The sequence below is a fragment of the Vibrio sp. CCB-PB317 genome, from assembly GCF_022808245.1.
Taxonomy (GTDB): Bacteria; Pseudomonadota; Gammaproteobacteria; order Enterobacterales; family Vibrionaceae; genus Vibrio; species Vibrio diabolicus.
The window spans coordinates 922744-979706 of record NZ_JALGNU010000003.1; the positions used below are offsets into that span (position 1 = coordinate 922744).

Annotated in this window: 60 protein-coding genes (2 of these 60 only partly in view); 35 read left to right on the plus strand and 25 right to left on the minus strand. The window is 44.0% G+C overall.

What is annotated here, in order from left to right:
* The 3 genes from MTR11_RS21435 to MTR11_RS21445 all read left to right on the plus strand — a co-directional run.
* Positions 1-49, plus strand: the final stretch of a protein-coding gene (locus MTR11_RS21435; RefSeq protein WP_171058411.1) for a L,D-transpeptidase family protein. It extends 1493 nt beyond the left edge of the window; the window shows 49 of its 1542 coding nt (coding positions 1494-1542); its start codon lies off the left edge, out of view; the stop codon is at positions 47-49.
* A gap of 166 nt (positions 50-215) precedes the next feature.
* The gene (locus tag MTR11_RS21440) at positions 216-764 is read left to right on the plus strand and encodes a DUF882 domain-containing protein (protein ID WP_048625700.1); all 549 of its coding nucleotides are present in this window, start codon (positions 216-218) and stop codon (positions 762-764) included.
* 95 nt (positions 765-859) lie between these two features.
* Positions 860-1516, plus strand: coding sequence for an MBL fold metallo-hydrolase (locus MTR11_RS21445; RefSeq protein ID WP_048625699.1), 657 nt, complete (start codon positions 860-862; stop codon positions 1514-1516).
* 18 nt (positions 1517-1534) lie between these two features.
* Here the strand turns inward: MTR11_RS21445 and MTR11_RS21450 are convergent, their stop codons facing one another.
* Positions 1535-2200 (minus strand): DUF2982 domain-containing protein, encoded by a 666-nt coding sequence (locus tag MTR11_RS21450; protein ID WP_046876193.1) that lies wholly within the window; start codon positions 2198-2200, stop codon positions 1535-1537.
* Between the two features lie 273 nt (positions 2201-2473).
* Here MTR11_RS21450 and MTR11_RS21455 point away from each other — a divergent pair, with 273 nt between their 5' ends.
* The 6 genes from MTR11_RS21455 (at position 2474) to MTR11_RS21480 (ending at position 8476) form a co-directional block, all read left to right on the plus strand.
* The gene (locus MTR11_RS21455; protein ID WP_005394736.1) at positions 2474-2878 is read left to right on the plus strand and encodes a hypothetical protein; all 405 of its coding nucleotides are present in this window, start codon (positions 2474-2476) and stop codon (positions 2876-2878) included.
* A 414-nt stretch (positions 2879-3292) separates the two neighbouring features.
* Positions 3293-4384, plus strand: coding sequence for a TRAP transporter substrate-binding protein (locus MTR11_RS21460; RefSeq protein WP_005394734.1), 1092 nt, complete (start codon positions 3293-3295; stop codon positions 4382-4384).
* Positions 4385-4499: 115 nt separating this feature from the next.
* The gene (locus tag MTR11_RS21465; protein WP_012841642.1) at positions 4500-5039 is read left to right on the plus strand and encodes a TRAP transporter small permease subunit; all 540 of its coding nucleotides are present in this window, start codon (positions 4500-4502) and stop codon (positions 5037-5039) included.
* A 12-nt stretch (positions 5040-5051) separates the two neighbouring features.
* Positions 5052-6338 (plus strand): TRAP transporter large permease, encoded by a 1287-nt coding sequence (locus MTR11_RS21470; RefSeq protein ID WP_005394731.1) that lies wholly within the window; start codon positions 5052-5054, stop codon positions 6336-6338.
* 151 nt (positions 6339-6489) lie between these two features.
* Positions 6490-7845: a cache domain-containing protein gene (locus tag MTR11_RS21475; RefSeq protein ID WP_243328356.1), complete on the plus strand. Its 1356-nt coding sequence runs from the start codon at positions 6490-6492 to the stop codon at positions 7843-7845.
* Positions 7838-8476, plus strand: coding sequence for a response regulator (locus MTR11_RS21480; RefSeq protein WP_005394727.1), 639 nt, complete (start codon positions 7838-7840; stop codon positions 8474-8476). Before MTR11_RS21475 ends, MTR11_RS21480 begins: the two co-directional genes overlap by 8 nt.
* 40 nt (positions 8477-8516) lie before the next feature.
* Here MTR11_RS21480 and MTR11_RS21485 read toward each other — a convergent pair whose 3' ends face one another.
* Positions 8517-8993: a MarR family winged helix-turn-helix transcriptional regulator gene (locus tag MTR11_RS21485; RefSeq protein WP_031780419.1), complete on the minus strand. Its 477-nt coding sequence runs from the start codon at positions 8991-8993 to the stop codon at positions 8517-8519.
* 387 nt (positions 8994-9380) lie between these two features.
* Here MTR11_RS21485 and MTR11_RS21490 point away from each other — a divergent pair, with 387 nt between their 5' ends.
* Positions 9381-10952, plus strand: a complete 1572-nt coding sequence (locus MTR11_RS21490; RefSeq protein WP_005394723.1) for a BCCT family transporter — start codon at positions 9381-9383, stop codon at positions 10950-10952.
* 230 nt (positions 10953-11182) lie between these two features.
* Complete coding sequence (locus tag MTR11_RS21495; RefSeq protein WP_012841645.1) at positions 11183-13066, plus strand: methyl-accepting chemotaxis protein; 1884 nt, start codon at positions 11183-11185, stop codon at positions 13064-13066.
* 70 nt (positions 13067-13136) lie between these two features.
* Here MTR11_RS21495 and MTR11_RS21500 read toward each other — a convergent pair whose 3' ends face one another.
* Both MTR11_RS21500 and MTR11_RS21505 read right to left on the minus strand, forming a co-directional pair.
* On the minus strand, positions 13137-13856 hold the full coding sequence (locus MTR11_RS21500) for a 3'-5' exonuclease (RefSeq protein ID WP_080936826.1): 720 nt from the start codon (positions 13854-13856) through the stop codon (positions 13137-13139).
* Positions 13857-13864: 8 nt separating this feature from the next.
* Positions 13865-15754, minus strand: coding sequence for a DUF294 nucleotidyltransferase-like domain-containing protein (locus tag MTR11_RS21505; RefSeq protein ID WP_005396868.1), 1890 nt, complete (start codon positions 15752-15754; stop codon positions 13865-13867).
* Between the two features lie 318 nt (positions 15755-16072).
* Here MTR11_RS21505 and MTR11_RS21510 point away from each other — a divergent pair, with 318 nt between their 5' ends.
* Positions 16073-16714, plus strand: a complete 642-nt coding sequence (locus MTR11_RS21510; RefSeq protein WP_243328357.1) for an outer membrane beta-barrel protein — start codon at positions 16073-16075, stop codon at positions 16712-16714.
* A gap of 87 nt (positions 16715-16801) precedes the next feature.
* Here MTR11_RS21510 and MTR11_RS21515 read toward each other — a convergent pair whose 3' ends face one another.
* The 3 genes from MTR11_RS21515 to MTR11_RS21525 all read right to left on the minus strand — a co-directional run bounded on the left by MTR11_RS21515 (position 16802) and on the right by MTR11_RS21525 (position 19099).
* On the minus strand, positions 16802-17992 hold the full coding sequence (locus MTR11_RS21515) for an amino acid aminotransferase (protein WP_012841647.1): 1191 nt from the start codon (positions 17990-17992) through the stop codon (positions 16802-16804).
* Positions 17993-18323: 331 nt separating this feature from the next.
* On the minus strand, positions 18324-18623 hold the full coding sequence (locus tag MTR11_RS21520; protein ID WP_005396873.1) for a hypothetical protein: 300 nt from the start codon (positions 18621-18623) through the stop codon (positions 18324-18326).
* Between the two features lie 245 nt (positions 18624-18868).
* Positions 18869-19099 carry a hypothetical protein gene (locus tag MTR11_RS21525; protein WP_005396877.1) on the minus strand — a complete coding sequence of 77 codons (231 nt, stop codon included), beginning with the start codon at positions 19097-19099 and terminating at the stop codon, positions 18869-18871.
* Positions 19100-19358: 259 nt separating this feature from the next.
* On the opposite strand from MTR11_RS21525, the gene MTR11_RS21530 reads away from it, so the two are divergent.
* Positions 19359-20780 carry a PLP-dependent aminotransferase family protein gene (locus MTR11_RS21530; protein WP_243328358.1) on the plus strand — a complete coding sequence of 474 codons (1422 nt, stop codon included), beginning with the start codon at positions 19359-19361 and terminating at the stop codon, positions 20778-20780.
* Between the two features lie 106 nt (positions 20781-20886).
* Positions 20887-21105, plus strand: a complete 219-nt coding sequence (locus MTR11_RS21535) for a hypothetical protein (protein WP_161442272.1) — start codon at positions 20887-20889, stop codon at positions 21103-21105.
* Between the two features lie 104 nt (positions 21106-21209).
* Here MTR11_RS21535 and asnS read toward each other — a convergent pair whose 3' ends face one another.
* Both asnS and MTR11_RS21545 read right to left on the minus strand, forming a co-directional pair.
* The gene (gene asnS, locus MTR11_RS21540) at positions 21210-22610 is read right to left on the minus strand and encodes an asparagine--tRNA ligase (protein ID WP_046876186.1); all 1401 of its coding nucleotides are present in this window, start codon (positions 22608-22610) and stop codon (positions 21210-21212) included.
* A gap of 188 nt (positions 22611-22798) precedes the next feature.
* Positions 22799-24424 carry a methyl-accepting chemotaxis protein gene (locus MTR11_RS21545; protein ID WP_164666494.1) on the minus strand — a complete coding sequence of 542 codons (1626 nt, stop codon included), beginning with the start codon at positions 24422-24424 and terminating at the stop codon, positions 22799-22801.
* Between the two features lie 292 nt (positions 24425-24716).
* On the opposite strand from MTR11_RS21545, the gene queD reads away from it, so the two are divergent.
* On the plus strand, positions 24717-25079 hold the full coding sequence (gene queD, locus MTR11_RS21550) for a 6-carboxytetrahydropterin synthase QueD (RefSeq protein ID WP_005376896.1): 363 nt from the start codon (positions 24717-24719) through the stop codon (positions 25077-25079).
* Positions 25080-25170: 91 nt separating this feature from the next.
* On the opposite strand, the gene MTR11_RS21555 is transcribed toward queD, so the two are convergent.
* From MTR11_RS21555 to MTR11_RS21575, 5 genes are all read right to left on the minus strand, one after another.
* On the minus strand, positions 25171-25638 hold the full coding sequence (locus tag MTR11_RS21555; RefSeq protein ID WP_243328359.1) for a GNAT family N-acetyltransferase: 468 nt from the start codon (positions 25636-25638) through the stop codon (positions 25171-25173).
* A 94-nt stretch (positions 25639-25732) separates the two neighbouring features.
* On the minus strand, positions 25733-27448 hold the full coding sequence (locus tag MTR11_RS21560) for an EAL domain-containing protein (protein WP_243328360.1): 1716 nt from the start codon (positions 27446-27448) through the stop codon (positions 25733-25735).
* A 210-nt stretch (positions 27449-27658) separates the two neighbouring features.
* Positions 27659-29020: an L-serine ammonia-lyase gene (locus tag MTR11_RS21565; RefSeq protein ID WP_005396900.1), complete on the minus strand. Its 1362-nt coding sequence runs from the start codon at positions 29018-29020 to the stop codon at positions 27659-27661.
* 98 nt (positions 29021-29118) lie between these two features.
* The gene (locus MTR11_RS21570) at positions 29119-30372 is read right to left on the minus strand and encodes an aromatic amino acid transport family protein (RefSeq protein ID WP_005396901.1); all 1254 of its coding nucleotides are present in this window, start codon (positions 30370-30372) and stop codon (positions 29119-29121) included.
* A 344-nt stretch (positions 30373-30716) separates the two neighbouring features.
* Entirely contained in the window at positions 30717-31316 is a 600-nt protein-coding gene (locus MTR11_RS21575; RefSeq protein WP_012841651.1) for a CoA pyrophosphatase, read from the minus strand.
* Between the two features lie 242 nt (positions 31317-31558).
* On the opposite strand from MTR11_RS21575, the gene MTR11_RS21580 reads away from it, so the two are divergent.
* Together MTR11_RS21580 and MTR11_RS21585 are read left to right on the plus strand one after the other, a co-directional pair.
* Complete coding sequence (locus MTR11_RS21580; RefSeq protein ID WP_243328361.1) at positions 31559-32098, plus strand: heme NO-binding domain-containing protein; 540 nt, start codon at positions 31559-31561, stop codon at positions 32096-32098.
* A 7-nt stretch (positions 32099-32105) separates the two neighbouring features.
* Positions 32106-33806, plus strand: coding sequence for an ATP-binding protein (locus tag MTR11_RS21585; protein WP_243328362.1), 1701 nt, complete (start codon positions 32106-32108; stop codon positions 33804-33806).
* 366 nt (positions 33807-34172) lie between these two features.
* On the opposite strand, the gene pabB is transcribed toward MTR11_RS21585, so the two are convergent.
* Positions 34173-35537 carry an aminodeoxychorismate synthase component I gene (gene pabB / locus MTR11_RS21590; RefSeq protein WP_243328363.1) on the minus strand — a complete coding sequence of 455 codons (1365 nt, stop codon included), beginning with the start codon at positions 35535-35537 and terminating at the stop codon, positions 34173-34175.
* Between the two features lie 271 nt (positions 35538-35808).
* On the opposite strand from pabB, the gene MTR11_RS21595 reads away from it, so the two are divergent.
* The 9 genes from MTR11_RS21595 (at position 35809) to MTR11_RS21635 (ending at position 45508) form a co-directional block, all read left to right on the plus strand.
* Positions 35809-37326: a fumarate hydratase gene (locus MTR11_RS21595; protein ID WP_243328364.1), complete on the plus strand. Its 1518-nt coding sequence runs from the start codon at positions 35809-35811 to the stop codon at positions 37324-37326.
* A gap of 173 nt (positions 37327-37499) precedes the next feature.
* A complete protein-coding gene (locus MTR11_RS21600) occupies positions 37500-37685 on the plus strand; it encodes a hypothetical protein (protein ID WP_012841654.1) in 186 nt (61 codons plus the stop codon).
* 263 nt (positions 37686-37948) lie between these two features.
* A complete protein-coding gene (locus MTR11_RS21605) occupies positions 37949-39325 on the plus strand; it encodes a YcjX family protein (RefSeq protein ID WP_006741440.1) in 1377 nt (458 codons plus the stop codon).
* Positions 39322-40362, plus strand: a complete 1041-nt coding sequence (locus MTR11_RS21610) for a YcjF family protein (RefSeq protein WP_046876179.1) — start codon at positions 39322-39324, stop codon at positions 40360-40362. The genes MTR11_RS21605 and MTR11_RS21610 overlap by 4 nt, the downstream gene beginning before the upstream one ends.
* A 100-nt stretch (positions 40363-40462) precedes the next feature.
* Positions 40463-42007 carry a transcriptional regulator TyrR gene (gene tyrR, locus MTR11_RS21615; RefSeq protein ID WP_005396927.1) on the plus strand — a complete coding sequence of 515 codons (1545 nt, stop codon included), beginning with the start codon at positions 40463-40465 and terminating at the stop codon, positions 42005-42007.
* Positions 42008-42043: 36 nt separating this feature from the next.
* Entirely contained in the window at positions 42044-42628 is a 585-nt protein-coding gene (rimJ, locus tag MTR11_RS21620) for a ribosomal protein S5-alanine N-acetyltransferase (RefSeq protein ID WP_243328365.1), read from the plus strand.
* Between the two features lies 1 nt (position 42629).
* Entirely contained in the window at positions 42630-43217 is a 588-nt protein-coding gene (locus tag MTR11_RS21625; protein WP_170903013.1) for an HD domain-containing protein, read from the plus strand.
* A gap of 13 nt (positions 43218-43230) precedes the next feature.
* A complete protein-coding gene (locus MTR11_RS21630; RefSeq protein ID WP_046876177.1) occupies positions 43231-43704 on the plus strand; it encodes a DUF2947 domain-containing protein in 474 nt (157 codons plus the stop codon).
* Positions 43705-44233: 529 nt separating this feature from the next.
* Positions 44234-45508 (plus strand): hypothetical protein, encoded by a 1275-nt coding sequence (locus MTR11_RS21635; protein WP_243328366.1) that lies wholly within the window; start codon positions 44234-44236, stop codon positions 45506-45508.
* 291 nt (positions 45509-45799) lie between these two features.
* Here MTR11_RS21635 and MTR11_RS21640 read toward each other — a convergent pair whose 3' ends face one another.
* The 10 genes from MTR11_RS21640 to MTR11_RS21685 form a co-directional block, all read right to left on the minus strand.
* Positions 45800-46639 (minus strand): hypothetical protein, encoded by an 840-nt coding sequence (locus MTR11_RS21640; RefSeq protein WP_243328367.1) that lies wholly within the window; start codon positions 46637-46639, stop codon positions 45800-45802.
* Between the two features lie 14 nt (positions 46640-46653).
* Positions 46654-47337 carry a papain-like cysteine protease family protein gene (locus MTR11_RS21645; protein ID WP_243328368.1) on the minus strand — a complete coding sequence of 228 codons (684 nt, stop codon included), beginning with the start codon at positions 47335-47337 and terminating at the stop codon, positions 46654-46656.
* 319 nt (positions 47338-47656) lie between these two features.
* The gene (locus MTR11_RS21650; protein ID WP_243328369.1) at positions 47657-48892 is read right to left on the minus strand and encodes a site-specific integrase; all 1236 of its coding nucleotides are present in this window, start codon (positions 48890-48892) and stop codon (positions 47657-47659) included.
* Entirely contained in the window at positions 48892-49122 is a 231-nt protein-coding gene (gene xisR / locus MTR11_RS21655) for an excisionase family protein (RefSeq protein ID WP_047104247.1), read from the minus strand. The genes MTR11_RS21650 and xisR overlap by 1 nt, the downstream gene beginning before the upstream one ends.
* A 124-nt stretch (positions 49123-49246) precedes the next feature.
* The gene (locus MTR11_RS21660; protein ID WP_140087543.1) at positions 49247-49510 is read right to left on the minus strand and encodes a hypothetical protein; all 264 of its coding nucleotides are present in this window, start codon (positions 49508-49510) and stop codon (positions 49247-49249) included.
* A gap of 10 nt (positions 49511-49520) precedes the next feature.
* Positions 49521-49733, minus strand: coding sequence for a hypothetical protein (locus MTR11_RS21665; RefSeq protein WP_005376930.1), 213 nt, complete (start codon positions 49731-49733; stop codon positions 49521-49523).
* 51 nt (positions 49734-49784) lie between these two features.
* Positions 49785-50603 (minus strand): DUF2303 family protein, encoded by an 819-nt coding sequence (locus MTR11_RS21670; protein WP_243328370.1) that lies wholly within the window; start codon positions 50601-50603, stop codon positions 49785-49787.
* Positions 50604-50643: 40 nt separating this feature from the next.
* Entirely contained in the window at positions 50644-51039 is a 396-nt protein-coding gene (locus MTR11_RS21675; protein ID WP_172563576.1) for a hypothetical protein, read from the minus strand.
* Positions 51040-51365: 326 nt separating this feature from the next.
* Positions 51366-51575: a hypothetical protein gene (locus MTR11_RS21680; RefSeq protein WP_047104239.1), complete on the minus strand. Its 210-nt coding sequence runs from the start codon at positions 51573-51575 to the stop codon at positions 51366-51368.
* A gap of 9 nt (positions 51576-51584) precedes the next feature.
* On the minus strand, positions 51585-52250 hold the full coding sequence (locus MTR11_RS21685) for a LexA family protein (protein WP_243328371.1): 666 nt from the start codon (positions 52248-52250) through the stop codon (positions 51585-51587).
* 108 nt (positions 52251-52358) lie between these two features.
* Here MTR11_RS21685 and MTR11_RS21690 point away from each other — a divergent pair, with 108 nt between their 5' ends.
* The 9 genes from MTR11_RS21690 to MTR11_RS21730 all read left to right on the plus strand — a co-directional run.
* Entirely contained in the window at positions 52359-52625 is a 267-nt protein-coding gene (locus MTR11_RS21690) for a helix-turn-helix transcriptional regulator (RefSeq protein WP_172563578.1), read from the plus strand.
* Positions 52615-53067: a YmfL family putative regulatory protein gene (locus MTR11_RS21695; protein ID WP_243328372.1), complete on the plus strand. Its 453-nt coding sequence runs from the start codon at positions 52615-52617 to the stop codon at positions 53065-53067. The genes MTR11_RS21690 and MTR11_RS21695 overlap by 11 nt, the downstream gene beginning before the upstream one ends.
* Positions 53064-53333: a hypothetical protein gene (locus MTR11_RS21700; RefSeq protein WP_193293645.1), complete on the plus strand. Its 270-nt coding sequence runs from the start codon at positions 53064-53066 to the stop codon at positions 53331-53333. Before MTR11_RS21695 ends, MTR11_RS21700 begins: the two co-directional genes overlap by 4 nt.
* 156 nt (positions 53334-53489) lie before the next feature.
* Positions 53490-54011, plus strand: a complete 522-nt coding sequence (locus MTR11_RS21705; RefSeq protein WP_140144393.1) for a DNA methyltransferase — start codon at positions 53490-53492, stop codon at positions 54009-54011.
* A complete protein-coding gene (locus MTR11_RS21710) occupies positions 54011-54967 on the plus strand; it encodes a helix-turn-helix domain-containing protein (RefSeq protein WP_243328373.1) in 957 nt (318 codons plus the stop codon). Before MTR11_RS21705 ends, MTR11_RS21710 begins: the two co-directional genes overlap by 1 nt.
* A gap of 10 nt (positions 54968-54977) precedes the next feature.
* Positions 54978-55190: a hypothetical protein gene (locus tag MTR11_RS21715; protein ID WP_005376941.1), complete on the plus strand. Its 213-nt coding sequence runs from the start codon at positions 54978-54980 to the stop codon at positions 55188-55190.
* Complete coding sequence (locus MTR11_RS21720; RefSeq protein WP_243328374.1) at positions 55184-55879, plus strand: phage antirepressor KilAC domain-containing protein; 696 nt, start codon at positions 55184-55186, stop codon at positions 55877-55879. The genes MTR11_RS21715 and MTR11_RS21720 overlap by 7 nt, the downstream gene beginning before the upstream one ends.
* On the plus strand, positions 55876-56187 hold the full coding sequence (locus MTR11_RS21725; RefSeq protein WP_319941539.1) for an endonuclease domain-containing protein: 312 nt from the start codon (positions 55876-55878) through the stop codon (positions 56185-56187). The genes MTR11_RS21720 and MTR11_RS21725 overlap by 4 nt, the downstream gene beginning before the upstream one ends.
* Positions 56180-56963, plus strand: partial view of a DUF968 domain-containing protein gene (locus MTR11_RS21730; RefSeq protein WP_243328376.1) — the 5' portion only. 191 nt of this gene lie beyond the right edge of the window; the window shows 784 of its 975 coding nt (coding positions 1-784); it begins with the start codon at positions 56180-56182; its stop codon lies off the right edge, out of view. The genes MTR11_RS21725 and MTR11_RS21730 overlap by 8 nt, the downstream gene beginning before the upstream one ends.

Here is a 56963-nt window from a genome sequence, read left to right on the forward strand (position 1 = left end):
AACACTTTACTACCGAGATGATATCTATAAATACGATCACCGTAGTTGAAATCTTTAAGTAAAATTTACAAAACTAAGAATCTTCTGTTTGTTCAATAATTAAGCGTTAATCGCCACATCTTAAAATTAGGGTGGATCGATTTATGCATTTGACGTGACAAATGTGTTTGGGTAATGTCCGCGACTTGTTTAGTTGTTGAGCATTGTTTTTTGAAATGGTAAGTCGTAATTTTTCCCGCCGAGATTTCCTTAAAATGACCGCTGGTGGCGTAGTATTGGCATCTGCCTTGCCATCGATTTCATGGGCTTCATTCCCTGACGAGCCACGTGAGTTGGCGATGAACAACCTTAATACTGGAGAGCTCCTCGAAACATGCTATTTCGATGGTAGACGCTATCTTGATGATGAACTAAAAAAGCTGAATGAGTTTTGTCGTGATCACCGTCGAAACGAAGTTCATCCGATGGATCGACGCTTGTTCGATCAAATCAGCCAGATTCAAAAGCTGATCGGTACAGATGCAGAAGTCATTGTAATTTCTGGTTACCGTTCGCCTTTGACCAATGCGTCCCTGCGTAAAGGGGCTAGCGGAGTGGCGAAGAAAAGTCTTCATATGGAAGGTAAGGCCATAGACTTCCGTCTTGATGGAGTGAAATTGTCTACTGTACGCGATGCAGCAATTAGCTTGAAAGCTGGTGGTGTTGGGTATTATCCAAGTAGTAACTTTGTCCATATCGATACAGGTGCTGTGCGTTCTTGGTAAGTCAATAGCAAGCCTCAGCAGGTCTTGAAGTCGCATGGGGTTAGTGTCATAGTTGCGCCAGTTTTAACGCAAATTTGTTTGGTAATAGGTTTTCTATGGCTCTGAAATACCAAGTTGTCCCAGTGACATCTTTTTCTCAAAACTGTTCTATCGTGTGGTGTGATGAAACGATGAAAGGCATCGTTATTGACCCAGGCGGTGACGAAAAGCAACTTGCTATGCTCATTAAAGAGCTTGGCATCGAGATCGTCAACTTGGTGCTAACTCATGGTCACCTAGATCATGTTGGCGGAACAGAGCCGCTGGCTGCAATGCTTGGTGGTACTGAGATCATTGGTCCTCATAAAGCGGATAATTTTTGGTTACAAGGTCTAGAAGGGCAAAGCCAAATGTTTGGTTTCCCATTGACTGAAGCCTTTGAACCGCATCAATGGTTAAATGAGGGTGACACTGTCACGTTTGGTAATCAAGTATTAAAGGTATTCCACACACCAGGTCATACCCCTGGTCACGTTGTTCTTTATAGTGAAGAAGCGCGATTGGCGTTTGTGGGCGACGTATTGTTTAACGGTAGCATTGGCCGAACTGACTTCCCACAAGGTGATTTCAATACCTTGATTAGCTCTATCAAAGAGAAATTGTGGCCTTTAGGCAATGATGTCACGTTTGTCCCTGGTCACGGCCCTCAATCGACTTTCGGTCACGAACGTAAAACTAACCCGTTCGTTGCTGACGAGATGCCGCTTTACTAAAAGCGCGTGTAGTAAGCATTATTCTGGCTCGGCGGCAGCTAAGTATCGCCGAGTCAGTCCCACAAAATCCTCTGCTTCACGATCTAGGTCACTGGCTGATATAAACAGATCGTAGCCGTAAAATCCTCTTTGATATTTCATACGGTTGGCGAGCATCGCCAGTAAGCCTTTATACTCAATCCCATTGCTGTTTATGTATGGCTTAGGATCAAGCACCATATCTTCAAACTTATCTTCACACTGATTTTGCTTCGCACCTAAATAAAGTAGTGCGCGTTGGCTAAGGAGAATTTCTGTCGCTATACGAGGGCAGATCGAATCCAAATAAGGTGAGTAGTGTTTTAGACGAATACCAATCCAAGGTAGCGGCTGATGCCACCCTTCCTGCTGGTAGCTACAAATCCCTATTGACTCAATATTTCGCCATCGGACGACCCATCCGCCTTTAAAAAGGTGTTGTTGGAAGTGAGAAGCTGTCAGCGTAAAAGTGACTTGGCTTTTTTTGATCATCAAGATGGCGAAACCAACAATTGCAGACATCAAAATGACCGACAACATGGCTTGCTTCCATCCCGGAGAAATGACAACCAAAAACAGGGTTATCAGTGCAACGAGCAACAAAAGTATTCTGTTGATAGGGGAGTCGGGTTTGAAATGTGAATTTGTTAGGTGCAGCGTTTCCATGCTTATAACCTCTTCGAATACTTGATCAAAAATGCGTGGATGACTAAATGTGCATTGACTTGCATTTGAAATAAAAGAAACCTCTGTTTTTATACCCAGTATTCAATAAATCCGTTCATAAAATATCTGATTAAATAGTAGACGTTCTATGCTTTGAGCGCATTTTTCATCGCGTTTCGCCGCTAAAACCTACAAATTGCTTGTGAATTTTGGTATAAAACGCGCTTCAAATTTTCATCCCTGCTGAGATGCAGTGAACTGGAGAAATATTCAATGAGACTTGCTCATAAGCGTAAAGTGCAGATGAAACTGCAAAAACGCATTAAAGCGACAGTAGCAAACTTAGCTGCAGCACCTAAAGCAGTGAAGCCTGTTGCCGAAAAAGCAGTAGCACCTTCTGTTGCTGAAAAAGCTGTTGCGGAGAAAGTAGTAGCTGAGAAAAAAGTAGCTGCAGTGAAAACAGTTGATGTTGCCCTTACTCCTAAGCAACAACAAGTATTAGACATCGTTGTAGCAAATGCTGAAGGTATCAACCCTAAAGGCATTGGTCTAGCTGCAGGTCAAGAAGATACTAAAGCGGCATCATGGGCTACTGGCGCACTGAAGAAGCTTCTTGAAGAAAACCTAGTTCAAAAAGAGCAGTTAGCAGGTAACAAAGTTATCTACAAAGCAGTTTAATTACCGCTACCGTTCTAGCTTGAATACCTCGGCCAATGCCGGGGTATTTTTTTATCTTCGTATTGAAAATAATCTATTAGGAATTGATTTTAACGCTGCCAATAAGTGCTTTGTCACATTTTCTTAAATACTATGTAAATTTTTTGGCAGAGAAGTACGTACGTATCATTTTTCTTTTTGCCTCGTTACAGGAAAAGTAACTCATTAATTTTATGATAGTTAAACTTGTCGCATAACGGCTGTCCTACGTAGTTATACGTAATACCTAAGGCTAATGTCTTATTGATGAATTACTCGCTTCCGTGTTCATGCCCATTTCGCATTCGACAACATTGTTACATCTTTTATACCGAATACAGCCAATCCTAATGAAATGGATGACAACAATAACCTTGGTGATAAAGGACGTGAACGATGAGTCTAATCCAAAAATCTTTAAAACGAGTGCTCAAAACAACCGCTGTCGTTGCCGCGATGACATTCGTTGTGACTTCTGCAAATGCTGCTGAAAAAGTCTATCGTTTAAAGCTTGCTGAAACTTGGGGACCTAACTTCCCTATTTTTGGTGATGCGACAAAAAACATGGCAAAAATGGCAGAGGAGATGTCCAACGGGCGTCTGCAAATCCGTATTGATTCCGCAAACAAGCACAAAGCGCCTTTTGGGGTGTTTGATATGGTTAAGTCTGGTCAATACGACATGGGCCACTCGGCGTCTTACTACTGGAAGGGCAAGGTTCCAAACACACTTTACTTCACTTCTATGCCTTTCGGTATGTTACCAACTGAGCAGTATGCGTGGTTTTACTACGGCGGTGGTATGGAGCTGATGGAGAAGGTGTACTCTCCACATAATTTGATGTCTTTCCCTGGCGGTAATACCGATACTCAGATGGGCGGGTGGTTCCAGAAAGAGATCAAGTCCGTCGAGGATTTGCAGGGTTTGAAAATGCGTATCCCAGGTTTTGCTGGTGAGATCTTGGCAGAGCTAGGTGCAAAACCAACGAATATCGCCCCTGGTGAACTATATACCTCTCTAGAGCGTCGCACAATTGATGCCTTGGAGTGGGTTGGTCCATCATTGGACTTGCGCATGGGCTTCCACAAAATCGCGCCATACTACTACACAGGTTGGCATGAGCCAGCAACTGAGCTTCAGTTCCTTGTTAATAAGCGTACTTGGAACCGTCTACCTGATGATCTAAAAGCGATTTTACAAGTAGCAATGAAAACCGCCGCTTACGATATGTACACGCAATCGAAACACGAAAGTGGCAAAAACTGGGCATCTATCAAATCTGAATACCCAAATGTTGAAGTCAAAGACTTCCCGCCTGAAGTAGTGGCTGCGTTGCGAGAAGCAAACGATCGTTTGTTGAAAGAGCACGCAGAAAAAGATGCTTTGGCGAAAGAGATTCAAGAGTCGCAAGCGAACTACATGAATCAAGTTCGACCTTGGTCAGACATTTCACACCGAGCTTACTTAAACAGTCAAGCTCAACAATAACGTTATGACGCAGGCGACGCCGAGAGGTTTAGCCTGCGAACGAAGCCCAAGAAAACTTCATAATGAATGCTCCGCACCATAGCGGAGCGTATCCAAACGTTCCACGGAGTTCGGAATGAGAAGTCTTATTTATATTGAGCGATTATTTAACCGCTTTAGCGATTTTCTCGGATGGTTGTCCAGCATCCTGTTTATTTTATTGTTGGTGAATGTGGTTTACGACGTTGTGATGCGATATGTATTCAACGATGTATCCATTGCATTCCAAGAAATGGAATGGCATCTATTCTCCGCCGTATTTCTGCTTGGTGTGCCTTACGCGATTAAGTCTGGTGGCCATGTTCGCGTCGACATTTTCTATGAACGCTTATCATACAAAGCACAATCCATCATCGACATCATAGGCACGCTATTTTTCTTATTCCCTTTTTGCCTACTGGTGGCTTGGTTTGGTATCGATTTCGCCAAAGAAAGTTACGCGCTAGGCGAGACGTCTGGTGATCCAGGCGGATTGCCATATCGTTGGATCATCAAAGCGATGATTCCGCTGTCATTTTTCTTTATGGCAGTCAGTGGCATTGGACTGCTGCTGCATTCGATCAACAAGATTGTTAACCCTCATCTTATCTATGCCGGTAATAACGGTAAGTCGTAAAAGGAAGTCATTATGATCGGTATAGTGATGTTTTTTGTCGCGCTCTTTGCGCTTTTATTGGGATTCCCCGTTGCCTTTACTTTTGGCGGTATTGCACTGATTTTTGGTGTTTGGGCTGAAGGCATCGAGATGTTTGCTTTCATGCCATATCGTATTCAATCCATTATGGAAAATACGGTGCTAATGGCCGTACCATTGTTTGTCTTCATGGGACTAGTACTTCAGAAGACGAAGCTTGCAGAGCAACTGCTTGAGTCGATGGGACGTCTGTTTGGCGGCGTCCGTGGTGGTATTGCTATTTCGACAGTATTAGTTGGCGCACTACTTGCCGCGTCAACGGGCGTAGTCGGCGCATCGGTTGTTGCGATGGGGCTGATCTCACTCCCTGTGATGCTTAAATACAATTACGACAAAGGCTTGGCGTGCGGGACTATTTGTGCGTCTGGTACCTTGGGACAAATTATTCCACCTTCTATCGTGTTGATCTTGTTAGGGGATGTACTCGGCGTTCCGGTCGGGGACTTATTCCAAGCTGCGATTTGGCCCGGTATTACACTTGTTGGCGCCTATGTGATCTACATTCTTATTTACGCAAAGTTGAACCCTCAAGCCGCACAGGCGATAGAGCGCGATGAGTCGATCAGTCGAAAGCAAGAAGTGTTCACCGCGCTGAAAGCCGTTTTACCGCCACTGGCACTGATCATTGTGGTATTGGGCTCCATCTTTGCAGGGATTGCAACGCCAACAGAGTCAGCGGCTCTGGGCGGCGCTGGTGCGATAGTTCTGTCGTTACTGTATAAGCAGTTTAGTTGGTCGATGATTTATGATGCATCGAAAGAAACCGTTAAAGTAACCGCAATGGTCTTTGCTATTTTGCTAGGGGCAACCGCCTTCTCAATGGCATTTACCTACACTGGCGGTGATTATCTAGTCGAAGAGTGGATGTTAGAACTGCCGGGTGAAAAGTGGGGCTTCCTCATCATTACCATGGTGGTGATTCTGATTTTAGGCTTCTTTATCGACTTCGTTGAAATCTGCTTTATCATCGTGCCAATTATTGCGCCGGTCGCTGAGTTGATGGGTATCAACATGACGTGGTTTGCGATTCTTATCGCAATGAACTTACAGACATCATTCCTAACACCGCCATTTGGTTTTAGTTTGTTCTATCTAAAAGGCGTCGCACCAGCAGGTGTCACTACGCGAGATATTTACAAAGGTGTGATGCCGTTTATCGCGATTCAAATTGTCGTGTTGGCTTCTTTGCTGTTTTTCCCAGGCTTTTATGGCATGAGTTGATCACTCGATAATAAAAGAGATTTTGTGAACTGAGAGTTTTTACCTTTTGAGACAAGTTGTTAAGCTGCTATTTATGTCTAGGCGGACGAAGTCGAGTTATTTGTGCTGCTAAGATAGTGAGCTGTAAAGCAGCGTTTCATGGAGGAAAGGGATGCCTCTCAAAGCAAAGTTAATTCTGCTGACATTGATACCCGTGGTATTGGTGTCAGCGAGTATCAGTTGGATTTCTATCTATCAAACCAAGACTCTTGGCAAAAGGGAGGTAGAGATCTTTCATCAAAACCTGATCCAATCAAAAGAGGCGGCGCTCAAAGACACGGTCGACGTCGCCTTTGACTCCATTTCTTATATCTACAACGATCCAACCTTAGAAGAGAGCGTTGCTAAAACACGCGTGAAAGCGATTTTAAACCGTTTAAGCTACGGAGCAGACGGCTACTTTTTTGCTTACGATAAATACGGCACCAACCTTGTACATCCTGTTCTTCCAGAGCTAGTCGGGGAGAACTTACTCTATCTTAAAGACGAGAATGGCGATCGTCTAATTGAAGCTTTGTTGTATCAAGCTCAATCAGGTGGCGGATTTCATCAGTACCTGTGGCAAAAGCCATCTACGGGTGAAGTCGTCCCAAAGCTTAGCTACGCCGCATGGCTCGATAAGTGGGAATGGATGATAGGGACAGGGCTCTATATTGAGGACGTCAGTCAAGAAGTCGCCAATATGCGTGCTGCGGTGAACAAAAATATCGAAACGACTTTTTTCTCGGTCGTCGTGATCTTAGCGGTGACCGTTGCTGTAATTATCGTTCTCACTTTGGCGATCAATCTGCATGAACACCGTCTTGCCGATAAAAACCTTAAAGAGCTGGCACATAAAACCGTCATGTTTCAAGAGGATGAGAAAAAACATCTAGCGAGAGAGTTGCATGATGGAATCAACCAGTTGTTAGTTTCTAGTAAATGTCATTTGGATTTAATGAGTCATAGACTGGAAGACGAAAAACTCAAATCCCACTTAGACAAATCGCAACGCTCATTGGTCACCGCGATAAATGAAGTAAGGCATATTTCTCATCAACTTCGCCCTAGCGCCCTTGATGATATCGGCTTAGAGGCGGCACTGACCACTTTACTGCAAGACTTTCACTCTCACTCTGGGATTGATATAGAAAGTAATTTTGATACTCAGCAGTACAAACTGACGTCGGAGGTCGCGACGACCTTGTATCGTGTTGCTCAAGAGTCTTTGAACAACATCGAAAAACACGCAAGAGCGAAAAAAGTGACGGTTACTTTGCAAAAAATGGGCAATATGCTGCAATTACTCATACGTGACGACGGTGTTGGCTTTGTGGTTAACCAAGCAGTGCACCAACAAGGGATTGGGTTAAGGAACATGCAAGAGCGTGTAGAGTTCATTGGTGGTGAGTTTGAACTGATGAGTGAGCTTGGTTTAGGAACAGAGATTACCGTGCTGCTTAATTTGGATGAATTAGTTTATGGATAAACCGATTAGTGTGGTGATTGTTGATGATCATCAAGTGGTCTTAGATGGCTTCATGGCTCGCTTGGAGTTAGAGCCTGATATTGAAGTGGTCGGTACGGCAAGCAATGGGCTGGAAGCGATTGAAGTCGCAAAGCACCTTCAGCCTGATGTCATCTTGATGGACATTAGCATGCCGATAATGAACGGTATTGAAGCGACAGGGGTAATTAAAGAAGAGCGACCAGAAAGCAAAATACTTATGCTGACCATGCACGATAACCGTGAATACATCATGAAGGTCATGCAAGCTGGCGCAGTAGGGTACATGCTCAAGGAAATCTCGGCCGAGAAAATGGTGCAAGCAATAAAAACGGTGAATCAAGGTTCAACGTATTTCTGCGAGTCTGTCACACAAACGCTTTTTACCCAAGAGGTGGTGCCAGCCACTCAAAAAACGAATCCACTTAGCCGCAGGGAAGAAGCGGTGCTTAAATTAGTCGCTCAAGGAAACAGCAGTAAGAAAATCGCCACACTACTTAACATTAGCTACCGAACGGTAGAGACGCATCGCCACAACATTAAGCACAAGTTGGATTTACATTCGACGGCGGAGCTAGCGAAATATGCGTTTGAAACAGGGTTAACGGAGTAGGAGAGTAGTGCCCGCAAAAAGCGAGCACGTGAGAGCGAAATTAATCGACTTTTGTAATGCTGCCAAGCTCGAGCATTGGAGCGACATCGATATCCTCTGCATTCATCATTGTTGAGATGCGTTGAACGGAAGATAGCAGCAGAGACTGCTCCCATTCTTCCAATTTTTGGAATCGATTAATGAAGTGTTCCTGCAATGGCGTTGGTGCTTGCTTTAGGGCTTCTTGGCCTTTGCTCGTAAGTACTGCATGCACTTTACGCTTGTCTTGAACACTGCGTTGACGCTCAACAAACTGGCCTCGTTCTAGTCTATCTAGAATGGTCGTTGCGGTCGCTTGGCTCATGTTAGTGTGGCTAGACAACTGTTTAATCGTTACGTTATCTAACTCATTGATAGCACGCATCAAAATCAACTGTGGAGCGGTCAATCCAGACTCTTTGCTCAGCTTTTTAGAATGTAAATCAATAGCGCGGATGATCTGACGAATCGAGACCAATACTTCTTCGTACTTTTCCAATTTATTCATCCAGTCTGTAGGGAACATTTATCGAGGCGACACTAACTTAAATGCGCCCTTATTTAAAGGGGTGGAATCAAAAATTACCACTACAATTTTAAGTAGTGTCTCCAATTTCATTTTGTCGCGTCGTGTAGACAAAATAAGAAGACCTAAAATTATTATAGCAATAAATGTTTGTGGTCTAACTATTGCGCTAGTGGTTTATCCTTTTAAAGGCGGAAATTGCTGAGTGAAAAGTAAGTTATTGGATTTTTTCATAGCAAAAAGATAGACAAAAACGTGTCAAATGATAGGATCTTGCGCCTTCACGGAATGTAAAACGTATCGTGTTCGAAAGATTTTTTTGTTTGGTACGTAAAAACAGTACAAAAATAGAGAGGAACGATGACAAAGGGTATAGATAAGTACAGTATCGATAGTACCGACTATACGGTAGGTCAAGACAACGTTCAAAAATGGGGTTTTGATGTTCATAACCCAGTTTTTGGTATTAGTGCAGGTTTAATTGCGCTGTTTCTTGTCGCTGCATTAGTTCTAGATGCACATACCGCAAAGACGGCACTTGATGGGCTGAAATGGAAGATCATTGGTTCATTCGATTGGTTGTTCATTATTGCAGGTAATATTTTCGTTATTTTCTGTTTGGCACTTATCGTTTCGCCAATGGGTAAAATCCGCTTAGGTGGTAAAGACGCTGTTGCCGATTACTCGTTCATGTCATGGCTTGCAATGCTATTTGCGGCTGGTATGGGTATCGGTTTAATGTTCTGGAGTGTCGCAGAACCTGTCGCTTACTTCACTGGTTGGTATGAAACGCCACTCGGTGTTGAAGCAAATACACCAGAAGCAGCGAGATTGGCACTGGGTGCGACGATGTTCCACTGGGGTCTTCACCCATGGGCAATTTACGGTGTTGTAGCACTTTCTTTAGCATTCTTTGCCTACAACAAAGGATTACCGCTGTCTATGCGCTCGATCTTCTACCCACTTCTGGGTGATCGCGCGTGGGGCTGGGCTGGTCATATCGTGGATATCTTGGCCGTTCTTGCGACCTTGTTTGGTCTTGCAACGTCACTGGGCTTAGGTGCACAACAAGCGGCAAGTGGTATTCATCACGTATTTGGTGTTGAGCCAGGCCTTGGCCTACAAATCGTCGTCATTACCGTTGTAACTTTGCTTGCTGTTGTTTCAGTGGTACGTGGTATTGATGGTGGCGTTAAGGTCATTAGTAACATCAACATGGTTGTGGCGTTCTTGCTACTGATTCTTGTTGGTCTTATCGGTTGGGCGGCGAGTTTAGGCTCGATTCCAACCACACTTATGGCATACGTAGAGAATATTATTCCGCTAAGTAACCCGTTTGGTCGTACAGATGAGGCATGGTTCCAAGGCTGGACAGTATTCTACTGGGCTTGGTGGATTTCATGGTCACCATTCGTAGGTATGTTCATTGCGCGTGTTTCTCGCGGTCGTACCGTTCGCGAATTCATTACTGCCGTTCTACTGGTTCCAACCGCTGTTACGGTTGTTTGGATGTCAGTATTTGGTGGTCTAGCGATCGAGCAAGTTGTTGATAAAGTAGGTGAGTTGGGCACGAATGGTTTGACTGACGTTTCACTTGCTATGTTCCAAATGTTCGATGTTCTTCCATTTGGTAGCATGCTTTCAATCATTGCTGTTGTGTTGGTACTTGTGTTCTTCATCACGTCTTCTGACTCTGGTTCACTTGTTATCGACAGCATCACAGCGGGCGGTAAAGTCGACGCTCCTGTACTTCAACGTGTTTTCTGGGCATTTATGGAAGGTGCAATTGCGGTTGCTCTACTGTGGATTGGTGGCTCAGAAGCAGTTCAAGCGCTTCAGGCAGGTGCAATTTCTACAGCACTACCGTTTACCTTCATTCTGCTTGCAATGTGTGTGAGCTTATTGATGGGTATGAGAACAGAACGTCAATAATTCAGGCATTTTATAAATCTGTCTGAGTAACAAGTAATCAAAAGGCCAGCATTTTGCTGGCTTTTTTTGTGCGGTTTTTATGACGGTGAGACAAAAAAATGACACATGAAAGTTCATATTTTACAAAGAGTTAATGTGCTATTTTGTTTTTTAAAAATTAGTGAATAGTCGTGAAAAAGTGTGTAATATTCACACACCTTAACTGTTCTCCCAACTCAAAAACTATAAATATGAAATTATCATTAAAACAAAAGCTTATTGGCGCAAGCCTTTCTGCTGTTGTTGTGATGGCAACAGCACTTACTTGGTTGTCGGCTGGTCAATTATTTGATCAGACTCGTTCAGGTGTCTATTCACGTGCGCAAAGTCTAAGTACTACTGCGTCAGAAGGAATTTCTGATTGGGTCAATATCCGTAAAGATATTGCTACCGCATTCAACGACTACTCGACAGAGCAAGACGTTGTCCCTTTCCTACAACAAGCTCGCAAGGCTGGTGGCTTTGATGACATCTTCCTTGGTACACCAAACGGTGATATGTATCGCTCTCACCCTGAACGTAACCGTGCTGATTACGACCCTCGTACTCGTCCTTGGTACAAAGATGCTAACGCCGCAGGTAAGCAGATCATCACAGCTGCATATCAAGATGCAATCACTAACGCGCTGCTTGTAACCATTGCTGAGCCAGTAATGAAAAATGGTCAGTTTGTTGGTGTTGTTGGTGCAGATGTACTGATCGATCAGCTCATCAGCGACGTGATTAACCTAGATGCAGGTGAAAACGCGCATGCGATGTTAATCGATATGAACGAAGGTACGTTCCTAGCGCATCCTGATAAAAGCTTAACGCTTAAGCCTATCACCAGTGTTCTAAAAGACTTTTCAGAAGAGGCAATCGAGCGCGCTGCAGATGAAGGTCGTATCGAAGATACGGTAATCAAAGGCAAAGAGAAGCTTTACTACTTTAATAAAGTACCTGGCACGCATTGGATGTTCGCGATTGAAATGGATCGCGCAACGGAAGAAGCAGGGCATGCGGTATTGCTACGTGACCTATTGATCACTGCAGTGATGATCACCATTGTGGTTATTCTTGCGGTATCTTGGTTGGTTGGTTTCTTGTTCCGTGACTTGAGCCGCGTATCAAATGCACTTGAGGAAATTGCATCTGGTGAAGGTGACTTAACGCAACGACTAGAACCACGCAGTGATGATGAAGTCGGTAAACTGGCTGAAAACTTCAACCGCTTTGTTGGCAACATGCACACGATGGTGACCAAGCTTAGCCACGTATCATCTGCGCTTTCAGAGCAAGCACGCACGACGGCACAGCAAGCTGAAGAGCGTAGTCAGCGTATCTCTTACCAGCAAGATGAGATCAACATGGTGGCGACGGCTGTGAACGAAATGGCTGCAGCGACACAAGAAATTGCAGGTAATGCAGATAGCACGGCAAGTAACTCAGAGGAAGCGGTTCAAGCTTGTTCACACGGTTCTAGCCAAGTGACTCAGACGCAAGGTTCTATCCAGAACTTGGCGCAAGAAGTTCAAGTTGCCACTGATGTGATTCAAGAGCTAGAAGCACACGGAAATAGTATCAATACGATTCTATCAACGATTCAAGGTATTGCTGAGCAAACTAACCTACTTGCACTTAACGCGGCAATTGAAGCAGCACGTGCAGGTGAACAAGGCCGTGGCTTTGCTGTGGTTGCGGATGAAGTTCGCGTATTGAGCCAACGCACTCATGCTTCAACGCAAGAGATTCAAGAAACTATCGAGATGCTACAGGGCACAACAGCGAAAGCGGTTGGCATCATGGGTGATAGCCGTCGTCTGGCTGACACCAGTGTTGATGATGCAAACGCGGCTGCAGCGAGCTTGACGCAAATCCATACTGCTGTTGAGCGTATCAGTGACATGGCAACGCAGATTGCATCGGCGGCAGAAGAGCAAGCATCGGTAACAACCGAGATCACGCGTAATACTGAAGGCATTCGTGACGTTTCTAACGAGCTGTCGGTAGAAGCTCATCAAGCAGCAGAACAAGCTGCCCACCTATCTGAGCTTTCACACGAATTAGAGCAAGAGATTCAACGCTTTAAGCTGTAATCGGATACCGACCTAAATAAAAAGGAGCCATTTGGCTCCTTTTTTGATCGCTTATTAAGCTAGCAAGACGTTATAGCCAGAACTCACTGATCGGTTGGTCTTCGCTATAATGATGGGCGATTTGTGCTTGTAGCAGTTCTGCCGTAGCAATTGCATCGGTTAATGCATGGTGAGGGGTATAGTCTGGCAGACCATAACGGCGTCGAGATTGCGCTAGCCGAACCGATTCTGGCTTTTTCCCTTTTAAACGCTCCCAGAGTGAGCCAGAGCGTTTCTGTTGAATGGTTTCTTCAAGATGCAGCGTATCTATCACTGGAAACTCAATTCCTTCCCCTAAACGGCTTTTGAGTGCTTTATCCAGAAATTCTCTCTCGATACGACGATAATGCACAACAATGATTTTTCCGCTTAAGCATGGTAGTAGCTCGCTTAAGATGTCGCCCAAGTCAGGTGCATCGATCAATTCACTGTGAGTAATACCATGTATGATTACCGAGTCTTCATCGAGTGCTCGCTGCGGGCGAACTTTCCAATGACGTGAATTGCGCAAAAAAATCCGCTTCAAGTTAAACGGCACTAAACCAATGGTAATGATGTCATGTTTCTCGGGATTCAACCCCGTCGTTTCGAAATCTAGCGCGACGAACTCCACCTCAGACAGGGGGGTCTCTGGTGCAGGTGGTTTATTGCTATAAAACGCAATTAAATTCTCATCTTTAGCCATCTCCAACTTTTGTTCAAATTTCGTTGGCCACTGAATGGTTGGCTTCTGAAAGAGCTTTTTGATCATGTTCAACCTCACTTAAAGCTCTTATTCGCTTGGTAGCGGAACTTAAGGAAGTTCTGACCATTGCTTAGGATTTGGAAAGCATCTTTTAGGTTGCGACGTTCAAATTCAGAGAGATTTTCTGGTTCGATATTGTTATCTGGGTCAATGCCTAATTCCACGTCCGTCGCTTGGTGACGAATACGCACCATGGAAATAAACTCTAGTGCGTCTTTTAAGTCTTGTGCACGACCTTTTGGCAAAATGCCAGCATCAATGATGTCGTCGAGACGCTCAAACGAGTTCTGTGCACGTGATCCAACCGCTAGAGAGTGAACGCGAATTAAGTCGACCAGAGGAGCCGTACCGCGACGTTTGAGGTTGATGGAGTTGTTGTGTCTGCCATCTTTCTCCATCACAAAGTCTTTAAAAAAGCCAAGTGGCGGCGTTCGGTTAAGTGCGTTACGAGCCAGACAGGCTAAGAAGCGATTGTTTTTACGCGCACGACGAACAATAAAGCTGGTTAATTGTTCTGCCCATTTTAAGCGACCGTAAACGCCATCCAAATCGAAAAAGATGGACGCGTTGAGTAGCGCTTTCGGGTTCGGGTTATCAATCCAGTCAGCGAAGCACTCTTCCCACTCTGAACGAGTCATGCGCCATAATGGGTTGGTTGCCATAATATCGCCCGTACAATACTTGTAGCCACAGGCATCTAATCCATCACTGACATATTTCGCTAAAGCTTCGAAGTACTTACCATGTTTCTCTTCTTGGTAGGTCTCATCTAGAATGATGGCGTTATCTTGGTCAGTCACCAACAGTTGCTCATCACGTCCCATTGAGCCAAGTGCAAGGAAACAATAAGGAATTGGTGGTGGGCCAAGCTCTTCTTCAGCCATTTCTAACAGACGTTGTTTGAAGCTTCGACCAATCACGGACATCGCACTGCCCACCATGTGTGAGTTGGCATCTTCGTTGACCAGGCGTACAAAGCTGCTTTTTACTTCTTCAGCAACAACTGCCAAATCTTCGATGGTCTGTTGTTGGAAAATGCTGCTCACCAATAAGAGCGAGTTTTGTGATTCATAACGAACAATGTCGGTTGTTTCGATAATACCAATAGGTAATTGGTTTTTAACCACAGGCAGATGGTGCACGTTGTAACGCAGCATGGTTAACATTGCTTCATAGATGTAGGCATTGTGATCAAGAGACATGACTTCAGTGGTCATCACACTTGATACATCGTCCTGTGGAGACAAGCCTTCGGCCAACACACGGGTACACAAGTCACGGTCAGTAATAATACCAAGCACCGGAGACTGTGGGTCATCTTCGTCACGAACGAAATCTGGATCGACGATAAGTAGAGCAGATACGTTGTCATTCGCCATCTGCTGCGCGGCTTGTTGGATTGTCTGTCCTCGGTCAATCGTATGAGCATCGCCAGTCAGCAAGGTTTTCACTTTCGATGTCGTCAGGTCATTGGCATCTTTGTTTTCTGAAATGGCTTGGCGTAAACGAGCACTATTTTCCACTTCGACAAAGTCTGCAAAGGAATCAAAGTTGTCGTATATTTCTTGGAAAACGTCACCAGGAATACAGTAGAGCAGAGTATCTTCAATGGCTTTTACCGGAAAGCGTACTTTGTTGTTGGTTAGCATTCCCATCTGGCCAAATAGGTCACCTTCATCAAGACGGTTATAAAGCTCTCCTTTGCGTCGATAAACTTCTACGACCCCGCTTCGCACCACGTAGAGATCTTGGATATAGTCTCCAAAATGGATGATTGGGGTATCTTCTCGGTAGTACGAGATCTCGACGCTCTCTGTCACCTTGTTTAGTGTTTCTTCAGGGAGTTCATTGAACGGGGGGTACTTGGCGAGAAAGTTATAAATCTCGAGAAGTTCTGCATCCATCGAAGGTGCCTTTTAGTTCGCAAATAATAAAGTAATCTTAACTTAGTTTTAAAACAGAGTCTTATCTGAACCGTGATTTTCGTACTCAGTCATAAGATTCTGACATATCGCACGATAAGGAATCGGCATTTCTACTACTATATAGTCACTTAAAAGGTGAGCGGACGTGGTCGACATATTTTGGGCCAATGCTTGATTTAGAGGCATAGCAGATTTCAAATCGTTACCGCGTCTGTAAACTAAGTTATTCTTGTTGAACTAAGCCACTCAAGGTGATTTTGGGGCGGTGTTTAAATAATTCTCATGAAAGGAAGTCGAATGGTGAGAAGTTTATTGCTTGCGTCTTTAGCTGCTTTGCCAGCAGCAACTAGCGCGGCGGTCATGGACCAAGCAGAAAAATTTGGGTATGAACACATTCACCTGGATGTGGGTGCCGGAACCACAAATGAAGAGTGGTTAGATAATTCGAACGCGACCACAATTGGGCTCGGTGGTAATTACTTATTTACTGAGAACTGGTTGTTTAATGTCGATTACTCGGCGCAGTTTTTCCATCCGGACGACTTTACTCTTCGCATTGACCGTTTGTTGTTTGGTGGTGGTTATCGTTATGGGATTACGGATCAATTCGATATCTACGGTAAATATGGAATAGGTGCAATCAAAGCGAAAGCGACGGACGACAAAACGGATAATACGTTATCTTCAGATAGCGAATTGCTTCAAGCCGTCACCGTTGGGGTGAATTACTTATTCAGTGAACAACTTATTGCGACGGCCGAGGTGGAAGTTAACCGCAGTGATATCGTCGATGAGAACAATTTTAAGATAGGTTTTAACTACCAGTGGCATGATGTTATTGGTACCGGTCTTTTTTATCAGTTTAGAGATACCGATTACAGCGGTGAAAGCTCTGATTATGTCAATGAAGTGGGGCTGAGTTTGAAGTTTGTCTACTAGCGGACCGGTTCATTTATTGGCAATAAATAAAAACAAAAAGGTCAGCTTATGCTGACCTTTTCTTTTAATAAAGTATGCGACTATCGATTATAAAACCGCTGCAATGCCTTTACATAGAGGACCCATATTTGACTTCGTCATACCAGCAACACTGATTCGGCCTGAACCGACGATGTAAATACCGAACTCTTCTTTCAGACGGTTTACTTGCTCTTTAGATAGGCCAGAGAAAGAGAACATACCATTTTGACGTTCGATGAAGCTAAAGTCTGCGTCCACACCTTCTGATTTTAGTGTCGCTACAAATAGTTCACGCATCTCTTGGATACGGTCACGCATTTCTGCTACTTCAGCTTCCCATTCCGCACGCATTTCGGCATTGCCAAGAATGTGAGTCACGACCGCGCTGCCGTGCGCTGGTGGGTTAGAGTAGATAGAGCGAATAATGGCTTTAACTTGCGAGAATGCGGTTGTTGCGACTTCTTCTGATTCCGCTACTAACGTGAAGGCACCAACGCGTTCGTTGTATAGGCCAAAGTTTTTCGAGAAAGAGCTCGCGACTAGGATTTCTTTGTTGTACTTAGCAAAAGTACGAAGACCCGCCGCATCCTCTTCCACACCTTTAGCAAAGCCTTGGTATGCGAAGTCAAATAGAGGAAGCAATTTCTTCTCTGCAACTAGTTTCGCTAATGTTTCCCATTCTTCAGCAGTTGGGTCGATACCTGTAGGGTTGTGGCAGCAGCCGTGTAGAAGCACGATGTCACCTTCAGATGCAGATTGCAGATCGTTTAGCATTGCATCGAAGTCTTTGTCTTTTGTTTCAGCGTTGTAGTAGCTGTATTGTGCCGTTTCGATACCAGCGGCAGTAAATACGCCGTTGTGGTTTGCCCAAGTAGGATTGCTGATCCAGATTTTTACATCGCCAAGTTGGCGTTTAATGAACTCACCAGCAACACGTAATGCACCAGTACCACCTGGAGCTTGAGCTGTTTTAGCGCGTTTTTCGTTTACAATTTCTGCATCAGAGCCGAAAAGCAGTTTTTGTACTGCAATGCCATACTCTGCTGTGCCTTCGATAGTTAGGTAAGATTTGGTTTTTTCAGTTTCAACAAGTGCTGCTTCAGCTTTCTTTACTGTTGCAAGAACGGGGGTTTCGCCTTGCTCGTTTTTGTAAATACCTACGCCAAGGTTAATTTTGTCTGCGCGAGTATCTTTTTTAAACTCTTCAGTAAGGCCAAGAATAGGGTCAGCCGGAGCGGCAACTACTTTTTCAAACATAATCTTCATCCATGTTAATCGAAGGGGTGTGCTAACATTTATACCTTTCAGCAATATTGGTTACAACCGTTACTGAAAAGAAAACCTAAAAAAGTTGCGATTTGAAACAGAATTCTAACATAACTAAAGTTTTTGCCATGAAAACGTTTGGTAGGCACAGAGTTTGAAGGGGATTTATACCATGGTTGATGAAGTTTTGTTCACGTACCAATCGTTTGACTTGAGTGCTTTGTATTAGTGATTTACGTGGAGTGGCGGTTACTAGTTGAGACAAAAACGCCCCACTAAAGGTGGAGCGTTTGCTTGTAAGAAGTATAGATGTTGGCTGATGTTATTTCTTCAGATCGATTTCAGACTCAACCGCATTGGTTTCGATGTCTGGGTTAGAAGAAAGCTTCTCAGTCGCCCAGTCGTTCATATGCTTTAAGATTGCTTTTAACGCGTGCTTCTCTGTTGGGACTTCCGCTTTTTCGACTTCAAGCTTTTGTTTCGGGTGTGTGCCCGTCGCATCTTCCGCTACGTGTAGCCAATCTGGGTGCCAATAATAAGGTTGGCCGGAAGGTGAACTCCAAGAATGTACGCCGTTGGATTCACCTTTGTATTTAATGTCTTCTTCGTTGTATTTCGCCATTATTGTTTTCTCTCATAATCCATGAGTTGAGGTGTGCATCACCATTACTATCTAAATGTAACAGATGTAATGAAAATTAATGTGATAACTATCGACTTATTTTGTCATTCGATAGCTACAGACGATGCGTACTTCTCATTCAGAAGAATTTATTATTTGGCAGGTTTTGGCTTTATCTGCGTTTAAAGCATACGACGATGGATTCGCCTGCCTAACGCTATTCTTGAACGGTGATAGAGCCTAAACTACTCGTCATTCAAGTGTTTGAGAATCGCCGCTTTTGCATGCTCTTCTGTTGCGGCCTCTCCGTCAGGGACTTCAAGGTCAGCCTTTTTGTGTTCACCCAAAGCATCTTCAGCGATATGCAACCAATCAGGATGCCAGTAATAAGGGGTTGTGCCGCCAGGATGGTCCCAGCTATGTACACCTTTATGTTTCCCGCGATAAGAGAGATCGTCCATTGTAAATACTTTCATCGCTTCCTCCCGGCTTAAAAGATAGATGTCTAAGTGGATTTAACACTCTCAGCTCCGTGGAATGCCTTGCTTTTCGGACAAGGCAAAGATTTAAGACCACTCGGACGTATCAGTAAAAGTATGGAACATAAATTCTCACTTCGTCGTCGAAATTGCTATTAACAAGCTTGATAAATTACGTTGCTAAATTGACTACTGCCATATCAGAATGCTGGCGCGAAGTATGCTATGGTGCAGCTGCAAGTGAAATGAGGGATACATGAATCGATACCGTCAATTGGCCGAATTGTTTAAGGCACAAATTCAGCAAGATACTTGGAGAGCAGGGGAGAAGCTGCCTTCAATACGCGTCACCAGCCGCAATCATTCCGTAAGTGCAGGTACGGTATTACAAGCCTATCAATTGCTAGAGGCGCAAGGCTGGGTGATAGCAAAGCCTCAATCTGGTTACTATGTGACTGCCGATCTTGAACGTCTCACTAATACGAATGGAATTAAAAGCAACAATACACCATGTACCAAGTTGAATGATGAGTTGTATTCGTTTTTGAAGCACCAAGCAACATCGGATGTTGTTCATTTAGGCTCGGCGTTTCCGGATCCGTGTTTGTTTCCTTTAGAGTCGCTTAACCGTAATTTGGCCAGCTCGGGACGAAAAATGGGGCCGGATAAGTTGCTAGACAACCTACCTCCTGGTGCTGAGTCGTTAAGGCGACTCGTCGCTCAGAGGTATATTCATCATGGGATATCACTAACCCATGATGATGTGGTTATTACTTCCGGTGCGCTAGAAGCATTAAACTTGAGTTTGCAAGCGGTCACCCGACCAGGTGATACCGTCGTTGTCGAATCCCCAACGTTTTATGGCGCACTTCAAGCGGTAGAACGTTTAGGTCTCAAGGCTATTGAAATCAGTGTCGATGATGAGAGTGGGCATTCGCTTGAACAAATCGAAGCAGCTTTTGCCAATGAAGATGTTCGGGCTTGTTGGTTAATGACGAACTTTCATAATCCAACCGGGGCTTCTTTGTCTGATGAACACAAACGATACATTGTTGAGTTAGCCAATCGATATGATGTGTATCTCATCGAAGACGATGTGTACTCTGAGCTGTATTTTTCTGACAAAAGGCCGAACTCATTAAAGACCTTTGATGAGCAAGAGCGTGTCCTTCATTGTGGTTCTTTTTCTAAGAGTTTATGCCCTGGATATCGCTTGGGTTGGGTGGTGAATAAGCGTTTTAACGAGACTATTCAAAAGCTCCAGTTAATATCGACATTGTCTGGGAGTGCCCCTATTCAGCAGGGGGTTGCACATTACTTACAAAACGACAGTTACGACAACCACCTGAGAAAGCTGCGTAAGACACTGCAACACCGTCAAGCTGACTTCGTGGATTTACTCGCAAAGCACATACCTAAAGAGGTTACCTATCAACGTCCTGATGGTGGTTACTTTCTTTGGCTGAAATTGCCAGATGGAATATCAAGTAAAGCGGTATATCAAGCACTATTGTCTGAGCAGGTTACTGTCGCTTATGGCAAACTCTTTTCGATAAGTGATCAATACGAAAACTATTTAAGACTGAATACATCGCTTCCTTTAGAAACGAGTTTAGAACTTGCTATCAAAAGGTTAGGTGATTTGCTTCGCGAATTACTCAGAATTGAAACTCATTAAACTGCTTAGTGTTTTTTTGCTCCAACTGTATCAGCGCCATTTTTGCAAATTGTGCTTCAATCATTATTCAGGTCGAAAGACCTTGGATTATTAAGCAGGATTTAAGATGAAAAAGCAGTTGGTTAAGCATGAGTTAAGGTTAATCGCCGTTGCTATTTTTAGTGCATTTTTACTGATATTTGCGCATCTCATTTTGGCGAAATCTTTCTCTCATATGGCATGGACAGAGTACACCGCGGCCGTGATCCCTTTCGTAATGTTTGGCTTATGTATTGTGGGCGTAAAGTACGCTGAAAAAGCGGACAGAGATAAGGAAGAAGACTAACTCAAGCTTGAGTTGCTTGGCAGATAGTATTGACGGTTGAGCACAAAATAAAAGACCTCCACTAGGGAGGTCTTTTCTAATTCTGTCTCATCACTAAAAAGTGATTAGAAGTTCGCAGAGCGAGGCGTACGTGGGAATGGGATCACGTCACGAACGTTGCCCATGCCTGTTACGTAAGATACTAGACGCTCAAAGCCTAGACCAAAGCCTGCGTGTGGCACTGTGCCGTAACGGCGTAAGTCGCGGTACCAGCTCATGTGCTCAGGGTCGATACCCATTTCGCGCATACGTGCATCCAGTACGTCTAGACGCTCTTCACGCTGAGAACCACCGATGATTTCACCGATGCCAGGTGCTAGAACGTCCATTGCCGCTACCGTCTTACCATCATCGTTCATACGCATGTAGAATGCTTTGATGTCTTTCGGGTAGTTCTTAACGATTACCGGTGCTTTGAAGTGCTCTTCCGCTAGGAAACGCTCGTGCTCAGATGACATATCGATACCCCACTCAACTGGGAATTCGAACTCACGACCAGAATCTAGCAGGATTTGGATCGCGTCAGTGTAGTCAACTTGTGCGAAGTCAGAAGAAACAAAGTTCTCTAGACGGCTAACGGCTTCTTTGTCGATGCGCTGAGCAAAGAACTCAAGGTCATCGCGACGCTCTTCAAGTACTGCTTTGAATACGTACTTAAGCATGTCTTCAGCCAGTTTCGCAACGTCGTCCAGTTCTGCAAACGCAACTTCAGGCTCAACCATCCAGAACTCTGCTAGGTGGCGGCTTGTGTTTGAGTTTTCAGCACGGAAAGTAGGGCCGAAAGTGTAAACCTTACTTAGTGCACAAGCGTAAGCTTCCGCGTTTAGCTGACCAGATACTGTAAGGAAAGTTTCTTTTCCGAAGAAGTCTTCGTTGTAGTCTACTTTACCAGCATCTGTACGAGGAAGGTTTTCCATGTCTAGCGTAGAAACGCGGAACATTTCACCTGCACCTTCTGCATCTGAAGCCGTAATTAGTGGCGCAGATACCCAGAAGTAACCTTGCTCGTGGTAGAAGCGGTGGATTGCTTGAGATAGGCAGTTACGTACACGTGCTACCGCACCGATTACGTTTGTGCGCGGACGTAGGTGCGCTACTTCACGTAGGTACTCAATAGAGTGACGAGTTTTTGCCATCGGGTAAGTTTCTGCGTCTTCAACCCAACCAACCACTTTAACGCCAGTGGCAGCAAGTTCGAAGTCTTGGCCCTTTGCAGGAGATTCAACAATCTTACCAGTTACTTCAACAGAGCAGCCAGTCGTTAGCTTTAGTACTTCGTCTTCGTAATTATTAAGATTATTTGGGACCACGGCCTGAATCGGGTCGAAACAAGAGCCGTCATATATGGCAAGGAAAGAGATTCCAGCTTTGGAATCACGACGTGAACGGATCCAGCCACGAACAGTCACTTCGCTGTCTACTGCTAGCTGACCTTTCAATACGTCTGATACAGGCGCGTAAGTCATGTTTTCAATATTCTCCATTGAGGTAAAAATTCAACCCAACACTTATTAAAGTACTTGTCTAATAACATTTTTGTTCAAAAAACAAGCTAAGTGCTGAGTTGGGTAGCATTTTACAGATTCAACGAGACATATTACCTGTCAATTCGCTCGCATCAACCTTTATATTCATTTTGATGGGGAGAATCTCTCTATTTATTCACTCTTTGATGTTCTGAAAGTGTGAATTGGTTAAGTAATTGCTCTAAACGTTCGGATAGATGCTCTAAATCAACACTAATATCACGCGTGTGCGATGCTGATTGCGATGTGTCGTTAGCATGCAGTGTGATCACATCAATTTTGGATTGAATACGCTGACTGACGTCGGATGTGGTTTGCGTCTGGCTTTGAATGTTTTCTGCATGTTTCAGAACTTGATGCATTTCATCGACAACGTTATGCATCGTGACTGAAAGTGTCTCGACATCGACTGAACGTTGGTGAGCAAACTGGCAGACAGTATCCACAGAGGCTAAGGACTCTTCACTCCCTTGCTGGAATTGAGAAATGATATGCTCAATGTTGCCTGTGGCTTCGGCGGTCCGAGAAGCTAGGTTACGCACTTCCTCCGCGACGACGGCAAAACCGCGTCCTTGCTCTCCGGCTCGGGCGGCTTCGATTGCAGCATTCAACGCGAGTAGGTTCGTCTGTTCTGCAATGCCTTTAATGACCCCAAGAATGGATGATACTTCTTCGGTTCTTTGGTTTAACGAACTGATTTTTTCCCGTACGCCGTCAATATTGCTCACCAAGTGTTTGATGTCTTCGCTCACGCTGTGTGCTTGGCTTGCGCTGTGAGTGGCAACATCAACGGTGTGGTTGACTAGAGCTGTGGCGTTATTGGTCGAGTCTTCAACGGCGGTTTGTTGTTGCAACATGTCGGTGATGTTGCTTTGTACGTCACTGGTTTCCAATTGTTGATTATTGGCCGCTTTGTCTGTTGATTGTGCAACATCCGTTAACTGACTGGCTGAATTGGCAAGAGAGTGGGAGGTGTCTTGTACACGCTCTAAACTCTCGGATACCGTATCCATAAACGAATTAATCGCGGTAGAAAGTTGGCCTACCTCATCTTTTTGGTGATGAACAAGTCGTTGAGATAGATCTTTACTATGGCTCACATTCGCCATGAATTGCGACGTTTTTTGTATTGGGCGAACAATGATCTTACGAATCAAACTCATCGTTATAATAAAACCAACAAACGCGATAACGGCCATTATTCCCATCGCAAACATTGCCTGTTTATTGATCATTGAATTGACGTGGTTCATGTTGTATTCCAAACGAATCGCGCCCAATACTTCGCCTTCTGGTGCTACATGGCAAGAAACGCAGTTGGTGCCACGATAATTTTCGCTTGATTTCATTGGTAGCGCGACAACTAGTCCGTTCCCCCAATTGGCTGAAATTGGCTCAATGACCAGTTCGCCATTTAAAGCTCGTTGGTCAATATCATCGACCGGTTGTTGGTTTGCTTGTCCTGGTCCGTAAAGCTTGGTTACGGTATCGGCCCGCAACACGCGAACTTCTTCAATCCCTTCTTGAGCGAGTGCTTTTTTTCGCAAAGTTTCTTTTTGCGACATTGTGCCTGTTAGCATCATCATGTTTAGGCTATCGAAGTAATTACTGGCCTTATCATGAAGCTGTTCACTGAGAACATCATTGATTAAGGTTTTTTGTTGATGGTATTGATAAGCCGTAGAGGCAGCCAGAACACAGCTGAAGACGGCAATTAACGCGAGCAAGAGCTTAAAAGTGATAGTTGAGCGCATAAATTTATAAGTGTAATTGGAACGAACTACACAATCTTAATGTGCACAAATGCGCACTGCGAACAACGAAATGAATGATTGTGACCCCACTCATGTTGGGGATATGTAATTGTGATGTGAGTGCTGTGTAATCAAATGTTTGGCGCATGACAGAAATACGACGATCAGGACAAAGGTTTAATTATTTTCGCTGAGAACAAACGGCGTTTTGCTACGCTTGTATTGAGTAGCACTTGTCTGTTGGCAGTGAATTCCTTAGTATTGCGTGTCTTTTTAAAGCCTGAGAATCAAGATGAAAACAGAATTGTACAAAGAGTTTATGTTCGAAGCGGCACATCACTTGCCACATGTACCTGAAGGCCATAAGTGTGGTCGTTTGCATGGACACTCTTTCTTAGTTCGTCTTTATGTAGAAGGTGAGGTAGACCCGCATACTGGTTGGGTAGTGGATTTCGCTGAAATCAAAGCGGCATTCAAACCAATTTACAATCGTTTAGACCATTATTACCTGAACGACATTGAAGGGTTGGAGAATCCGACGAGCGAAGTGCTAGCAAAATGGATTTGGCAACAGCTTAAGCCAAGTTTACCGTTGCTAAGTAAAGTTGAAATCAAAGAGACGTGCACAGCCGGTTGTATTTACAAAGGTGAATAAGTCACTTTTTATTGAGCATTGAAGACAAAGGCAAGCCATGAGCTTGCCTTTGTTGTATCTGGATATTCCCTAATTTTTTATACTTTTCTTGCTAGCTCAGTGGATGACGTAAAATCCACTCTTTTTCGTTCTCACCAAACGTTGTTTTCTCTGTATTGATGAATCCACACGCATCAAGAAAACTGATAGCGTATTGCTGACTCTGTGGCACAGTGACGCAAAGAGAGGTGCTTTCAGGCTCAATGGTATACGCATAAACGAACAGTTTACGTAACGCTTCACTCCCAACCCCTTGGCGTTGGAAGCGTCGATCAACCATCAAGTACTTGAGCCCCAGTTCGTGCCTTTTGGCAAAGGGCGCATGTTGGGAGAAGCCTTTATCGATAACAAGATAGCCAACTAATAGATCGTCAGAATAAATCGTAAAGAACGCTTCAGACTTATTGCGTTTTTGATAAGCCACTTCAAACGGCGTAGAAAATCCTTTCTGCTCTTCCTGCACATCCAATTGCATCAAACTCGAAAAATCTTTCAGTTTGGTGGGTTTAATAGCAATCATCGTTCAACCACAAATTGGCGGCATATCCTCATGCCGCCACGAACTTTAATAGAGTATTCCCTCTAGTTTAAGTAACTCACGAGGTTAAGAAAAGCTAGAAATGCAGAGGATAATAATAACCTTGGTGAATATAGGCGCCTAATGTTGTGAGTAAGTGAGCACTGTCTGCCGTTTCTACGCCTTCAACAATGACGGTACACCGATACGTATTTCCCATGGCGATTAACTGACGCAACGTTTCCACTTTCTTATCGTCCGACTTTAAACCAATCACAAACTCCCGATCTATTTTCAAATAATCTGGATTGATTTTACTGATGAGCGACACGTTGTTGTTGCCAGTGCCAAAGTCATCGATACTGATTTTACAATCCAGTGCTTTTAGTTTCGCGACATTGCCATAAATCTCGGAGGTATAGTACATCGATGCATTTTCCGTGATTTCAATCGTCAGCAAACGACAATCTCGGTTAGATAGTTCTCTGTGTAGGATTGAAAAGTTGCGTCCTCGCAGCAAAGAAGGACAAACATTAATGCTGATAGGAATAGGCAAGGCTTTGTGCTTAGTATAGATGGACTCTATCACCAGTAAGGTATGAGTTAGGAGCAGCCCATTGCGGAGCAGTGTCTCAATAAACCGTTGCGTATTTTTTACCTTAAACCGCGAGAGCGCTTCGTAATGCACAATCTTTTGCGCTGAAGTGTCATAAATCGGCTCCAGTTTGATTTTAAATTGTCGAATTGCACACAAATAAGCCATAAAGGCTTGTAGGGAGCGATGACGCAGTATTATGAGAAACAGCAAGCTTAATAAAATGATGCTCTGAAACGGTCCAGAGATGTAATACACCTCTTTATAGCCGCTGTTTTTCACGTGATAGTTGAAAAAGCGTTCATTGGTGTTACCAATTTCTAAAGAGGTCCCTGTATTGGTTGATAGCTTCATGCCGGAAAGAAAAAAACGCGAAATATGATTTTCAACGTTGTCGGATAAGTTAATGTTTTTGACACGAACCAAAACGGTCGCGTTATTCAAGTCAAATGATTGGGTCGTATAATTGCTATTATTACTCCACTCTTCAAATGCTTTTTTGCTGACAGGGACAACGGTTTCGGGGGTGACTAAACACCGGATATTGAAACGGTCCAGCATCATGCTCGATTCCACCAGCTTTACATTATCAAAGAGCGACTTCAATTCTCTTTCATCAGCAAAGCAGCTCTTTTGGGAAAGGTTTTCTGCAATTTCGAAGGCGTTATCAAGATAATTATGTTTCACAATGCTGTTTATCGCGTAATAACAGATGGCAAAGAAAATGATCGCTGTGAGCAACACGACCCACAGTGTATCTGAATAGATCTTTTTATTACGCAGACAAATACGAAGGGCTTTGCCAAGGCTGTTTGTTGTGTATTGATTGATCTTGTGTTGATGGTCGATGCCATTCTGATGGTTGTTTTGCATAGTAAAAGGGATGAAGTATCCGGTCCGGTGAATATTTTCGATAATATTTTTTTTTGTGGTTACGTGTTCTTCCGTGAGCTTGCGAAATTTCTTTCTTAGAGCGGCCACCGCGTTTTTAAAGCCATTTTCAGGCAGTGTCATTTTGTATTGTTGAGTGATTTTGCTTTCTATCAGTCGCTGGCTAATTGGCGTATTTAAGCTGCCGTATTTGGCGATGGTTGACAGAATGGCGTACTCATTTGGGTTGACAGGAATGGAGTGGTGGAGTGATTGATTGAGCTCTAAAGATATTTCGTTTTCGGACAAGCAAACGCAGATTTGGTTTCCAATTTCAAACCTAATCATGTGTTGGTGTGCTCCAAGTTTAATTTTTGGCTACGTTATCAATAAAGCTAGGAGAGGGATGTGATTTTTTACGGGGATATCCATAATAATTGGATATATTCAAGGTTTTAGGTTTTTTTATGCTGGGCGTAGCAACCCATTATTCATAGTTAATGAGGTATAAAAAACCCGAGCGGCGGCTCGGGTTTCGTCGATATTCAGCAAGGCTTATTAACAGATAACTTTTACTGCTAGGCCGCCTTGAGAAGTCTCACGGTATTTCGCGTTCATGTCTTTACCTGTCTCTAGCATTGTTTCGATAACTTTATCTAGAGAAACAGTAGGAGCAGAAGAACGACGCAGTGCCATACGAGTTGAGTTGATTGCTTTTACAGCTGCAATACCATTACGCTCGATACATGGAACCTGAACCTGACCTGCAACCGGGTCGCAAGTTAGACCTAGGTTGTGCTCCATCGCAATTTCAGCCGCCATACATACTTGCTCTGGGCTACCACCCATAAGCTCAGCAAGGCCAGCTGCTGCCATAGAACATGCCACGCCAACTTCGCCCTGACAGCCAACTTCTGCACCAGAGATAGACGCGTTACGCTTGTAAAGGCCGCCAATTGCACCAGAAGCTGCGAAGTAACGGATGTAGTCTTTCTCAGTTACGGTTTGAATAAACTTGTCATAGTAAGCCAGTACCGCAGGGATGATGCCACATGCACCGTTAGTCGGCGCAGTTACAACACGACCACCTGCTGCGTTCTCTTCGTTTACTGCAAAAGCAAACATGTTTACCCAGTCAACAACAGACATTGGATCGTTCGTTGTTTTTTCAGAAGTAAGCAGTTGCTGACGAAGTGCTGCCGCACGACGAGGCACGCGTAGTGGACCAGGCAGAATGCCTTCTTCGTTCATACCGCGATCCATACATTCGCGCATTGTGCGCCAGATGTTTGCGAAGTAAGTACGAGTTTCTTCGTCAGAATGAAGCGCATGTTCATTTTTCATGGTTAGCGCACTGATAGACAGGCCGCTTTCATGACATTGCTTTACAAGCTCTTCTGCCGTTGTAAACGGGTAAGGAACTTTTACTGGATTCTCAACTTCTTTACCGAAGTTTTCTTCATCAACGATGAAACCACCGCCGATAGAGTAGTAAGTTTTTGAGTACGCTTTTTCGTCATCAATCCAAGCGTGGATTTGCATGCCGTTTTCGTGTAACTCAAGGTTTGTTTTGTGGAAGTTCATTCCACCTTCACGTGGGAACGATACTGTGTGACAGTGCATGCCAACAGGAAGGCGTTCAGTTTCTTCTACGCGAGCGATAAAGCCCGGGATAGAATCGATATCAACTTTCTCAGGAGTGTTGCCTGCAAGACCCATGATGATAGCAATATCTGTGTGGTGACCTTTCCCTGTCAGTGATAGTGATCCATAAACGTCAACGGTGATTTTAGTGATGTCGCGCAGTTTTCCCATTGCGCGAAGATCATCAATAAACTCTTTACCCGCTTTCATTGGGCCTACAGTGTGTGAGCTTGAAGGTCCAACACCGATTTTATAGATATCAAAAACACTAATCATATCGATTACCTCAGAAGAAAGCCTCCCAAGGGGAGTTGGGAGGCTTAATTTTATCGTTATATTTTTGGATTAATCATACCGTGCTAGGGCAGGGATGATTAAAGAGCGCCGTAGATTACAGAACTAATGGCAGCAAGACCACAGATTGCTGTGAAAATTTGCACAGGTGCTGAAGTTTTGTACTTAGCCATCGCTGGAACTTTTTGCATTGCGAAGATAGGCATCAAGAATAGGATTGCCGCAATCATCGGTGCGCCCATTGTTTCAATCATACCTAGGATGCTTGGGTTAACGATAGCAACGATCCAAGTTGTGATTACGATGAAGATAAGAGACATCTTCTCGATCTTGCTTACTGGCGATTTTGAACGAGATTTCACTAGACCAACTAGACCTTCATGCGCACCTAGGAAGTGGCCGAAGTAGCTAGAAGTGATAGCCGCGAAAGCAACCAGTGGACCTAAGTAAGAGATCAGTGGAGACTCATGAACGTTTGCTAGGTAAGAAAGAACAGAGATGTTTTGCTCTTGTGCTGTTGCTAGTTGCTCTGGAGACAGAGAAAGTACAACAGAGAAAACGAAGAACATTACAAAGCCCATTAGCATCATCGCTGCGCCACCAGTGATAGCGTCAGTTTTCTTAACTGCGTCATCACCGTATACACGACGTTGTTCTTTAGAGAACTGAGAAATGATTGGGCTGTGGTTGAAAGAGAACACGATAACAGGGATTGCTAGCCATACGATAGCTGGCATTGCACCCCAGTCAGGTGATACTTCCATCATTGAAGTGTTCCAACCAGGAATTAGGTACACAGACAGCGCTAGTAGGATGAACACTAGAGGGTAAACCATCGCTGAAGTTGCTTTCAGCATAAGCTCTTTACCGAACACTACGCCCGCTGTCATTGCAGCGATAAGTGCACCGGAAAGTAGCCAGCGAGGAATAGATTCCATACCCATTTGGTTAACTAGGAAAGAGTCAACCGTGTTTGTGATACCAACACCGTAGATAAGTACGATTGGGTAGATAGCGAAGAAGTAAGCGAACGTAATAAGGTTTGCGCCAGTCTTACCAAAGTGCTCTTCTACTGTGTCAGTGATGTCCGCTTCTGGGTTTTTCGCAGAAAGAACGAAGCGAGCTAAAGATTTGTGTGCGAACCAAGTCATTGGTGCTGCGATTAGGGCTAGGATTACTAATGGCCAAAAGCCACCTGCACCTGCTTTAATAGGAAGGAATAGTACACCGGCACCTACTGCCGTACCAAAAAGGGACAGACACCAGGTAAAGTCTTTGTAAGAAAACTTACTAGACGATTGTGCGGTAGAAACCGCAGAAGTAGTTGTATTCATTTTTTTGTTACTCATTTTGGGAACAGGAAATAAGTCGGGAGTAATTTTGCAAGATTTTACACTAGGAAAATTAGATCTAAATCATTTATTGCTTACGCTTATTGAATGATATGTCAAAAACCTGCTTTTTATCACGAAAATGATGTGCTACTCGTGATTTCTGCTAATGAGTAAAATTAGAAAAACTTATCGATAGGGCTGTTTGTATAAATTTATTTCACCGCAAGCGTTTGCGGTGAAAACGGCAAATTAATCTAATGTGAATGAATGTTTATGAAGCAACGTTTTATTAATATTGATGCGCATGATGATCGCAGCCATAAAAATACCGATATCAGAAGTTTTTAATGTGAAATGATATGTTTTTGCATTGATTCGATGATTTGTGCGGTCATGCCCCAGATGAAATGCTGTCTATATGGGATAGCAAATACACGATGACTGCTGTTTTTTAGGTCAAACTTGGTGCTGTACAACTTTTTCGGATTCAGAATGTGGTTAGCAGGAACTTCAAAAACAGACTCCACCTCATTTGGGTCAATATGCGTTTTATACTCAGGAGAAATAAAGGCCAAAAACGGTGTCACATTAAACTGACTAATCGTTGGCAATGTTGGAAGCTGGCCAAATACATGAATATGTTCATCTTCTATACCGACCTCTTCTTTGGTTTCTCTTAATGCCGTATTGATTAGATGATGATCTTCCTGCTCAAACTTACCGCCGGGGAAACTGATTTGTCCCGGATGATGACGCAAGTGCGCTGCTCGCTTTGTCAAAATGACCTGTAGCCCCTCCGGGCGTTCTACAAAACCAATTAAGACCGCTGCGTCTCGCAGTGATTTTCCTTTCATCCATTTCAGTCGCGCGAGGGACTCTTTGTGGTAACCCGTTGGAAGCCGAAATTGAAAGTTTTGCAGTAATTGAGTTTTGTCGATAACCAAACCAAATCCTTATTTATTGTGCCTAACCACTATTTATTATACTCAATGGCCGCAAGAGGCGCGGTGCTATCGCCGTTGGTACGGTATTAAAGTATTAGTACGGCAATACCAAAGCACGTCCATTGGTTCTTTCCCTGCTTTGTGTCGTGGGTCTCACTCTGCTTGGGTATAATAATTTGAAACTTATAAGGTTATAAACCATTCTTTATTTTAAGACGTCACTATGGGGCAAGTATTGACTAATGAAAGGGATTATTTTCACCGAGTTCATGGAGTTAGTGGAAGAGAAGTTTGGTCTCGATGTGTTAGACCAAGTGCTCGATCTTTCTAATGACGAAGGGATTTATACGGCAGTTGGTAGTTACGATCATAAAGACTTGGTTAAATTGATTGTGAATCTCAGTAAAGTATCTGGCATTCCACCTGAACAACTGCAAGAAGTATTTGGAGAGTGCGTTTTTTTGAATTTACTTCGCTCGATTCCTAGTCATGCCAGTTTGCAGCAGTGTGAAACGACATTTCAATTTGTTCGCCATGTTGAAGATTTTATTCATGTCGAGGTCAAAAAGCTCTACCCAGATGCTAATCCTCCTCAGTTTGATTTTATCAGCGAGACTCAATCAAACATGGTGTTTGATTATCGAAGTGCGCGGTGCATGTCTCACGTATGTTTAGGTCTAATAAAAGGCTGCGCGGCGCACTTTGGTGAAGTTATTCATATTAAACACCTAAACCAGTCAGAAGATGGTAGCCAGGTTCGCTTTTGGTTAGAGGCACAATAAGAACGATATGACAGGAAGTTCCTCGCTAGAAAGGAAACTCAAACGAGAAATCGAATCAAGAAAAGCAGCTGAGCGGTTATTGGAGCAGAAGAGCTTCGAACTTTATGAATCTACTCAACAGCTAAGTGTTGCTTTGAAAAAGCTTGAGTTGAAATCAAAAAAGGATTTACGCAAGTTTGAGTTCGAAGAGAAAGTTGACGCGACGCTGATTAAGTTTGGTCGAACTTTTTTGTCGAGCACGTTTGATGAAGCCATGATTGCCAGTTTTATTGAGCAGCTCACTTCGAACTCAGTCATTTCTGCGGCTTACTTACATCTTGATGCCACAAAACTCTCTTCTTTGCGCCGACATCATTTTGGTCATTTACAGCTTCGCCATGAGAATACGATTAAGACTGTCCCCAATTGGCAGGGGGAGAACTTGCATTTGCCTATCATCATTGACAAGCAAACAGTCGGGGAGTTGATCTTCTCTGTTCAGTTGGATCAAATCGATCAGTCTTTTATCTCCAAACAGATGGAGCTGGTATCGGATTTGGTTCATGGGGTCATTGGCCGTCATTTGAGTTTAGAGCGAGAAGTGGAGCTGCGAAAGCGGGCAGAGGAATCGGAAAAAGCGACGAAAGAGTTTGTCGCCATGATTAACCACGAGTTGCGTACACCTCTTAATGGCGTGTTAGGTAGTGCTGAACTACTAAGTCGAACACAGTTAGGTGAAGAGCAACGCCATTACCTAAACAACTTGACTCAATCGGGAGACTTGTTGAGGGTCATCATTAACGATCTTCTCGACTTCAGCAAGATGAATGCCGGTATGATGGAAATCATCGATAAGGTCTTTGCTTGGGAAGAGCTTGAAAAAGCCATCATGGGCGTATTTTCAGCTAAAGCAGCAGAAAAGCGAATTCATTTCTCCATCGATAAAAAGCTCGGTATTCCCGAGTTTTTAGTTGGTGACTTAGAGCGAATTACACAGATCTTGGTCAACTTGGTGGGAAATGCTATTAAGTTTACTCATTTGGGTGGGGTGGTGCTGCGAGTGGAGTGGATAAACGGTATTGCGCATTTTGAGGTTGAAGACACGGGTATTGGCATCCCGATAGAAGCGCAGCCCTCATTATTTGACCCATTTGTGCAAGTAGATCGCTCGGCGAAGCGCAGTTTTGAAGGCTCTGGTTTGGGCCTTGCGATTTGTAAAAATCTAGTGGATTTGATGCAGGGCGAGATTAGCTTTGAAAGTGAAGAACGCAAAGGTACCACCTTTAAAGTCTCTATTCCTCTAAAGGAGGGACAAGCCCAAGGCGCAGCTGAGGGGGAATTAGCTACCATAGAGCGAAGTGATTTAGCAGGACGCTCAATACTGGTGGTTGACGACATCAGAATGAACCAAGTGATAGTTACTCAAATGCTGAAAAAACTCGACATTACACCTGATTTAAAAGCCAATGGGAAAGAAGCTTTAGAAGCGGTGAAAAACAAAGATTACGAACTGATATTTATGGACTGCCGAATGCCAGAAATGGATGGTTATGAGGCGACGATGTATCTGAGAGAGCGTGGCTTTACTCATCCCATTATCGCATTAACCGCTGGCACTACCATCGAAGAGCGTCAAAAGTGCATTGATTCAGGCATGGACGACATCCTCACTAAGCCGTACACCGCAACCGATATTGAACAGATCATGTGTAAGTGGCTTGAGCAGTAGACGCTGCCTCTTAAAAAACGGATTCTTGTTAGCCAACGGCTAAAAGCCAAAGTACCTGTAAATAAAACACACAAAAAACGCTCCACACTGGATAATGCCGATCGCTTAACGATGTTTCTTGTGTCATTCCAGCGAGCCTTGGCGAGACTAGGAATCTAATAGCGCATGCTGAGCGGCTAATGAAACAAATTTGACCATAAAGTGCTCGGATAGAAAAGCCTACATCACGCTCCTTCATCGCTGTACAGGATGACGAGATACAGAAATATGCCCACTCGCTGTTAAACGAGCGGCATTATCCGTACTGGAGGCGTTTTTGCTTGTTTTCGTTAGCAGGATTCATAGACCGTTGCCATTTGACGAAACCTACGATTGCAGCGCTGGCAAAATCTTTGAGAGCTTATCCAACGTTTCTTGATATTCAGAAGCGCAATCGCTATCTGCAACGACGCCGCCGCCTGCCCAAGCGTACAGTTTGTGATTCTCCGCTACGAGAGTGCGGATGGTGATGCTGGTATCCATACGACCATGGCGAGAAATGTAGCCAATACTGCCGCAATACGCGCTACGTCGATGTGGCTCTAATTCTTCAATGATCTGCATTGCGCGAACTTTAGGTGCACCCGTAATTGAACCGCCTGGAAAACACGCTCGCAGCAAATCTGCAGGAGAGTATTGTTCATCCAAATTCGCACGAATGGTGCTCACCAAATGATGCACTGCGGGGAAGCTTTCAATCTCAAACAGCTTTGGCACGTGAACGCTCCCCGGTGATGCAACTCGACCAATGTCATTACGCAGCAAATCGACAATCATCAGGTTCTCTGCTTGATCTTTTTCCGCAGTCTGCAAGTCATGAGCATTAGCGTTATCTTGCTTTGGATCTTCATGGCGAGGGCGAGTACCTTTGATTGGTTTCGTTTCAATGACGCGATCTTTGAGTTCTAGAAAGCGCTCTGGAGAGATACTCAAAATAGAAGACTCAGGCATACGGATAAACGCTGAGAATGGCGCTTGGTTGGCGGACTCTAATTTTAGATACGCTTGCCACTCACAGCCTTGATACGGTGCGTTAAAGCGCTGCGCCAAATTGATCTGATAACAGTCACCGCTCAACAAGTATTCTTGCACCTTATCAAAGCGAGTAGCGTAGCTCTCTTTCGTCATGTTTGACTGCCAATCACCAGACAGAGCGAAGTCTACGCTTTGCTCAGCTTCTTGCTCGTCTAACCATTGCCAAGCTTGCTCGATATTCTGACCGACTAAGCATGCTTTTTTAAGCTTGTGGTCAACAACGACGGCCCATTCATACAGACCTACTGCCATATCTGGCGTGTTGAGATCCTTTTCGGCCAGTTCTGGCATCGTTTCTACGCGTCGACCTAAATCGTAACTGAAGTAACCGAGCGCTCCGCCGACAAAAGGCAAATCCAATTTTTTATTTAACTCAACGTGAGGAAGCCACTGTTCTTGCAACTGATGAAGCAGCGCGAATGGGTCATCTTGAGTTGAATAGGCATTAGATGGCGTTTCAACTTGTGTGCTGTCGGCAGTGGTTTCTAACGTTGCAATTGGGTTGGCAACCAACACATCAAAGCGACTATCGATATGCGTTTCTGATGCAGAACGCAGCAACATCGCCCAAGGCTGGTGTTGAATGCGAGAAAAGAGGTGAAGAGCAAACTCTGGTGCGTATTCCAGCGCTTTAAAATCAATGAATTGATTGTCCATGTTGTTCATTTGTGTAATTTGTGACAAAGAGATCGTTCACTGCATGGCATGTCATGGGCAGCAAGAGTATCATATTCCTCTGTATAGCCAAACTCCCTCTATTCATAGGGTTTTGAGATGGTTTACAAGTAGGCGACTTCAGCGTTTCGTGTGTCGATATCAGCCGTTCGACAATTGTTTATAAAAAAACGAAGCTCAAAAGAGCAATAAGCTCAACAAACACGATTGAAGCCAAGCCAATAATGGAAGCATAACTATAACGAGGCATGTAATGACGGTAATACGCAAGCAGGATGTAATCAGCAGTGTCGCTGATGCGCTACAGTATATTTCTTACTACCACCCGCTAGACTTTGTTCAAGCTCTTGAAAAAGCCTATCACCGCGAAGAGAGTCAAGCCGCGAAAGACGCGATTGCTCAGATCCTAATTAACTCCCGAATGTCAGCAGAAGGTCACCGACCAATTTGTCAGGATACTGGCATCGTGACGTGTTTCGTCAACATCGGTATGGGCGTGCAATGGGACTCAACCGACATGACGGTTCAGCAGATGGTAGATGAAGGTGTTCGACAAGCGTATACGAACCCAGACAACCCGTTGCGTGCGTCAGTACTTATGGATCCTGCCGGTAAACGTATTAATACCAAAGACAACACGCCTGCTGTCGTACACATCAACATGGTACCGGGCGATAAAGTTGAAATTCAGATCGCAGCGAAGGGCGGCGGTAGTGAAAACAAAACTAAGATGGTGATGCTAAACCCATCTGACGATATTGCTGAGTGGGTAGAGAAAACGCTACCAACAATGGGCGCGGGCTGGTGTCCACCAGGTATGCTTGGCATTGGTATTGGCGGTACGGCTGAGAAAGCAGCGGTATTGGCAAAAGAATCTCTAATGGAACACATCGATATTCAAGAGCTTATTGACCGTGGCCCACAAAACGCAGAAGAAGAACTTCGTCTTGATATCTTCAATCGCGTGAACAAACTTGGTATCGGTGCGCAAGGCCTTGGTGGTTTGACGACTGTTGTCGACGTTAAGATCAAAACGGCGCCAACGCACGCGGCTTCTAAGCCTGTTTGTTTGATACCGAACTGTGCGGCGACTCGTCACGTGCACTTCACTCTTGACGGCAGCGGCCCAGCAGAGCTCACGCCACCTAAACTAGAAGATTGGCCAGACATTACTTGGGAAGCGGGAGAAAACACGCGTCGCGTAAACTTAGACACGATTACTAAAGAAGAAGTACAAGAGTGGAAGACAGGCGAAACCGTTCTTCTATCAGGTAAAATTCTGACTGGCCGTGATGCAGCGCATAAACGTATTCAAGGCATGCTAGATAATGGCGAAGGTCTACCAGAAGGTGTAGATCTAAACGGTAAGTTCATTTACTACGTAGGTCCTGTCGATGCAGTTGGTGATGAAGTCGTTGGTCCTGCTGGTCCAACAACATCAACGCGTATGGATAAATTCACCGATATGATGCTAGAAAAAACAGGCATCATGGGCATGATCGGTAAAGCTGAGCGTGGTCATGCAACGGTTGAATCTATCAAGAATCACAAAGCGGTTTACCTAATGGCTGTTGGTGGCGCGGCGTACCTTGTAGCGAAAGCGATCAAGAAAGCTCGCGTTGTCGCATTTGAAGATTTAGGTATGGAAGCGATTTACGAATTTGAAGTTGAAGATATGCCAGTAACAGTGGCTGTAGACTCAAATGGCGCTAACGCGCACCAAATCGGTCCTGACACTTGGAAAGTGAAAATCCAAGAGATGGAAGCGTAAGGCAAACGGTAACCTTACATTGTCTCAGTAGAGAGAATGTGACAAGGTGCTGATTTACCTAGCAAACATTTGACAAAAGTGCAGCGAAAACTGCACTTTTTGTCTATATAATGTAGATATAAACCTCAGGGCATAGCAATCAAACGTTATGCGAACAATAATTAGGAGACGGCATGCCTCGTTTTATTCAGATTCTACAAATTATCCTTGCTGTAGTGGTAGGTGGCTTTGTTGGCTACGACTTGATCCTTCACGGCATCAGCATCTTTGATGAGAAGTACGTGACCATCACGTGTGTATTGTGGCTGATTTTAGAAATCGCTCTATTTGTTATCTATAAATTAATCGAAGACGACTAGACTCAAAGAAAGCAGGTTTCTGTTCAACACAGTAATCAGCCTAAATAGGGTCACTAATGCTTTAGTGTTGATTAAGTAAGCCTCTGAACCACTCAGAGGCTTTTCTTTTTTCATCCTGCTTTAAGCGAATGTTTTGTTCATCTTTTATTAAGGTATATAAAGTTAGACTCATAGAGTTCAGTATTGAAAGGTAAGTATTCATAGGTTAATACCCGAAGTGGCTGATAACGTTGTTTTAGAGCGGAGTAAGATAAAGAAGCACAATGAAAAGAATAAAGAAAGAAGTCAATGACTTTATCAACAGAGGTATGGACTCCAATGTTCGAATTGCCGTCACCGGACTTTCTCGTGCAGGTAAGACGGCATTCATCACGTCATTAGTGAATCAGCTCCTCCATACCGCTACCCATGATAATTTGCCTCTTTTGACTGCAGCCAGAGATAAGCGTCTTATTGGAGCGAAGCGTGAACCTCAAGCGAATATGATGGTGCCACGTTTTGCTTACGACGAAGCGATGAGCCAGATCCATGCGACCCCACCTCAATGGCCAGTACCAACACGGGATGTGAGTGAGATTCGCTTAGCGCTCAAGTACAAACCAAATAAAACCACGAAAAAGCTGTTGAGTAAAACCGCAATTTTAAATGTTGATATTATCGACTATCCAGGAGAGTGGCTGCTCGACCTGCCGTTATTGGACATGGACTTTGCGACGTGGTCGCAAACTCAGTTTGATGCACTTAAAGGCCAGCGTGGCGATTTAGCCAAAGCTTGGCTGTCTGAATTAGAAAAGGTGGATCTTTCTGCTGAAGTGAACGAGAAACTACTCGAGAAAGTTGCGCATACATACACCGAGTACCTTCATGCCTGTAAAGACGCAGGTCTTCATTGGGTACAGCCTGGCCGCTTCGTATTACCTGGTGAGCTCGGAGGCGCGCCAGTGCTACAGTTTTTCCCGTGTCGTGCTGATTCGGAAAGCAAGGCGCTTAAGGGCAGCAACTTGGCGATGCTCGAAGCGCGTTTTCAGGAATACCAACAGAAAGTAGTGAAAGCGTTTTATAAGCATCATTTTGCGACCTTCGATCGCCAGATTGTACTTGTGGATTGCTTGCAGCCTCTCAATGCCGGCGATGAAGCGTTTTACGACATGCGCCAAGCGCTAGAGCAGATCATGCATAGCTTTCGTTATGGTCGCAGTAGCTTTTTACGTCGTTTGTTCTCGCCAAAAATAGACAAAGTGCTATTTGCTGCCACAAAAGCGGATCACATAACGCCCGATCAGCATCCCAATTTAGTGTCTTTGCTACAACAAATGGTGCATCCAGCGTGGCAAACCGCAGCCTACGAGAATATCGAGATGAGTTGCATGAGTATCGCTTCTATCCAATCAACCACGACGGGATTTATTTCTTCTGGAGATAAGACGATTCCGGCGTTACAGGGTACGACGTTGGATGGTGAGCCGATGACGATGTTCCCGGGAGAAGTGCCGAAAAAACTACCAAATGCGGCTTATTGGCAAAACAACGGGTTTGATTTTACGTCATTCCGTCCAATGCCCTCACCGAATGATGAGCCAGTGAAGCATATACGCTTAGACAAAGCACTGGATTACCTGATTGGAGATAAATTGAAATGAGTGAGTTGAAGCAAAAACAAGTTTTCTCTGAAAAGGCAATGGAAAAAGAGCAGCAATCGAATCAACCGGAGTTGACGGCGCAGCAAACATTCGGCGAAAAAGAAACATTCGTACCTGTTGAAGTTAAAGAAGAGCGCCAGGAGACCGAACAGGAATTGCAACTCGAGCATGTCATTCGTCCAAAACCGGGCAGAAAGTGGCTCGCGACTGGCGCATTTGCCACCTTCGCTGGTTTGGTTGGCTGGCAAGCGGTGGACTCGGTTATAACCGCAATTCAAACTTCTGATTGGCTGGCTTTAAGCTGGACGGGGTTTATTGCTGCGATCGCTTCGCTTGGTTTAGGGGCGATGGGTAAAGAGCTTTGGAAACTGCGCAAACTACGAAATCATTTTAGTGTTCAAGAAGAAGCCGAAGCACTTGTTAATAGTGAGAGTGTGGGGAAAGGGAAAGCCTTTTGCGAAACAGTGGCAGAACAAAGTGGCGTGATGGCAGAGAACCCGGGCTTTGATCGTTGGCAGAACAGCATTAACCCAGCTCATAGTGATGCTGAAATCCTTGATATGTATGACTCGATGGTGGTGAGCCAACAAGACAAGTTGGCAACGAAAATCGTATCGCAGCACGCAACCGAGTGTGCGGCCCTAGTCGCTGTGAGCCCTCTGGCTGCCGCTGATATGTTGCTGGTGGCGTGGCGAAATTTCAAAATGATCGACAACCTCTCCAAAGTATATGGGGTAGAGCTAGGTTACGCCTCTCGCATCAAGCTACTAAAAGCGGTATTTGTCAATATGGCGGCGGCTGGTGCCAGTGAGCTAGCTATTGATGCCAGTATGGACTTGATGTCGATGGACCTTGCTGGCAAAGTCTCTGCTCGTGCGGGGCAGGGGCTAGGTGTTGGTATTCTAACGGCACGTTTGGGCTTGAAAGCGATGACCTTATTGCGTCCACTACCATGGTATCCTGACCGTCAGGTTAAATTGGGCACCATACGCAAGGCTGTGGCGGCGAAAGTTGCATCAATTACGATGAAACCGTAACGAATATCAACTTTGATGGATAGGATTGCTTGACGCCATTCCAAGCATGATAGAAACTACTGTCAACTTTTCCTGACAGTCGTGAATTGGGATATTTTCAGTGCGTCTTGAAGTCTTATGTGAAGATCGACTCGGCTTGACCCGAGAACTGCTCGATATTTTAGCGTCTAAAAGCATCGACTTGCGTGGTATCGAAATCGATATTAGCGGTATTATCTATTTGAATTGCCCAGATATTGATTTTGATACGTTTAGTGAGCTGATGGCTGAAATCCGCCGTATTCCGGGGGTGAAAGACGTACGTAAAATCCAGTTTATGCCGATGGAGCGCCACAATACGGAGTTGCTCTCGCTAGTTGATAACTTGCCCGATCCGGTTTTTGCCATCGACCTTAAAGGTGCCGTAGACATGGCAAACATGTCTGCACTTTCACTGCTTGGTCTTCACAAGCAAGAAGTAATTGGTACGCAGATTGGAGCTTTGCTGCCAAGTGTTCGTTTTTCTCGCTGGTCTGAAGGTGTGAATGGCAGAACGCGGGAAAACCTTGTGATTGATGGCTTGGACTATGTTCTTGAGTTGATGCCAGTTTATATCCGAGACGAAGCGCAAAACTCGACCTTAGCTAGTACACTGATGACGATTCGCTCTAGTCAGCAAGTCGCAAGAATTGAAGAAGCGCTACCACTGCATAATCCTCTGGGTTTTGAGCACTTTGTTGGTATATCGAACCGTCATAAAGCGCTAATGAACCAAGCTAAGAAGCTGTCTGTGCTTGACCAGCCACTGTTAATTGAGGGCGAAACAGGGACCGGTAAAGAAATGCTTGCTAAAGCTTGCCACAGCCGTTCTAGCCGTGCGAGCAAGCCATTCTTAGTTTTGAGTTGTGCTTCGATGCCTGACGATGTAGCAGAAACCGAACTTTTTGGTCATGCCCCGGGTTCATTTAATCATGAACAAGGTCACAAAGGCATCTTTGAGCAAGCAAATGGCGGGACAGTATTTCTTGATGAAATAGGTGAAATGAGTTCGCATCTTCAAATCAAGCTGTTACGTTTTCTACAAGATGGTAATTTCCGTCGTGTCGGTGCAGAAGATGAGATGCATGTCGATGTTCGTATCATCGCTTCAACAAAACATAACCTTGCCGAACTTTCTGAGGCAGGTATGTTCCGTGAAGATTTGTATTATCGTCTCAACGTACTTACGCTCAGCATTCCTCCGTTACGTAAGCGCTCAAATGACGTTGCGCCATTGCTTGAGTTGTTTGTGGCGAAACATGCTCAACAGCTTGGGATTGATAAGCCAGAGTTTGATGATGGCCTAGTTGATGCCCTTGCAAATTATCAGTGGCCAGGAAACATGCGCCAGCTGGATAACATGGTTCTTCGAGCGCTCACAGAAATGGATGGTGGTATACTAAACGCGGAACACTTCAATTTACCTCAGCCTCAATCAGTCGGCGCTGGTAGTGCAACGCTTAACATCGACGGTTCATTGGATGAGATCATGCGTGACTATGAATCTCAGGTTCTGGAGCGTTTGTATCAGTCATTCCCATCAAGCCGCAAGCTTGCTAAGCGCTTAAATGTATCGCATACCTCAATCGCTAATAAACTGCGTGATTACGGTATCCGCAAGAATTAATCGAATTGAACGAAAAGACGGAATTAATCATTTGTAATGGAAGATAACAGCTCATCTATCGCCGTTCATAAGTTGGACGGTGACTTGCTTCTTCGTACCGCTGAAATCGGTGACGCAGATATGATTGCCGAGTATTTTCAAGCGAACCGAGAATACCTGAAACCGTTTGAGCCGAAACGTGAAGAGGCTTTTTTCTCAGTTAACGGTTGGTTGCAAAAGCTTATCAAGCTCAATGAGCTGCATCGAATGGGGTTGGGGTATTATTGCCTCTTGGTCAGAGCCTCTTCGGGTGAAATGCTAGGTACGATATCCTTTAGTAATTTGAGTCGTTTCCCTTTTTATTCTTGTAACGTCGGATACTCTCTCGCTGAAAAAGCGCAAGGGCATGGTTATATGCGTCGTGGATTAACCCTGGCTTGCGACTACATGTTTAACGTGCAGAAGTTACATCGTATTCAAGCCGGCTACATGCCTCACAACAAACGTAGTGAAGCTGTGCTAGAGCATGTAGGGTTCAACCGAGAAGGGTATGCAAAAGATTACCTTTTGATTAATGGTGAATGGCAAGACCACGTTCTAACGTCACTTATTAATCCGAATTGGCAACCAGAAGGGCGATAGTATGGAGCGATTGGAAAAGCAATTAGCACTTGTAATCGAGCTCGATAAACTCAAAAGTATTTTGCGCCGAACCCGAGTTAAAAGTGCTGAAGGGCGTCTCGAAAATAGTGGTGAGCATAGTTGGCATGTCGCACTGATGGCAATATTGATGGAAGAGCATGCGAATGCACCAGTTGATATTTGCCGAGTGATGAAAATGTTATTGATACATGACGTAGTAGAGATCGACGCGGGCGATACCTTTGTTTATGATACTGCTGCGTCTCAAGAGCAAGCAGAAAAAGAAATTAGAGCCGCAGAGCGCTTGTTTGGTATGTTACCCAGCGATCAGGAGCAAGAGCTATTGGCGCTTTGGCATGAATTTGAAGCCGCGCAGACCGATGATGCTAAGTATGCAAAAGCACTCGATCGGTTAATTCCAATGCTCTTGAACTACCATAATAATGGTCAGAGTTGGAAGGAGCATGGCGTCTCTCGTGAACAAGCACTTACCATTAATAAACGAATTGAATTTGGCTCTGTTACCTTATGGGGCAAAGCGAAAGAGTTGATAGAAGAAGCCACAGAGAAAGGTTGGCTGAAATCGTAATAAAGGAGACTGAATGTCTTATTTGCCTTTGGATGAATACCAAAGAAAATGGATTTTTACGCATCAGTCGATGCCTGTGCCAAAAGAAGATTTGGCTTTTATTAAGCCGATGAGCCAAGCTCGTTCAGCACAATTTTGGAAAGAAAATATTAGTGCTCAAAGCCCTGATATGGATCGACTTAGCTCCCAAGATTGGCCAATGAATGAGGCGAACTGGTCTGAAGTCGTTGATTGGATGGCTGCGTGGGAGTTGGATGATCCGGACATGCCAGCGGAAGTAGAAGCACATATCGATTGGCAAGACGATGTGACCGTTTACTTTTGCTACGAGAAGTACAATGTCATCGAAACTAAATGGTCGATTTTTAAAAAGCATTGGAAGAACTTTCTCTTTTATGATGATGGTCCAATATTGATTGGACGTCGCCGTTCACAAGCGCTTTGGTTTGATTCAAAAGGCAATGTGAAACTCGGTGTTCGTCAATAACGAGTTATACAGCAAGCCACCTTTTCGAGGTGGCTTTGTTTTTCTAAAGGCTGGATAATGGACTCAACACGCCGCCAGCCCCGCGCTCGATAACGTGAGTATAAATCTGGGTGGTATATACACCCACTCTATAAGTGATTGTTTTTACTGGTTGGTATCACGCCCCGACGTAAGTGGGGCGCTGGTGGGACAATTCAGAATTATTCATGGTTATACGGATTAAAGTTCGCGTGTGAAGATTTGAGCATTAATTGTAGTAACTCGTACTCGATTTTATACATCAGCTGGTTAGCCATGACTAGGTCGTACTGTCGAACTACTGGTATCATAACTCACAATTGAACAGAAACGTGTCAGTGACTTTGCTAAATATGCAAAAGATAGATTAACTCAAATCTGTAAAACTCAGGCAGGCAAATAGCAAGACCTATTATTATAGAGTTGATATTACTAACTATAACCTTTGTCTTGTTATTTAGGTGCTGGCCATAGGATAATAAGAATAACTTTTTAATATTAAGCTTCAATAATGTCCCAAATAAAACGCTATTTAGAATCACTTGAATACACTGAAACCGAGAATATGCCTAGTGAACTTGAAGCCCTGCCTTTGAGCTTCACTGAGATTGATTTTGGCGAACTAAAGTTGGAAAGGATACTTTTTCGTCATAAAAATTTTGATTCTAGTGAAGTTATTTCTAAAGTTGCCTCTGAACAGATTATCGCTATTACGTATAGAGTGGGCAAAGGGTTTTCTCAATCTTTTCTGCATCTAGTAAAAGAAGCCGCACCTAACTTAAGTCTAAAAGTCGCTTTCAATTTTATTGACGAGTCAGGGAACAACCCTAATGTCAAATATGGCACTAAGGATATAAATAAATTAATTGGTGCTTTTAGGCCACTCTTTGAAGAGCTCTCTGAGTCCGCTAGTATTGAAGTAATCGTGACGACCGATAACCATATAAAATTACTTCAGTTTGATGACAACCTGATGATTGGTTCAATGAATCTCAGTCAAACTGCAGACGGCTTGACTGAAGATAAATTACTGACAAAATCTGATGGTACTACGCTAAAAGATAACTTTCGTAATCACGAATTAATTTGCCACTTTACTGGCAATGCCCAAGGTGTAGCCGAACAAGTTTTTGAACGGCTTGCCAACACCAAAGATGCAGTAACTCTACATCTAAAGAAATGCGATTATTTTAAACAGCTTTTTATAACTTGTAGCAAACTAAAGCTTCCGCCTTTATCGCCTAACGATACTATTGAAAAACATCTAGCTAAAGAGAAAGAAATAGAGGTAACCATTAGATCTTTGCTTGAAGAGGTAATGTCGGCCTTCTTGGTTGTAGAACTTGATATTGTTTCAATTGATAAACTTGACTACTTTGGTTACGACGATTTAGTAGAGCTGCATTCACTGATAGTTGATTATCCAGTAGAAGAACTTATCGACTTTATACAAGAATACGCGTGCTTTATTTCCTGCGACTTGCATGAAATTCATTTCTTTTGTGAGTATGTTGAAGAACTGTGGCACGGTATCACTAACCAACTTATCGACAGTGAGCTAGATCTAGAACAGTTGAAAGATAACATAATTGAACAACGTTACGACAACGACCTAGATGATGGTGAGGGTGAGCCTGTATTTGGTCCAAAATCACAAGATATATACCATGCGGCGTGCCTTGATTTACATCAAGAGTTAAAAGATAATCTAGCAGAGGTTATCGAATCCATTCCTACAATTGGCGATGAGATAGGTTCCCTAATTTTTGAAAAAAGAATTTATTAATTTAACTAAAATTGAATATTCTTCTAGGTGTTATCACGATTTTAATAGTAGTAGCCTAGTTTAAGATCGGTTTGCCTATTTCCTTTTCAATTATTTATTGTTTATGAACTCTGCAGTACAGAGTTCATAAATGATATTGAGCTAGCCATTGAAAAGTAAGCATACCCTTTACGAGCCATTCGCTTAAGTAATCCAAAATTAGAAGTCCACTATTCGTTCAAATATCGTTCACAACTCATTTTGGGACAATTATATCCTACTTCCAAGGTTTCATTTTCGTTGTGGTAAAGACTAGAAGTTACTCAGGATATTATTACAACGATTCTGTCCTCTGGTGCTAAACCCAACTTCGATGAGAGTGTTTTTTAGGATGGGAGTGGCTTCACTAGCAATCATGAGTTGACTGAAATCGGATAGTGTATTTTTAGCTTTTTCACATGATCCAAACAAAACCTCAGCACTAATCCAGTTGGCATAGGAGTTTGCTATAAGCTGGTGCTTCACATGGTTATTCTCTGATATTGCTAGCTCGATAGCCTCCTGGAATAATTCCCGAGCTGCGGGTATGTTCTGCGTACTGCCCGGAACAAATGTTATGTATGCCATATATCTCATCGATTCCATCTTTTCCCAACTAGTGCGACTTGTTTGAAATGCCAGTCGAGCCATTTTAAGTGCTGCAATATTGTCACCTTGTGACAGCAACTCGTAAGAGAGAGTTAGATAAAATGGAAAACGCCCGATCTCTGGATTATCATCCAATAGGTTTGTTGCTAGACGCACAACAGACATTTTCTCACCATTGATTATTTTACTTTCTATAGCGAGCTGAGCCATTTTTTCTGGATTATCAGCCAATAGAGCTTTCTTCGATAGAGCGGTATTAATTTCTGTAACTCTCCGTATGTAGGACGTAAGAGTACTTGATTTCTTTTCTAGCGACTCACGGGTTTTGATGATCGTGAATTCGTAAAGTTGAAAACATGCGATCATAATCGACATGGTCAATGCGAGTATCCCTCCCCAAAGAGAAATCTTGCTCAATAGATTTTTATTACTATTGTTTACTTGACGCTCTAGCTCTTGAACACGTTGCTCAAGAGTTGAAACCTCTGATGATTTGGTATCCATGTTTCTCTACCCACTTAATCAAGTCGAGAGACCAAAATTGTATCTTTGTATCCTAGGTGATTTACCAACTGCTGATATGTGATCCAGTGAGAGCCATTAGAATCAATTTTACCGCCAGCCCTCAAATAAGGATCAAAGCCAAAAGAAAGGTAAGGCATTGGATCATTGATTTTGAGCCATAGATTGTTCGCCTGCTCTCTATATCCAATGATAAGAGCGACATGCTCACTCATTCCAGGTGGATATACTGCTCCCATTCCACTGGGTGAAATGCCAACAATCACAGGGTTTTTCTGGTTTATATTCTTTTTTATGTCACGAACAGAAATTCGGCCCACAGGTTTTACTGAAAATGCTCTGAAGCTTGATCGATTAAAATTTCTGATAATTTGTTGATAGTTATTTAGGACTCGGGACATATTCATTGTATTGCCAATAGTGGTAATGCAATACCCGCAGCTGACAAAGCAAGGTCCACCCAATGTATTGACGATGCCACATTGGTAACTAACTGTTTGATTAACGGTTGGAACTCTATAATATGTTAGGACCATCTCACTCACTGCAGCCCAACACCAAGCCATGCTTTCTTGATATACAGGTTTTATACGCAGTGGATTAGCGTAAGTTTGATAGGAAAAGAAAGTGAGTGCTGCAAGCAACACGAAGGTAAATGTGTATAGTGGTAAGGATTTCATACAAGTGCCTATGAAGTTTTCATGTTAATGAAAAGTCTTCAAGTCTCGCGAATACCACTTATTGACGTTTAAAGAACGCCTTTCGCTAGTTCTAACTTAAAGCTAAGTGACAGAGAAATGATAGTATACAAACGGACAATTGGAAATATCCTCCGTAGCAGAATAGTTGTCACGTTAAAATATTACTAGACTGGGCGCTAATGTAGAAAATGTATCTCATGGCTTCATACGCTTCGCGTAATTAATAGTTCTAACTAAAACACAATGGAGCAGAACCGATTAAGGACAATCTGTCAGATCAGGTCTGAATTAGTACACCTTATTTATTTGAAGCCATGATCCCATTTAAATACTCGATCTGCTCATGCGAGTGTGACTTCATGAACCTGCCGTAAACTCGTTCCAACATCATTGTGCTCTTGTGCCCCATCTGCTCGGCGATAAAGGACAGGTTTGCCCCTTTGGTGATCAACCAACAAGCGTAGGTATGTCGAGATTGATATGAGCAGCGATGGCGAATGCCCGCTCGTTTAAGCGCGCGTGACCATAGACGATTATATGTTGTCGTTTTATAGGTCTCGCTAGGTGCTTGACCGTTACGACGTTCTGGAATAAATACGAATCGAACGCTTTCCTGGCGATAGGTGTTTGAACCTTTTACTTCCACAAAAATATCTCTCACCGGGCTAAACATAGTTAGCTCTCTTTGAGATTTAAGGGCAAGGAGAGCAGGTTCAAGTAAGTGAATAGTTCGCTCTGACTTCTTATTCTTGGGTGTTGTGAATTTGCGTTCAATCGTAACGTTGCGAGTAACCTCGATTGTCCCTTTATCAAGATCAACATCTTCCCAGGCTAACGCACAAAGTTCACCAGTTCGCATGCCAGTGTAAATGGCTAAGGTGAACATATTCCGCTGCTGTAAGTTTGTCGTTGATTCTATTAGCTGGTGGAATTCTTCCAGTTCTAATGGATCTGGTTCACCAGAGCCACCACTTAGTAACTCAACATGCAGAAATGGGTTGTCATCGATAAATTTTGATTTCACTGCTAAATCAAAACATCGGCGCATCAGTTTGATCATATTATTGATCGTCTTTGCGCTTCGTGGTCTTCCATTGCGAGTAGGGGAGTCGACCATTAACTTTTGGCACTTTAGTGCATCCATAATCGTGATGGTGGAGATAGTACGTTCCTCACCAACAAACAAGCAGCATGCTCTTGCGGTAGTACTCAATACATAGAGTGACTGCGAAGCCATAGTCGTTTTCTTCAATTGAATATAGTCATCAAACAACTCGCGAACGGTCAGGTTCTTACCACGCTGTTCTGGAGTAGCAAAGAGTTGTGCTTTCTTTGATGTTGGAAAGCGAGATAAGTAATCAAATGTGCCTAATGAAATTTCAGAAAGTATAGATGCGCGTAGATGACCTGCTTTTTTGAGGTTGCCTTTGGTGACTTCCCAACCTTTTAGTGTCTCCCGACAACGCATCTCCCGGTAAGTAAAACTAATGCGGATAGACTTACCGCGGATCTCTACACCTTCTGGTGTGTTCATTACGCAACCCTTTCTCTTGCTGAAAACTCATCAATGGCAACACGGTCATATTTAAAACTTTTGCCACCACCACTACTCTTACCGGATGCTTTTTTAAAGTGAACGCCTTCAATCCAACGGAACTGACGATAGTCTTTGATTTCATTGGTAGACATGCCTGTTAAATCAATCAGAAGATCCTCTTTCACCCAACGGCTCGGTTCTAATTGAATCACCGTAAATGTTCTCATCGGTAAACTCCTATATAGTTGAATTGAGAGAAGAGCAGGGCAACCACCTTGCTCTTCTTAATTTGGTGGTTGACGTGTTAATAGCAGCGAAGTAGTGACAGATAATGTAAGTTAATGAGGGCCATTACTTCACTCCACCAGGATATCGATTGAAGTTCAGGTTCTTACGACCACCTTTCGTTACGTCCTGATTACAAAAATAGAAAGCGGAACCTAACACGGGTTCATTTTCCATAATTGCTGCTAGTTCCTGCTCAAACTGCACATCATTCATTCGTTGTTTGACGGCTGAGTCCTTGGGTTGCTCTTTTGGTAAACGCGTACCAGTTGGGCGAAGTTCCATCACACCATCAACCGCTCTGTTGATCTCTTCTTGTGTCATGCTCATCGCGAAATCCTTACATTACTTGTGCTGCATCTCTGGCGAACATGTTTAGAAATTGATTGGTGAGCGAGACATTGGAAGGACATTCTTTGCTGATGCCCCAGCCGTTGCTCTCGTTCTCTGGTTTTATCAGAGTTAAGTTGATCACCTCACATCCTAGCTGGTGACTAAAGTAAGGGGCCGATGTCGTGACCTGCCCGAATTGAGTATCAATGGTTGCCGCCATGGATATTTCCTCGCAAGATACGCCCCCTTTAAAAGAGGGCGTCAATATTAGTTAAGAGCTGAATGAGCCAATGAAGGTATCAATTTCGATCTCACCGTTTTTAAAGCACGCTTGAAGCTTGGTTTGGAACTCTTCGCCCATCTCTTCTTCGTGTTGTTCCAGCTTCTTGATACGAAGGACTAGAGTTTCATTACCTATCGTGCTCATGCGCAGTTCAAAGGTGCGTTCAGCCAAACCTAAGTAAGGCACACACGTGAACTTAAACACCGCAGGCATTGGGAACTCTTCCTTGGTGCGAACCGCAACAGACTCGTATTCAGATTGGTGATGGCTGAAGTCATCTACATTGGATTCACGCCCAGCTTTCGCTTCAAACTTCATATTGCGAATAGCTGCAGACGCAACAGAGTTTTCAATGACCTCCCCAGTAGTAGAGAAGACCTGAACAAACTCACTGTAGTCTTCGACCCACTCAGCCAGTTTCTTTTGTCCAAGGCGTTCTTCGTCAATGTTTAGAAGGGCGTTAAACGCTGCGGTACGGCGTAGAGTCAAGTTTGCTTGGTGTTTGCAGTGCCCAGGGAAGTTATGAGTACCAAGGTCAAAAATAGTTACTGCAGCCATACGTTCCGCATTGATAAAGCACTGATTGCCTTCGGTTTGGTACTCTTCGTGGTAACGCACAAACTCGTCGATATTTGCCGTCTTCATTGTGCCGCGGAAATAATTGCGGTTTGGCATGAACTTCTCCAAGTCATGCAAATCGAAGGATTCAGGTAGGGCGGCAACAGGGAATCCCGCTTTCTCTAACTGTTTTAAAAACTGCGGAGCATTCGCTGATTCTTGGATCTGTTGGATTGCTGATTTATCCATTTATCTATTCTCTCTTTGAGTGAGTTGCTGGTGGAGTGGGTTAGCTGCGTACTTCTCGCAGCATGCCTTCTTCAATAACGGCTTGGCCGTGAATATCTTCTTTTGGTCGGTCGTAGGTAAGTTTGCCGCCTTTGCCTACATACGCGATCGAGGTGTATTGGAAGTCTTCTGACTTGGTACCGAATCCGGCTTTTGGCTCTTTTACCGACATGTTGACGGTGATTTCGACCATCTCGTTGTTGGTGCCCATAGGTTTAAGCTTTAGATCCATCTTCACGTTTCCCTGCTTATCGCTGTAGGACACAGCTCGGGCAACGTTAGATAACGCCAAACCGACGACATTGGAGACAACGCCGCCGTCCAATTCCTGCATCAGTTTTGGGAAGTTAGTAGTGCGGTCCTCAAGACTGAGGTTTCCTGCTTCTTGGTTAGACATGTGATTTCCTCGCTTCAGTAGTTAGTTAACCAACTGGAATGAGAATAATATTACATAATGGAATTTAACGGTCAATTACAAAATGGAATTGTCGTGCGTAATTTACTCTAGGTGTAAAAAAACCGCCAGGATGGCGGTTTAGGAATTTGTCGATTTATATTATTTTAGTGCAGCTAGCTTTGACTTCCGTTTCGCCAACGAACAAACCGTATTTGTTGGATACGAAATGAAGCGCTAGTATTAAAGGTAACCAGGTCAATAAGCAATGCTGGCAACAGTTTCATGTTAAAGTCCTTTTCAACATAGAGGGTTTTATTCGTAGATTTTTAATCTGATTGACGATTACTTCTGCTTGCTTCTAGCAGTTCTTCATGTCGTTGCTTTTCGAGCTTTTCCCTTTCCATTCTAGAAAGCATCATTGACATAACAATCGACATGCCTAGTGCCACGACAAATCCAGCTATACCAAATAGAAACGAGAGGATAGCTACAATTCCAAGCATCACGAATGCGAGAAGAATTTTTACTACGTTCATTACTGCTCCTTAAAAGAGTTTGAGTTTAGCGTCGACCACAACACCGATAATCTTACAGTTGCCATTGATTGGCAGAATCGGAAACGCTGGATTAAGAGCCTTTAAATACTTCTGGCCACTATCGACAATGAATTTTTTGAAAGTAGCTTCGTTTACGTCAGTGAGTTTTGCAACCACCAGCTTACCGTTCTCTGCGTCGACTTCAGTGTCCACCAGCACCATAGTCCCCTCAGGGAAGCTCACTCCTGTTGGTGATGTCATTGAATCACCTTGAACAGTCAACCAGAAGCATCGTTCACTGCAACGCTCTGTTGTAGGGTACCACTCGCTGATTTCTTCTATTGAATAGGGCTCGATGGCTTCGTGCCATTGCCCTGCTTGAACTGAACTAAGGACAGGGAAGGACTTTTGGTAGGTAGGTTGTATATCGAGTTTCGTTACATTGGCAATGCTGTCATCTGGGTAGTCAATAAAACCTTCCGAATCAAGCGTCATATGAGTTAAGCCAACACACTTCATAATGGCAGCAACGTTCTCGATACTTGGCTCTCTGTTTTTGCTGAGCCAATGAGCTATCGCACTCTGAGATACTCCCATCATTTCTGCAAGAGCGTTCTGAGTGATTCCAACTTCTTTCATCCTAGCTTTTACTAGGTCATTCCAATTCATTTTCATAGTTAAAGATTATTACTCATTGTAATAACTAGATGAATATCCATATCGTAATATTTGTTGTTTAAATAAATTCCATAATGTAATATTTATTCTTGTTAAGGGGGCATTATGTCGAATTTAAAAGCTATTCGTGGTGAGCTAGGAGTTACACAACAAGCTCTTGCAAAAAAGGTAGGCGTATCCCAAAGCGCTGTTAATCATTATGAAAATGGGAATAGAACGGTTGATACCGTCCTTGGTTGGCGAATTGTGAACGCTTTGAATTCATTGGGGGCTGATTGCAAGTTCGAAGATGTATTCCCTGATCCGCAAGAAGATTGTGGAACAGAAGGGCAAGAAGTTAAACCACCAATCAAAGGAGCAAATGGTGAATAAGAAAGAGATGGTGAATAAAACCATTGCAGGCGTCACTGGTGGTAAAGAGGCGGTTGCTGCCGTTCTTGGTATGTCGATCGACAGTTTTAACAATCACCTATACGAGAAGAAGGGTTCTCGCTTTTTTAGTGTTGATGAGCTGGTGGAAATGGCTGAGCTAACCAACACCCCATATGTAGCAGAGTACTTTGCTAACCGTGTTAATTGCATGGTGGTAGAGCAGCCTGATGTCGCTGAGCTGGATACCGTGGATATGTTCGATTGCCACTTACACCTTAATGCTGTGAAAGGGCTTTTGGATAAAACCATTGAAGAAGCAAAAGCAGATGGTGTGTTTGATGCTCGCGAACGTGCGCTCATCGCTCAATTGAAAGTGGAATACCACGCGACTTTCGAAGCCTTCATGCTGAAGCTCGATGCGTTGTATGCGGAGGTTGTATGAAGACAGAAATATTTTGGCAAACCGTTTCACAGATGGCAGACATCACCTGCAGCTCGGCAAAGCTAATGGTGGCGCAAGGCCAATCTTCAGAAGCTTACGAACGTGAGCAAATCCAGCTGTTGAAAGCAAAGTGCGAACGTCGATTACGAGTAATAGATGAGGAAGTGGCTTTAAACCGCGGCAACGGTCTAAAGCCGGGTTGTGATGATTCTCGCGAGGAACAATCACAGCTCACTCAGTCACCAGCAAAGATCACGGAGGAGTGATGGAAAGAATAACACTCAATTATTCATTGTGGTACCACCAAAACCAGTTTTACAAGGTGGAGAAGGGGCAGAGCATCATTCTCACCCATGATGAATTAGCAGACTTGTTTGAAGCAAAGCGCATTTACGTAACTGCTGTTTATAAGGGGATACTCCGTGGCTAAAGAACGTATCGAGCGAGATTTCTATCCAACACCTTCTTGGTGTGTGAAAGCCTTATTGGACTGCATCGAGTTTCGCGAGGGTGATGTTATCTCTGAGCCTTGCCGTGGTGATGGCCGTGTAACGAACGAGCTACCAGGTGGACACACTATCAAGTATGCGGAGCTGGCCGAAGGTATTGATTACCTAAACCCTAAAAAAGACATGTCTGCAGATGTGATCATTACTAATCCACCTTTTAGTTTGGCGTTGGAGTTTATCGCAACGGCTATGACCCGCGACCTACGGCATGACGGCACCATGTGCTTCTTGCTTCGCCTCTCTATGTTGGGCAGCAAAGGTCGTGCAGATTTCTGGCGTTCTTTCCCTTGGACAAACCTACTGATCCTAACACCGAGACCATGCTTTGTTCATGGTGGAAGCGATAACTCTGAGTATGCATGGATTTGTTGGGATAGAGGAAACCGTATTAAGCGCCCTGCGTTCTGGACGTTGAAGAAAGAAGAGGTGGAATAATGTCAGTTAAGGTAATGAGCTACGTTTGGGACATTCCGAGTTTTAAAGGTTCTGATAAGTTGGTGATGCTTTGCCTAGCTGACCATGCGGATGATAGCGGCCTTTGTTGGCCGTCTATCGATACCATTGCTCGTAAGTCTGGTGTTTCACCTACCACCGTTAAATCGACACTTAAGAAATTGGAAGCTGCCGGATGGTTATTCAAAAAGAACCAATTCAAAAAGGCGGATACAGGTCGCTTAGTCCGTTCGAATAATCAGTACCAGTTGCCTGTGATGCTTTTGAAGAAGAAAGCAGATGAACAGACAGATTTTGAACAGTCGAATTTCGTCTGTTCAAAAGTCGAACGTTCGAAACTCGAACAGACGAAACAACCAGAGGGGGTAGGTCAAATTCCGACTGGGGGTAGGTCGGAATCCGGCTATAAACCACCAATAGATCCACCAATAGAACCATCAAGTAAAGATCTTGCTCCAAGCGAACCGCTCGAAGCCGAACCAGCACTGTTTGAAATTCCTTTGAACAGGAAAGGGCAGTTTCATGGAGTAACTCAACCAGACATCGACCGCTATTCGGATTTGTTTGGTGCAGTGAATGTTCGTGCTGAGCTGAAAAAAATGATCGCTTGGTGCGATGCCAATCCTCGTAAGCGGAAAACCAAGCAGGGTATTGAGAAGTTTATTCAAGGTTGGCTTGGCAGAGAGCAAGACAAGGGGCGTTATCTACCACCACAGCAAGGTGATTCCTCAGTGGCTACTCAGGACGAAGTAACCGTGATTCAGCGCGAAGTCGCTTTGCTAGAGAGCTCTATCAACTCAGAAAATCAGCGCATGTTGTACTTGATTGATGCTAAGCGACCTCAACATGAAGTGGAACCATCAAAGCGAAAGATCACAGATTTGTCGGCTAAGCGCAGAGAGTTATTGGAGCGTGTTGCGAACCTAGAGGCGGTGTAGGGGGGCGAGAATGGCAAGTAAAAAGGATTTGGTTGATGTAATGAAATCTCGTCGTCGGCTTTGGTCTCCGAGCGAGCTGTGTGATGAATTAGGTATTCACGTTTGTGACTTAGTTAGATTGGTTAAGGCGGCTCGCCGTTCTGGTGTGGATGTCCGGCATGAGAGTAGTGAACTGACGGGGTTCTCGAGTAAATACTGGTTAGCGGAGGGAGTCGAATGTTAAGTATCAGCGCCCAAACAGAGATGACAATGAGTAGTCGAGAGATTGCGGAACTGACAGGTAAGCAACACTCTCACGTTAAACGAGATATTGAACGAATGGTGGCTGAGTTGAACCATCCAAATTTGGAGGGTTCCCAGTTTTGGCATAAAGGTAATCAGTACACTCAATATCACTTGAATCGCGAGCTCACGTTGACGTTGGTTTCTGGTTACAACATCAAGTTACGTCATTCCATTATTAAGCGTTGGGATGAGTTGGAAAGCGCAGGTAAACCATCTATACCGACAACGTATGCTGAAGCATTGCAGCTAGCCGCTAACCAAGCTAAGGAACTGGAAGAAAAGAACCAGGCATTAGCTATCGCAGCGCCAAAAGCAGAGTTTGCGGATGCTATTGCTGGAGCGGATAAAGGCGTGAAGCTTGGTCAGTTTGCTAAAACAGTAGGTCTGGGGCCTGTCACTATTTTCCGTGTACTTCGAGAGTTAAAGATCTTTATGAGCCGTGGTGACTCTTACAACTTGCCGTATCAGGAGTTTGTAGAACGTGGTTACTTTACGGTGAAGCAGGACACTTACGAAACAAACTCCCAAACTCGGATCAGCCACACAGCATTGATTACCGGAAAGGGGGAAATCTGGCTTCGTAAAAAGTTGCTGGAAACAGGTCATTTGAAGGCGGTGGCAGCGTGAGTCAGTTAGAGAAGTTGTTATTGCAACATATAAGAGCATTGAAGTTGGAAGTACCCGTGTCTGAGTATCGATTTCACGAGACACGCAGATGGCGTTTTGACTTTGCCTATCCCGATCAGCAGCTGGCTATCGAAGTAGAAGGTGGGACTTGGAGTAATGGTCGTCATAATCGAGCGAAAGGTTTTGAAGCAGATTGTGAGAAATATAACACGGCAGCATTGAGAGGTTGGACGGTTTTGCGCTTTACCGGAGATATGATTAAAAAGGGGTTAGCAATACAGATGATTGAGGAGGCACTACGTGATTAAGGTAGATATCGATATTGTGCCGACTCTTAACGCTGCAGTGATCGCACTGACACCGAATACTCAATCGTTAAAGTCATTGCTGGTGGACGGTAAGATTGGCTTAGTGTCACCCGCACAGCAATTGGTGCCAGAAGAGAGACAGGCCTTAAAGCCTACGGATTCGAGTCTAGTGGCATTTTTCTCACACGAGGAAGTGCAAAGCAGAATTGGCCCAACGCATCAGTTTGTGGATTCAATCAACGAATGCCAGTTAAAGGACTCGGGTTACTGTGACCACAACTTGAAGACACGGAAAACAGGCGAAGGCGCGGTAAGGTTATGCTGGCATCATGATCTCCAAGGGGACAGTGATCCAAATCTTTACTTTCACATTGCTCGAATGAACAGTGTCATCCACGGCCTGCAAGCAGTGTCTCGCCAGTTACATGGGTACCAAAAGCAGATTACAGATGTAGACCTATGCTGGTGGGCGGTACGAAATGGTGTGTATGATCTGCTTCCTCAATCCGTTATAGATCGTCAGTTCAAACGAGAGGCTACGGCTAAGCGAGTAGGTGTTAAGGGCAGAGTGGACACTGATGCCAGGTACGTTGTCGAAAGTCAGCGTGACCAGCTCAAACGACTAGCAAAGCCAGTTCTAAAACTGGTCATCGATGACGATCCACCAGCGATGTATCTGAGAAAGCCGAAGCCAATTCGATGGGAGAGCGAGAAGTACCTTTCGTTCGTCCGTAAGTTACCCTGTCGCGTATGTGGTAAAACGGCTAGCATAGCCC

Bases quoted from the DNA above. Each gene is read 5' to 3' on its own strand.
- MTR11_RS21685 (WP_243328371.1), bottom strand. From the start codon at position 52,250: ATGAAAATGAATTGGAATGACCTAGTAAAAGCTAGGATGAAAGAAGTT.
- MTR11_RS21455 (WP_005394736.1), top strand. From the start codon at position 2,474: ATGAGACTTGCTCATAAGCGTAAAGTGCAGATGAAACTGCAAAAACGC.
- MTR11_RS21490 (WP_005394723.1), top strand. From the start codon at position 9,381: ATGACAAAGGGTATAGATAAGTACAGTATCGATAGTACCGACTATACG.
- MTR11_RS21525 (WP_005396877.1), bottom strand. From the start codon at position 19,099: ATGAAAGTATTTACAATGGACGATCTCTCTTATCGCGGGAAACATAAA.
- MTR11_RS21695 (WP_243328372.1), top strand. From the start codon at position 52,615: ATGGTGAATAAGAAAGAGATGGTGAATAAAACCATTGCAGGCGTCACT.
- MTR11_RS21700 (WP_193293645.1), top strand. From the start codon at position 53,064: ATGAAGACAGAAATATTTTGGCAAACCGTTTCACAGATGGCAGACATC.
- MTR11_RS21580 (WP_243328361.1), top strand. From the start codon at position 31,559: ATGAAAGGGATTATTTTCACCGAGTTCATGGAGTTAGTGGAAGAGAAG.
- MTR11_RS21610 (WP_046876179.1), top strand. From the start codon at position 39,322: ATGAGTGAGTTGAAGCAAAAACAAGTTTTCTCTGAAAAGGCAATGGAA.
- rimJ (WP_243328365.1), top strand. From the start codon at position 42,044: ATGGAAGATAACAGCTCATCTATCGCCGTTCATAAGTTGGACGGTGAC.
- MTR11_RS21710 (WP_243328373.1), top strand. From the start codon at position 54,011: ATGTCAGTTAAGGTAATGAGCTACGTTTGGGACATTCCGAGTTTTAAA.
- MTR11_RS21600 (WP_012841654.1), top strand. From the start codon at position 37,500: ATGCCTCGTTTTATTCAGATTCTACAAATTATCCTTGCTGTAGTGGTA.
- MTR11_RS21505 (WP_005396868.1), bottom strand. From the start codon at position 15,754: ATGGATGCAGAACTTCTCGAGATTTATAACTTTCTCGCCAAGTACCCC.
- MTR11_RS21440 (WP_048625700.1), top strand. From the start codon at position 216: ATGGTAAGTCGTAATTTTTCCCGCCGAGATTTCCTTAAAATGACCGCT.
- MTR11_RS21715 (WP_005376941.1), top strand. From the start codon at position 54,978: ATGGCAAGTAAAAAGGATTTGGTTGATGTAATGAAATCTCGTCGTCGG.
- MTR11_RS21570 (WP_005396901.1), bottom strand. From the start codon at position 30,372: ATGAATACAACTACTTCTGCGGTTTCTACCGCACAATCGTCTAGTAAG.
- MTR11_RS21665 (WP_005376930.1), bottom strand. From the start codon at position 49,733: ATGGCGGCAACCATTGATACTCAATTCGGGCAGGTCACGACATCGGCC.
- MTR11_RS21530 (WP_243328358.1), top strand. From the start codon at position 19,359: ATGAATCGATACCGTCAATTGGCCGAATTGTTTAAGGCACAAATTCAG.
- MTR11_RS21495 (WP_012841645.1), top strand. From the start codon at position 11,183: ATGAAATTATCATTAAAACAAAAGCTTATTGGCGCAAGCCTTTCTGCT.
- MTR11_RS21515 (WP_012841647.1), bottom strand. From the start codon at position 17,992: ATGTTTGAAAAAGTAGTTGCCGCTCCGGCTGACCCTATTCTTGGCCTT.
- MTR11_RS21465 (WP_012841642.1), top strand. From the start codon at position 4,500: ATGAGAAGTCTTATTTATATTGAGCGATTATTTAACCGCTTTAGCGAT.
- MTR11_RS21545 (WP_164666494.1), bottom strand. From the start codon at position 24,424: ATGCGCTCAACTATCACTTTTAAGCTCTTGCTCGCGTTAATTGCCGTC.
- MTR11_RS21475 (WP_243328356.1), top strand. From the start codon at position 6,490: ATGCCTCTCAAAGCAAAGTTAATTCTGCTGACATTGATACCCGTGGTA.
- MTR11_RS21640 (WP_243328367.1), bottom strand. From the start codon at position 46,639: ATGGATACCAAATCATCAGAGGTTTCAACTCTTGAGCAACGTGTTCAA.
- xisR (WP_047104247.1), bottom strand. From the start codon at position 49,122: ATGAGAACATTTACGGTGATTCAATTAGAACCGAGCCGTTGGGTGAAA.
- MTR11_RS21480 (WP_005394727.1), top strand. From the start codon at position 7,838: ATGGATAAACCGATTAGTGTGGTGATTGTTGATGATCATCAAGTGGTC.
- MTR11_RS21535 (WP_161442272.1), top strand. From the start codon at position 20,887: ATGAAAAAGCAGTTGGTTAAGCATGAGTTAAGGTTAATCGCCGTTGCT.
- MTR11_RS21500 (WP_080936826.1), bottom strand. From the start codon at position 13,856: ATGATCAAAAAGCTCTTTCAGAAGCCAACCATTCAGTGGCCAACGAAA.
- MTR11_RS21645 (WP_243328368.1), bottom strand. From the start codon at position 47,337: ATGAAATCCTTACCACTATACACATTTACCTTCGTGTTGCTTGCAGCA.
- MTR11_RS21635 (WP_243328366.1), top strand. From the start codon at position 44,234: ATGTCCCAAATAAAACGCTATTTAGAATCACTTGAATACACTGAAACC.
- MTR11_RS21555 (WP_243328359.1), bottom strand. From the start codon at position 25,638: ATGATTGCTATTAAACCCACCAAACTGAAAGATTTTTCGAGTTTGATG.
- MTR11_RS21680 (WP_047104239.1), bottom strand. From the start codon at position 51,575: ATGAACGTAGTAAAAATTCTTCTCGCATTCGTGATGCTTGGAATTGTA.
- MTR11_RS21450 (WP_046876193.1), bottom strand. From the start codon at position 2,200: ATGGAAACGCTGCACCTAACAAATTCACATTTCAAACCCGACTCCCCT.
- MTR11_RS21690 (WP_172563578.1), top strand. From the start codon at position 52,359: ATGTCGAATTTAAAAGCTATTCGTGGTGAGCTAGGAGTTACACAACAA.
- MTR11_RS21670 (WP_243328370.1), bottom strand. From the start codon at position 50,603: ATGGATAAATCAGCAATCCAACAGATCCAAGAATCAGCGAATGCTCCG.
- MTR11_RS21460 (WP_005394734.1), top strand. From the start codon at position 3,293: ATGAGTCTAATCCAAAAATCTTTAAAACGAGTGCTCAAAACAACCGCT.
- MTR11_RS21720 (WP_243328374.1), top strand. From the start codon at position 55,184: ATGTTAAGTATCAGCGCCCAAACAGAGATGACAATGAGTAGTCGAGAG.
- MTR11_RS21595 (WP_243328364.1), top strand. From the start codon at position 35,809: ATGACGGTAATACGCAAGCAGGATGTAATCAGCAGTGTCGCTGATGCG.
- MTR11_RS21650 (WP_243328369.1), bottom strand. From the start codon at position 48,892: ATGAACACACCAGAAGGTGTAGAGATCCGCGGTAAGTCTATCCGCATT.
- pabB (WP_243328363.1), bottom strand. From the start codon at position 35,537: ATGGACAATCAATTCATTGATTTTAAAGCGCTGGAATACGCACCAGAG.
- MTR11_RS21520 (WP_005396873.1), bottom strand. From the start codon at position 18,623: ATGGCGAAATACAACGAAGAAGACATTAAATACAAAGGTGAATCCAAC.
- MTR11_RS21625 (WP_170903013.1), top strand. From the start codon at position 42,630: ATGGAGCGATTGGAAAAGCAATTAGCACTTGTAATCGAGCTCGATAAA.
- MTR11_RS21565 (WP_005396900.1), bottom strand. From the start codon at position 29,020: ATGATTAGTGTTTTTGATATCTATAAAATCGGTGTTGGACCTTCAAGC.
- MTR11_RS21560 (WP_243328360.1), bottom strand. From the start codon at position 27,448: ATGATTAGGTTTGAAATTGGAAACCAAATCTGCGTTTGCTTGTCCGAA.
- MTR11_RS21510 (WP_243328357.1), top strand. From the start codon at position 16,073: ATGGTGAGAAGTTTATTGCTTGCGTCTTTAGCTGCTTTGCCAGCAGCA.
- MTR11_RS21660 (WP_140087543.1), bottom strand. From the start codon at position 49,510: ATGAGCATGACACAAGAAGAGATCAACAGAGCGGTTGATGGTGTGATG.
- MTR11_RS21675 (WP_172563576.1), bottom strand. From the start codon at position 51,039: ATGTCTAACCAAGAAGCAGGAAACCTCAGTCTTGAGGACCGCACTACT.
- MTR11_RS21445 (WP_048625699.1), top strand. From the start codon at position 860: ATGGCTCTGAAATACCAAGTTGTCCCAGTGACATCTTTTTCTCAAAAC.
- queD (WP_005376896.1), top strand. From the start codon at position 24,717: ATGAAAACAGAATTGTACAAAGAGTTTATGTTCGAAGCGGCACATCAC.
- MTR11_RS21630 (WP_046876177.1), top strand. From the start codon at position 43,231: ATGTCTTATTTGCCTTTGGATGAATACCAAAGAAAATGGATTTTTACG.
- MTR11_RS21470 (WP_005394731.1), top strand. From the start codon at position 5,052: ATGATCGGTATAGTGATGTTTTTTGTCGCGCTCTTTGCGCTTTTATTG.
- MTR11_RS21585 (WP_243328362.1), top strand. From the start codon at position 32,106: ATGACAGGAAGTTCCTCGCTAGAAAGGAAACTCAAACGAGAAATCGAA.
- MTR11_RS21605 (WP_006741440.1), top strand. From the start codon at position 37,949: ATGAAAAGAATAAAGAAAGAAGTCAATGACTTTATCAACAGAGGTATG.
- asnS (WP_046876186.1), bottom strand. From the start codon at position 22,610: ATGACTTACGCGCCTGTATCAGACGTATTGAAAGGTCAGCTAGCAGTA.